The organism is uncultured Alsobacter sp. (assembly GCF_945952055.1).
Lineage (GTDB): Bacteria > Pseudomonadota > Alphaproteobacteria > Rhizobiales > Beijerinckiaceae > Alsobacter.
The window spans coordinates 1-53,432 of sequence record NZ_CAMFHB010000043.1; the positions used below are offsets into that span (position 1 = coordinate 1).

Consider the following 53,432-nt stretch of genomic DNA (forward strand, 5'->3'; position numbering starts at 1 on the left):
GAGTGTCAGGGATGTCCCCGAACAGCTGTCAGGTATGTCTCCGGGCTGTACACCGTGCCCGGGCAGGACCAGCGGAGAAATGGAGCGTGAGATCGAGGCGAGCAGGTGCTCCCCCTCACTGCGTGAAGAACAGCGCGCCCGCGATGGCCACCGACGCCAGCACGGCCGTGACGGCGCCGGAGACGCGGATCACGCCCATGCGCGCCAGCGCGATCGCGAAGACGATGATGACGGGCGTGGCGAACAGCAATCCGACCTGGGCGTCGCTCATGGGGCGGCCTCCTCGACAGTGGGGGACGGGGCGACCCTAGGCCGTCAGGCCCCCAGGACCTTTGCGCAGGGACAAAGAAGCGTGCGGTCCGCGGCCCCGTGCGGGCCAATCGCCTCGCTGTTTGCCCCTGCACAAAGAGCGCGTCGCGAACGCCCTTAAGGCTCATCCGTGCTGCGTGGCGTCGCCACGGCCACCCGGCCCGCCCCGGGTGCCCTTCCCCTGTTCGAAAAAGGCGCCACCCGATGGCTGAACGCCTCACGACATCGGCGGCCCGAAACGTCTTCTACGGCGGATCGGCCTTCTTCTTCGCGATCTTCGTCGGGCTCACCGCCCACAGCCACTACGCGATGGTGACCACCACGACGGACGTCGCCACGCTCACGCCCGCCGTCGCCCGCGGCAAGCACGTGTGGGAGAAGAACTCCTGCATCAACTGCCACACCATCCTGGGCGAAGGCGCCTACTTCGCGCCCGAACTCGGCAATGTCTGGGTGCGCTGGGGCGGCAAGGACGATCCCGCCGGGGCCCGCGACATGCTGAAGGCCTGGATGGCCTCGCAGCCCTCCGGCGTACCCGGCCGCCGCCAGATGCCGCAGTTCAACCTCACGGAGCAGGAGGTCAACGACCTCGCCGACTTCCTCGAGTGGACGAGCCGCATCAACACCCAGAACTGGCCGCCCAAGGTCTCGGGCTGATCCGCCCGTCCCCGCCCTTCTTCTCCTCCATCACGGGAAACCGCCATGCCCTCCGGTCCCCAATACCCGACCCCCAGGTACCAGACGCAAAGCATCGCGTTGCTGTACTTCTACGGTGCGCTGGGTCTCTTCGTCGCCCAGGTCACCTTCGGCCTCCTCGCCGGCCTCATCTACGTGATGCCGAACACGCTGTCGGTGCTGCTGCCCTTCAACATCGTGCGCATGATCCACACGAACGCGCTGATCGTGTGGCTGCTCATGGGCTTCATGGGCTGCACCTACTACCTCCTGCCCGAGGAAACCGAGAACGAGCTCTTCAGCCCGTTCATCGCCAAGCTGCAGTTCTGGCTGTTCCTCGGCGCCGCCGCCATCGCGGTCGTGGGATACCTGTTCCGCATCCACGAGGGCCGCGAGTTCCTCGAGCAGCCCTTCCCGATCAAGGTCGGCATCGTCGTCGTGGCACTGATGTTCCTGTTCAACGTCACCATGACGGTGCTCAGGGGCCGCAAGACGAGCGTCACCAACATCCTGCTCTTCGGGCTGTGGGGCGTGGCGGTGTTCTTCCTCTTCGCCTTCTACAACCCGCCGAACCTCGCCGTGGACAAGATGTACTGGTGGTACATCGTGCACCTGTGGGTCGAGGGCGTGTGGGAGCTGATCATGGCCTCCGTGCTGGCCTTCCTGATGATCAAGCTCAACGGCATCGACCGCGAGGTCGTCGAGAAGTGGCTCTACGTCATCATCGGCCTGGCGCTGTTCTCGGGCATCCTGGGCACCGGCCACCACTACTACTGGATCGGCGCGCCGGGCTACTGGCAGTGGATCGGCTCGCTGTTCTCGACGCTCGAGGTCGCGCCGTTCTTCACGATGATCCTCTTCACCGTGTCGATGACCCGCAAGGCCGGCCGCAACCACCCCAACCGCGCCGCGCTCCTGTGGTCGATCGGCTGCTCGGTGATGGCCTTCTTCGGCGCTGGCGTGTGGGGCTTCCTGCACACCCTGTCGCCGGTGAACTACTACACCCACGGCACGCAGCTCACCGCGGCCCACGGCCACCTCGCCTTCTTCGGCGCCTACGTGATGCTGAACCTGGCGATGATGGCCTACGCCTTCCCGGCCCTGCGCGGCATCGGCGTCTACAACCAGCGGCTCAGCATCGCCAGCTTCTGGCTGATGTGCGGCGGCATGGCGGTGATGACGCTCGCCCTCACCGGTGCCGGCGCGGTGCAGGTCTACCTGCAGCGGGTGCTGGGCCAGGGCTACATGGACGTCCAGGACGGGCTCGCCGTCTACTACTGGATCCGTCTGGGCTGCGGCGTCGCCGTCGTGGCGGCCGCGCTGATGTTCGCCTGGGCGGTGCTCGTCCCCGGCCGCAGCGCCCGCACGGCCCCGGAAGCCGCCCTGCAGCCGGCCGAGTGAGCCGGACTGCCCCGTGACGAGAGGGGGCGGCCGTCGCCGCCTGCCCCGTGACAAGAGGGGGGCGGCCGTCGCCGCCCCCGCCCCCGAACTCCCACCGAGGATCACGACGATGAACGTCGCCACCTTCCCCCGCGCCCGCACCGACATCCCGTTCTATGCCCCCGCCGGCAACGAGGTCGCCCTCTTCGAACTCGCCTGGTCGCGGCGCCTGCCGCTGCTGCTCAAGGGACCGACGGGCTGCGGCAAGACGCGCTTCGTCGCCCACATGGCGGCGGGCCTCGGCCTGCCGCTGCACACGGTCTCCTGCCACGACGACCTCACCGCCGCCGACCTCACGGGCCGCTACCTGCTCAAGGGCGGCGAGACGGTGTGGGCCGACGGGCCGCTGACCCGCGCCGTGCGCGAGGGCGGCATCTGCTACCTCGACGAGGTTGTGGAGGCCCGCAAGGACGTCGCCGTGGTCCTGCACCCGCTCACCGACGACCGGCGCATCCTGCCGCTGGAGCGCACGGGCGAGGAACTGGAAGCACCGGGCAGCTTCATGCTCGTGGTGTCGTACAACCCTGGCTACCAGAACCTGCTGAAGGCCCTGAAGCCCAGCACGCGCCAGCGCTTCGTCGCGATCTCTTTCGACTTCCTGCCGGCCGAACAGGAGCTTGCGGTCGTCTCCTCCGAAAGCGGTCTCGCCGAGGCGCGCGTGAAGCCGCTGATCGAACTCGCCGGACGGTTGCGTGCCCTGAAGGGCCACGACCTGGAGGAAGGCGTTTCGACGCGGCTCCTCGTCTATTGCGCGAGCCTGATCGCCTCCGGCCTGCCGGTGCGCGAGGCCGTGCTCTCGACCCTCATCGAGCCGCTCACCGACGAACCGGACGTCAAGGCCGCGCTCGTCGAGGTCGCCCGCGCCGTCGTCGGCTGAGAGCCTTGGCCCCTTGATCCAGATCGCGCCACCTCTCAGCCGTCATCCCCGGGCTTGGCCCGGGGACCCACGACTTTGCCGGGGCCGACCTCAAGTCGTGGGTGCCCGGGCCAAGCCCGGGCATCACGCGGAGAGATCGGGTCTGGTTCTCGGTACGATTCAAACGCCCTGAGGAGAGCGAGATGCTCGACTTCCTGGAACTCGAGGAGACCGTCGGCAAGGCCTGGCACAGGCTCGTCGGCGGAGCCGCGACCTACACACGCTACCCGGACCACGCGGTGGCGCTGGCCGATCTCGGCGGCTCGCTCGCCGTGCTCTTCCGGGGGCTCGGCGGAGAGGCGGGCGTCCAGCTCTCCACCGCCGTGGCCCGGCGCTCGCAGCACCGGCTCGGCTGGCTGCAGCGCGTCGGACTGGGCGAGGAGAAGATCGACCAGCCCGGGCGCGACAGCGCCACGCTGTTCCTGCCCGAGCGCATCGCGCTCTTCCCCGACGCGTCGCTCAACCGCGCCCTCTACCAGTGGCTCGCCGCGTGGTTCGCCGTCGTGCCGGTCACGGCGGTGGAGGATCGCGATCCGCTGCGCCGCGACGTCCTCCTGCTTCGCCGCGCGGCGGCGACGACCCGCGCGGTGCTGGAGACCTTTCCCGGCCTCGCGCAGGACTACCGGAGGCTGGGTGCCGCGGTCGCCCTCGCCCGCCCCGTCAGGTCGATGCCGAAGACCGAGCGCGAGGTGGAGGCCATCGTTCTCGCCCTGCTGATGGGTGCCAACACCCCGCCGTCGGGGCGGCTGTGGGACCTCGTCCAGTCGCAGGATGGGTTCGTTCTGCACGCCCCGGCCGGCTACCAGCCGTTCCTGCCCTGCCCGCTCTGGGGCGACGCCTGGCTGCGCGAGGCCTCCGCCCCGCGCAAGGAGGCCGACGAGACCGCGAGCGGCAAGGCGACGCTGCCCGTCGACCCGCGCCGCCGCTTCGCCGTGCGCGAACAGAACGCGCAGCCCCGCGACGAGCGCGATCCTCTCGCCCTCAACCGCTTCGAGAAGGTCCTGGCCATGGCCGAGATGGTCCAGGTCAACCGGCCCCAGGACGAGGACGAGGACGACCAGGCCGAGAAGGCCGCCGACGATTTCGAGGAACTCACGGTCGGCCAGCGCACCGGCAAGCCGGCGAGCCGGCTGCGCTTCGACCTCGACCTCCCGCCCGAGGCCGTGGAGGCGACGCCGCTCACAGCGGAGCTCACCTATCCGGAGTGGGACTACCGCAAGGCCGCGCTCGTTCCCGACCAGTGCAAGGTGCTGGCGGGGCCGGCGCCGAGCGAAGGCGAGGCCTGGGCGCCGGACGCCGAGGCGAAGGCGCGAATCCGGCTCGTGAAGCGCCGCTTCGAGACGCTGCGTCCACGCCAGGAGATCCTGCGCGCGCAGCCCGACGGTGCCGACCTCGACCTCGACGCCCTGGTGCGCGCCCGCTGCGACGTCGCGGCCGGCGGCCCCGGCACCGACCGCGTGCATCTCGCGGCCCGGCCGCTGGGGCGCGACCTCTCCGTCGCCCTGCTCGTCGACGTCTCGCTGTCGACCGATGCTTGGGTGGCGGGGCGCCGCGTGCTCGACGTGGAGAAGGAGGCCCTGCTCGTGCTGGCGCACGGCCTCGCGGCCTGCGGCGACAGCCATGCCATCATGACCTTCACGTCACGCCGCCGCTCCTGGGTGCGGGTCGACACCGTGAAGGACTTCGACGAGCCGCTGGGCACCACGGTCGAGAAGCGCATCGGCGCCCTGAAGCCCGGCTACTACACCCGCATGGGAGCCGCCATCCGCCACACGGCCTCCGTGCTGGCGGCGCGCCCGACGCGGCGAAAGCTCATGCTGGTGCTGACCGACGGCAAGCCCAACGACGTCGACCACTACGAAGGGCGCTTCGGCATCGAGGACACCCGCATGGCCGTGCGCGCTGCAAGGCGAAACGGCACCACGGTGTTCGGCGTAACCATCGACGCCAAGGCGCAGTCCTACTTCCCGACTCTCTTCGGCATCGGCGGCTACGCCATCGTCGACGACGTGGCGCGCCTGCCGGCGGCGCTCCCGCGGATCTACCGGGAGGTGGTGCGGTAGGCGGTGGAGCGAGCATCTGCAAACCCTCCGCCGTCCTGGCCGGGCCCGGCCCGGCCATCCACGACTTTGCCTGGGCCATCCTGAAGTCGTGGGTCCCCGGGCCAAGCCCGGGGATGACGTGCGGAGGAGCGGCGGCCTCGTCGATGATGCATTTCTGCGGTTTGACCCCACCTCAATTACTCCGTATACTGAGCAAATCAGAACACGCGGAGGGGCGCCATGCAGTTCCATCTCGACGGCTTCGTGCCCGGCGATCCCGACGTGCATGTGCCCTCCGACCGCTGCGGCATCGACCCGGCTCCGCGCCCCCTGCCCGACACATGCGACGTGCTGATCGTCGGCTGCGGCCCGGCGGGGCTCGCGCTCGCGGCGCAGCTCTCCCGTTTCCCCGGCATCGACGTCTGCATCGTCGAGCAGAAGTCCGGGCGCCTGCTGCGCGGCCAGGCGGACGGCATCGCCTGCCGGACCATGGAGATGTTCAACGCCTTCGGCTTCGTCGAGCGCGTGATGCGCGAGGCCTACTGGGTGAACGAGGCGGCCTTCTGGAAGCCCGACCCGGCCGATCCGTCGCGCATCGTGCGCAGCGGCCGCGTCCAGGACGTGGAAGACGGGCTGTCGGAATTCCCGCACGTCATCCTCAATCAGGCCCGCGTGCACGATTTCTTCCTGGACGTCATGCGCCGTTCGCCCTCGCGCCTGGAACCCCACTACGCGCGGCGGCTGGTCGAGGTCGCCGTCGACGCCGATCGCGCCGCAAGCCATCCGGTGACTGCGTCCTTCGAGGTGTCCGAAGGGGCCGATGCCGGCCGCGTCGAGACGATCCGCGCGCGCTACGCGGTGGGCTGCGATGGCGCCCGCAGCGCCGTGCGCCGGAGCATCGGGCGCGTCCTGCAGGGCGACAGCGCCAACCAGGCCTGGGGCGTCATGGACGTCCTGGTGGTCAGCGACTTCCCCGACATCCGGCTGAAGGCGCTCATCCAGTCCTCGGGCGGCGGCACCATCGTGCTGATCCCCCGCGAGGGCGGCTATCTCGTGCGCGTCTATGTCGAGCTCGACAAGCTCGACCCGAGCGAGCGCGTGGCGAACCGCAACATGACCGCCGACCACATCATCGCCGCCGCCCGCAGGATCCTGCACCCCTGGACCTTCGACGTGAAGGAGGTCGCGTGGTGGTCGATCTACGAGATCGGCCAGCGCGTCACCGACAAGTTCGACGACGTGCCGGAGGACGAGATCGCGACGCGGGATCCCCGCGTCTTCATCGCCGGCGATGCCTGCCACACCCACAGCCCCAAGGCCGGCCAGGGCATGAACGTGTCCATGCAGGACGCCTTCAACCTCGGCTGGAAGCTCGCCAGCGTGCTGGAGGGGCGCAGCGCGCCCTCGCTCCTGCACACCTACTCGGCCGAGCGCCAGGCGATCGCCAAGGAGCTGATCGACTTCGACCGCGAATGGGCCGCGCTGCTCAGCGCGGCGTCGAAGCCGGGCCCGGACGGCAGACGCGTCGAGGCGTCGGAGGTGCAGCGCTACTTCGTCCAGCACGGCCGCTACACCGCGGGCACCGCCACCCGCTACGCCCCCGCCCTGCTGACGGCGACCGACGAGCACCAGCATCTCGCCCGCGGCTTCGTCATCGGCACGCGCTTTCACTCGGCCCCGGCGATCTGCCTCGGCGACGCCAAGCCGATCCAACTCGGCCATTCGACCGGCGCCGACGGACGCTGGCGGCTCTTCGCCTTCTCCGACCGCACGGATCCCGCAGCGCCGTCGGGAGCGATCCGCGACCTGTGTCACTTCCTCGCCGACGCCGAGGCCTCGCCCGTTGGCCGCTTCACGCCGAAGGGCGCCGACATCGACGCCGTGTTCGACGTGCGCGCCGTCTTCCAGCAGGGCCACCGCGACCTCGCGCTCGAGCGCATGCCGGCCTTCCTGCTGCCCCGCAAGGGCCGCCACGGCCTGATCGACTACGAGAAGATGTTCTGCCCCGATCCCAAGGCCGGCCCGGACATCTTCGACGCCCGCGGCATCGACCGCGACCGCGGCTGCCTCGTCGTGGTCCGACCGGACCAGTACGTGGCCGACGTGATGCCGCTCGACGCCTTCGACCGGCTGGCGCGGTATTTCGACAGGATCATGCTGGAGCGCTGACCGCGTGCGGTTGCTCCGATGTCATCGGCGCGCCCACCTGTCAGCCGTCTTGCCTGGGCTCACCCCAGCCTCCCCCTCTCCGCGTCATGGCCGGGCTTGGCCCGGCCACCCACGACTTGAGCATGGCGCCGGCAAAGTCGTGGGTCCCCGGGCCAGGCCCGGGGATGACGGCTGAGAGATCGGTTTGAACTGGACTGCCCGTCCTCGGGCCAAAGCTCCACAAGCTCCGAGCAGCCCGCGAAGCAGGCTGCTCAGGATGATGGAGTTGGAAGCGAGGATGGCGACAGGGGCGCTCAGGGCGAGAGCGGCCTTTCCGCCCCCCTCACGCCGCCGGGCGGGCACGCTTCTCGGCTTCGATGCGCAGGATCCAGTCGGCGGCGTAGCGGGCGGCTTCGATGAGCATGGGCTTGGGCGTCTCGTGCCACTCGTCGGGGTGCAGCGCGCGGGTCTGGCGGATGTGGTCGATGGCGGCGTCGAGCGTGGGAAAGCGGTCGTGCATGTGCACGTGCATGAGCAGCGCGGCGACGATGACGGAGCGGCTGCGGCCGCCGCGGCAGTGCAGCAGCAGGTTGCCCGTGCGCCGGTGGGGATAGGTGAAGCGGTCGGGCAGCCTCTGGTGGAGCGCGCCGTCGAGCAGGAAGTAGGCGCCGATCAGCATCGTGTCCGGATTGCCGGCGTCGTCGATCAGCCCGAGCTTGTAGTTGCGGATGGGTCCCTTGCCGCCCTCCTCGATCGCGCCGGCGGCCTGCGTGTAGTCGATGTCGAGGTTCACCGCGCAATTCACGACGATGGCGATGTCGTTCTCGTCGAGGAGCTTGCGGTCCGCCGCCGCCTCGGCGTCGCCGATGAACAGCTTGCCCCCGGTGGGCGGCAGGCCCTCGACGATGAGGCTCATCGGCGGGCGGGGAAAATTGTACTTCGTGACCATCGGCGTCGATCCTGCGTGCAGTGGTGGTGGCCGGCGCCTCAGGCGGCGCTGGCCGGGGCGAGCGAAGCGGGGACGAGGCGCTGGCCCGTCCCGGTGTCGAAGAAGCGGACGTGTTCGGGCGGAAACGACAGCCAGAGCTTGCGTCCGGCGAGGTCGCGCTCGAAGCGTGGCACGAGCACGGTGAGCGGAACGCCGTTCACCGAGACCGACAGGATGGTCTGCGACCCCGTGGGCTGGACCACGTCGACCTCCGCCGCCACCGCGCCAGGAGACGGCTGGGGATGGACCACGATGTTCTCGGGCCGGATGGCCGCGATGGCGCCCGGCGCGTCCGGCGAGACGCCCGCGGGAAGCGGCAGGACGAGGCCAGTCTCGGCCACCTGCAGCACGCGCTGGCCGGCGAGCGACCCGACGGTGCCCTCGATCAGGTTGATGCGCGGGTCGCCGATGAACTCGGCCACGAAGAGGTTGGCAGGCTCGTGGTAGATCTCGTAGGGCGTGCCCTGCTGCTGGATCACGCCGTCCTTCATCACCACGATGACGTCCGACATCGTCAGCGCCTCGACCTGGTCGTGCGTGACGTAGACGGTCGTCGCCTGCAGCTCGCGGTGCAGGCGCTTGAGCTCGGTCCGCATCTCGGTGCGCAGCTTCGCGTCGAGGTTGGAGAGCGGCTCGTCCATGAGCAGGATCGCGTTGCGGGCCGCGATGAGGCGGGCCACCGCGACGCGCTGCTGCTGGCCGCCGGAGAGCTCGGAGGGATAGCGATCCTCCAGCCCGGTCAGCTGCACCTTGGCGAGGGCCTCGGCGAGCCGGGCCGACACCTCGGCCGCCGGCATCTTCCGCTCGCTCAGCGCCAGCGTGACGTTGCGGCCGACCTTCATGTTCGGCCAGAGCGCGTAGCTCTGGAAGATGAAGCCGAGGCCGCGGCGTTCCGGCGGCACGAAGACGCCGGCGCCGGGCGCGTCGACGGTCTGGCCGGCGACGATCACCTCGCCGCCGGAGGTCGTCTCGAGCCCCGCGATGACGCGCAAGGTCGTGGTCTTGCCGCAACCCGAAGGCCCGAGAAGGGTCACGAACTTGCCCTTCTCGATGTCCAGGTCGAGGGCCGGCAGCGCGACGTGCGCGCCATAGGCCTTGGTGATGCGGCGCAGGCTGATCTCGGCCATCGCGGGTGCTCCGTTCGGGCTGTCAGCGGCTCGATTCAGCGGTCCAGAAGTCGCTGATCTTGGCCACGTTGTCGCGGACGAACTCGGCCGAGGCGCCGAGCTTGGGGGCCTTGGGCCAGGCTTCGCTCAGCGGCGGCGCCGGCATGTCGGTGCGCGGCGAAAAGGTGCCGATCTGGTAGAACGAGGCCATGCCCTGCAGCAGTTCGAACGACTTGCCCTGGCGGAAGGGCTGCTCGAACTTGGTCGCCGGCGTGATGTCCTTGCTGCCCATCATGAAGGCGACGAACAGCTTGGCGGCGTTGGGGTGCGGCGCCCGCCCGCCGATGGCGATGAAGGTCGGGTAGGTGAACAGGCCCGCCGGCTTCAGGTCGTAGGCGATGGCGTTGGCGAGCTTGTCCGTCTCGTTGCGCGTCATGTAGTGCATGACCGAGAAGGAGATCGGGGGCTTGGCCTGTCCGCGCGTCCCGGACGCGTTGGCGAGCTTCGAGCTGTTGTCGTAGAACACGACATCGTTGGCCAGCAGCCGCTTGAGGAATTCGTAGCCGGCGTTCTCCACGCCCTTCGACAGCTGCAGCGGCTTGCCCGCGTATTCCTGGTAGGCCTTGGCCATGGCGTCGCTGTTCTCGACGATGGCAGCCAGCGACATCAGCGAGGAGAGCGAGCCGATCGGCGACTTCATGGCGAAGCGGCTCTTCCACTGCGGCTCGGTGAGCTCCCAGATGTTCTTGATCGGCGGGCTGGGATAGGTCTCCGCGTTGTACATCACGGTGTAGGCTTCGATGGCGTGCGTCAGCAGCGGCTCGCGGTAGGCAGCCGGGATCTTGTCGGCTAGGGAGGCCGGCACGTAGTTGACGATGCGGTTGTTGGGCAGCAGGTCGAAGACCATGGCCTCGGTACCGCCGGTGTAGACGACGTCGGCGGCGAAGACGCCGGCCTGGTGCTCGCGCACCACCTTCTCGATCGTCTTCTCGGAGCCGAGATCGTAGACCTTGATCTTGATCTCCGGATACATCTTGGCGAAATCCTCGCCGGCCTTCAGCGTCGTGCTCGACGACGAATAGACGGCGAGCTCGCCCTCCTTCTTGGCCTTGGCGACCACCTCGTCCCAGACCTCGTCCTTCTGGTAGGGGCCAAGCCGGCTCTCCTTCAGCCAGGCGTCGAACTTCGGGTCCGCCTTCTGTGCCGAGGCGGGCGCCGCGAACGCGAATGCGACGGCGGCGAGCGCCGCGGCGCCGGCCGTGAAGCGGATCAGGGTCCTTCTCATTGCTTCGTCCTCCCGTTTGCTTTGTTTGGTTCTAGACAGACGTCGCCCGGCTGGCCGGGACCAGGACACGCACCAGGACGCTGGCGCCCACGACGAGCACGACGAGCAGCGTCGTCGCCACGCCGACGAGCTGGGGCATGTCCTGGTTCTGGTAGTTGTAGATCACGCCCGCGAGCACGTTCGTGGAGGGCGTGACGAGCAGGATGATGAGCGACAGCTCGCGCATGATGCTGACGAAGGTGAGCAGCATGCCCGAGACGAGCCCGCCCGCCGCGATCGGCACGATGATCCGCAGCATCCGGCGAGCCCAGCCGATGCCCTGGACGCGGGCCGCCTCCTCCAGCGACCGATCGATCTGCAGCAGCGCCGCGATGCCGGTCCGCGAGGTGAAGGGCAGCGTCTTCACGGTGCAGATGAGGATCAGCAGCGCGAAGGTGCCGTAGAGCGCCGGCAGCGGACCGAACGGCCGCGAGAACATGCCGATGTAGATCGCGCCGAAGGCGAGCGCCGGGAAGATGTAGGGCAGGAAGGCCACGATCTCGAGCGTGCGCGAGACAAGGCTGCCGCGGGTGCGCACCACGACGTAGCCGATCAGGAAGCCGACGACGCCGGTGGCGAAGGCGGTGGCGGCGGCGAGCTTCAGGCTGTTCCAGGTGGCGTCGAGGATGTTGACGTTGTCGACGAGCGACTGCTGCAGCGGATCGACCCCCTGCCCGCCCCCGCCGATCCAGTAGTGCAGCGTGAGGTTGGACAGGCTGTAGTCGCCGGCGGTCTTCACGAGCGACTGCAGCAGAAGCAGCGCGAGCGGGAAGGCCACCGCGGCCAGCATGGCGAGGCAGACGAGCGCGAAGACCGGCCAGCGCCACGCGCCGAGCCGGATCTGGCGCTGGCGAAAGCCCTTGCCCGACACGGTGACGAAGCTCTTGCGCACGCCGATGAGCTTCTGGTTGATGAAGATGAACAGCCCCGCCATCACCACCAGCACGAGCGCCAGCAGGAAGCCGTCCCCGGCATTGCGCGTGCCCATGGCCGCGTAGATTTGCGTGGGAAGCACGTAGTAGCGCACCGGCAGGCCCAGCACCGCTGGAGTGCCGAACGAGCCGACCACCCGGATAAAGGTCATGACGACCGCCGAGCCGATGGCAGGCAGCAGGAGCGGCGCGGTGATGAGCAGGAGCTGCCGGAAGCGGCCGAGGCCGGCCATGGCGCCCGCCTCTTCCAGCTGGCTGTCGACGCTGGCGAGCGAGCTGGAGACCGACAGGTACGAGTAGACGTAGTAGTGCAGCGACAGGCAGACGACGATCGGCAAGGGCCCGTACGCCACCCAATCCGGCGGCTGGATGCCGGTGAGATAGGCGAACGCCCCGGCGGTGCCGCCGATGCGGTCGTTCTTGAACGCCGTGATCCAGGCCAGCGCCAGCACCCAGGACGGCAGCATGTAGGGGATCAGCACCACGGTGTGCAGCGTGTTGCCGAACGGAATGTCGGTGCGCACGATCAGCCAGGCCAGCGCCGAGCCGCAGAGCACGCAGATGAGCGTGGCCGAGAAGGCCGTGACCAGCGAGTTCAGGAACGGCTTGTAGAAGATCGCCCAGGACAGCCGGCCCGCGAACACCCGCTCGTAGTGGAACAGGGTGAAGTCGCCCGGCGTCGCCTTGGGCAGGTAGGCCCTGTCATAGGGCTGGACCGTCAGGGTCTCGCGCACGAGCTCGACCAGCGGCACCACCACGAGCGCGCCCAGGAGCAGTGTCAGCAGTGCCGCGAGCAGGATCTCGGGCCGGGTGAAAGCCAGCCTCAGCCGCCCGATGACCGTGCGGCCCGCGAGGGGCTCTCCCGAAGTCGTGACCTGCGACACGCGCGTCCTCCGAGCCTTGGCGCCGGTGTTTCGAGCAGAGTCGAGGCGCCTTGGGACGAAGCATTGCACACGTGTGCACAGGCCACAAGCGAGGGCTTGGCAGGCAGGCGCCATGTGCCCCTGGCACGTGTTTTCCGGCGCCACAACCAAGAGCTCTCAATCTGGGGCATGCGAGTCTATCCGTGCCCCCATCTCCCTCATCCTGAGCCGGCCGCGCAGCGGCCGAGTCGAAGGACGCAGAAGGGTGCAGCGGCGCCTAAGTGCGTCCTTCGACTCACGGCCCTTCGGGCCGTGGCTCAGGATGAGGAGCTTGAGGGGCGGTCTGAAGATCGACTCACGCGCTCTCGGGATCGTGGAACGATGGGCGCCGAGACCCGGATCCGCTGCGATCAAGCTCTCTCTGGCGCTGGTCCCTGCCGCGCGTCCTACGCGCCGCTGCGCACCGTGTCGCGTTCGACGAGTTCGACCGGCAGCAGGGACTGGGCGCGCGAGGGGCCGTCATCCGGGGAGCGTGCCAGGGCCGCGACGACGGCGCTCGCCAGGTCGACCGGGCTCTGGCGAATGGTGGTCAGCCGGTAGGCCAGCCAGGCCGACTGGGCGATGTCGTCGTAGCCCATCACGGAGACCTGCTCCGGCACCGCGAGGCCGCAGGCGCGGGCCCCGTCCAGGAAGCCGAGGGCGATGAGGTCGGTGGTGCAGAAGACGCCGTCGATGCCGCTGCCCGGCATGAGCGACCGCGCGGCCTCGAGGCCGGAGTCGTAGGTGCTGGTGCCCTGCGACCAGGTGACGACCTCGCGGCCAGCCTTGGCCATGGCGGAGGCGAAGAGCTGCCGGCGGCGGACCTGCGAGGGCGTCGGCACGCCGCTGCCCACCACCGCGAGCTTCCGGCAACCCGCGCGCAGCAGCCGGTCGGCGACGAGCCCCACCCCGTGGATGTCGTCGCTCACCACCGTGTCGCCCGCGGCCTCGTCGGGTTGGCGGTTCACCAGGATCACGCGCACGCCGTTCTTGAGGCACTCGTCGATGATCGCCGAAGGCGGAGCGCCGGACATGATGACGATGGCGGCGACGCGGAACTCCAGGATCGACTCGATCAGCGGCTCCACCCCGTCGCGCGCATCGGCCGCGTTGAACAGCAGGCACTGGCGGCCCGAGCGCTGCAGCGCGCGGCTCAGCTCGTCGAGCTGGCGGGACATGAAGGGCGAACTGAGATTGCTGCCGACCACGCCGACCAGCGTCGACTCGTCGCTGATCAGGTTGCTGGCGAGCCGGTTGACCCGGTAGCCCATCGCACGGGCCGCGTCCTGGACACGCTCCCGCACCTCCTGCGACACGCTGGCGCCGGGTGTGAAGGTCCGCGACACTGCCGAGCGTGACACGCCCGCTGCGCGCGCCACGTCCGCCGCCGTGATGAAGCCCCGCTGGGGCTTGGGAAGCCCCGTGCGATGCGGCTTGGTCATGCCCGTATCCGAACCAAGGGGCCCGAGGCCCGCCGCGTCCAGATGTACGGGAGCGCGCTCCAAAGTCCAAGCAGCCTGCCCTTGCGCCCGCCGTGAGGGGAACGCGCGTACAGGTCCCCCAGGCGCTACTTTTCTTCCATGAAGCGGCCTTCGGGATAAAAGGTGATCACCATCAACCCGCCCGGTATGGTCGGATTCTTGGCTAGCACGATCGTGAAATGGGAGCACAGCAGCGTACCCCGGTTTCGGCCGTACCGCACCTCCTGTTTCTCGCCGATGTCGATCGTGAAGGAGCGCTTTGCGGCATTGCTGCCCGACTGGGCATAGTAGACGGCCTCGAGTTGCTGTGGCGGGATGCGGTTGAGGACCTTCACGGCAATGCCGATAGCCTGCTTGAACGACACGAAGGCCGTCGCGAGCACGTCATTGTTGCGGTCGTAGAGGCCGCTGTTCGTGATGCCGGAGTGCCTCTCCCCCGTGTGCCCCGTGACGGTCCGCCGCCCGATCGCCAGCGCGGTCCCCTCCGAGCCCTCGAACATGCGCCGCACCAGCGCTTCGTCGAACTTGAAGTCCATGGGTTCACCCGCTCGACGGCACCCTCGACTATCCGCGATTGTCACCGACCTTGACCGACCCTGGCAAGCCTGAGATCTCGAGGATCAGCTTGCGGCGAACCGCGTCGGCGAAGTCGTTGAAATCCTTGGCCGGGATCATGAACGAGCCTGGCCCGCCGATGACCTCGTCGCGGTAGTGCTCGGCCAGGTCCCATTCGACCGCGAGGATCGGCAGGCCGTTGATGACGATGCCCTGCGCCACCGCGGCGTCGCGCGCCACCGTGGCCGGGCGGCCGCTGGCGTTGCGCCCGTCGCCGGACACATCGATCACCCGTCGCCCGCCCTGGAAGGGCGACTGCGGGAAGAGCGTCGCTGAGAAATCGATGGCCCCGCTCACCGACGTGCCGCCGCCGAAGAGCTGGCGCGGCGCCTTATCGATGGCGGCAGCGAGCGCGTCGGCCCCCGCGGGACCGTCGACCATCACCCAGGGCACCACGACGACGTGCAGCCGCGGACCGGTCCATTGCACCATGGTGACGGCGATGCGCCCCAGCGCGCCGCCGCGGATCGCCATCTGGACGTCCTTGTCACGGAAGGCGGCGGCGTAGCCGGCCCGCTGCAGTTCGAAGCGCGTCTGGTTGACGCTGCCCGAGGCATCGACCGCCAGCACGAGGTGAAGGTCCACCTCGCGCTGCCCATCGCTCTGGGCCGAGGCCTCGCTGCCCAGGGCGCAGGCGCCGGCTGCGCCCGCGAGCAGGTCCCGGCGTGTGATGCCTCGGTCGTTCATGCCACCTCCCCCGTGCCGCACCGGACCGCATCAGGCCACAAAGCAAGGATGCCGCCAATTCACGGAGACGCGGGTCTCGTCGCGAACGGCCCGTCGGCCCTAGCCGGCCTTGCGGCTCGCCACGCCCTGCAGTTCCTGGCGCAGCTCGGCCCGCTTCCCGTGGATGGAGGCCAGCACGTAGCCCATGGGAACGCCGATCCCCACGAGGGCGGTCTCGGAGAGCTGGAGGCTCGCCTCGACCGTTTCCGGCACGGCGTCGGTCACCCCGAGGCCGTAGAGATGGCGGGCGTGCGCGGAATCGCGGGCACGGGAGAAGATCGGGATGTCCGGGCGGATCGCCCGCACGGTCTCCACCACGGCCTCGACCGCCTCGGCGTTGCTGAGCGTAACGACGAGCGCGGTGGCCTCCCGCAGGCCGCAGGTCATCAGGAAGGCGCTGCTCGAGGCGTCGCCATAGTAGACGGCATGGCCCTTGCGCCGGTCGCGCCCGACACCGATGGCATCCACGTCGATGGCGAGATAGGGCCGGCGGTGCTCGTCGAGAAGCTGGCAGACGACCTTTCCGACGCGCCCGTAGCCGACGACGATCGTCATGCCGGCGGAGGGGGACGGCATGACCTCGAGTTCGGGGTCGGGAGCCGCCGGCGGGGTCAGGACCTGGCCGGCGCGCCGGCCGAGCGCCGAAAGCGCGGGCATCAGCACCATCGAGAGCGAGGCGATGGTGAGCGCCGTGCCGGCGGCACGCGCGTCGACCACGCCCGCGGCCAGCGCGGCGCCGATCCCGACGAAGGCGAATTCGCCCGCAGGCGCCAGGACCGCCGCCGTCTCGATGGCCGCGGCGGCCGGCAGCCGGAAGGCCCGGGCGAGGCCGAACAGGATCGCGGACTTCAGGATGACGAGCCCCGCGATGCCGGCGAGCACCAGCGCCGGCTCCCGCAGGATCTCCCGCGCGTCGATCGTCATCCCCACCGTGAAGAAGAAGATGCCGAGCAGGAGCGCCTTGAACGGCTCGACGATGGTTTCGATGACCTTGCGGTACTCGGTCTCGGCGAGCAGCAGCCCGGCGACGAAGGCCCCCAGCGCCATCGAGACACCGGCCAGGGCGGCGAGGACTCCGGTCCCCACGATCACGAACAGCGTCACGGCCAGCAGCAGCTCGGACGAGTTCACCGATGCAACGAGGCGAAAGAGCGGGCGCAGCAGCGTGCGGCCGAGAAGCAGGATGACGCCCAGCGCCAGCGCGGCCTGCCCCAGAGCGGAGACGAGGTTGGCGGTGAACGGCACGTCGCCCTTCACCGTGAGCACCGCCACGAGCAGCAGCAGCGGGACCACCGCGATGTCCTGCGCCAGGAGGATGGCGAAGGACGCGCGCCCGGCGCCGCTGTGCAGGCGCCCCTGCGTCGACAACAGCTCGATGCCGATGGCCGTCGAGGACAGCGCCAGGCAGGCCCCCAGGATCGTTGCGGCCGGAGCCTCCTGTCCCAGCCGCGACAGCACGAAGGCGAGCGCCACGGCCGTGACCCCGACCTGCAGGAAGCCGAGGCCGAAAACCATCCTGCGCATGGTCATCAGGCGCGAGAGCGAGAGCTCCAGGCCAATGAGAAACAGCAGAAAAACGATACCGAGCTGGGCAATGCCGGACACGTTCTTCGCATCGACGACGGTCAGCCAGTACAGGATGGGCAGCTTGTCGATGAAGCTGCCGAGCCCCAGCGGACCGAGGACCGCCCCGGCGCCGAGATAGGCCAGGATCGGATTCACGCCGAGCCGGCGCATCACCGGCACGACGACGCTCGCCGTGCCGAGCACGACCAGCGCGTCGCTGTAGACGGGAATGTTGATGCTGTCCGCCACCCGGTCTTGCCTCGCGTTGCCCGACCGGAGCTGATTCCGTGCCGCGGTCCATGGATACAGGAGTTGACGGCGGGCGTCCGGTGCAAGCTCCGGGCCGCGCGATGTGCGCCAGCGCACGCACGACGTTTAACCGAGCGGATACAAACGACACTGCGTCTCTCGGTTGAGGACGCAGCGTGTGGTATCCTCTTCCCGAGGAGGTTCCTCTCATGACCGTCAGAATCGAGCGCTTCCTGGCTGCCGTTCTCACGGCCGTCGTGCTCTTCCTCTTCACCGAGGCGCGCGCCCTCGCCGCGGCCGACAAGGTCGCGCTGGTCATCGGCAACAGCGCCTATGCCAACGTGGCGAGGCTCCAGAACCCGTCCAACGATGCCCAGGACGTGGCCGACGCGCTGCGCAACGTGGGCTTCACGGTGAAGGTGGCGACCAATCTCGACGAACGCGGCATGCGCGCCGCCCTGCGCGATTTCGAGCCTTTGGCCGCCAATTCGAGCGTGGCGATGGTCTACTATGCCGGCCACGGCATCGAGGTGAACGGGGTCAACTACCTGATCCCCATCGACGCGTCCCTGAAGCGCGACACCTACATCCAGGACGAGGCCGTGCCGCTGAGCCGGGTTCTCGAGACCATCGCGCAGGCCAAGACGCTGCGCATGGTCCTGCTCGACGCGTGCCGCGACAACCCCTTCCTGGCCCAGATGGAGCGGAGCAATTCCGGCCGGAGCATCAGCCGTGGCCTCGCCCGCGTGGAGCCGACGGCCGCCACCATCGTGTCCTTCGCGGCGGCCGAAGGCGCCACCGCCTCGGACGGCGACGGTCGCAACAGCCCCTTCGCCCGCGCCCTGCTCAACCACATCGCCACGCCGGGCCTCGAGGTGAAGCTCGTGCTGGGCCGCGCCAGCAACGAGGTTCGCCAGAAGTCCCAGGGCCGCCAGGTCCCCGCCGTCTACTGGACCCCCGGAGGCGAGGAGGTCTACCTCGTCAACGCGCCGGCGAGCCCCGCGCAGCAGCAGGCCACCGAGGATCCCGCCGCGGACTTCCTGCTGGCCCAGAAGCTGAACACGGTCACCGGCTGGGACGCGTTCCTGAAGCGCTACGGCCAGGGCTTCCACGCCGAACTCGCCCGGGCCGCCCGCGCCGAGCTGGAGACCAAGTCCGCCGCCAAGCCCGAGCAGGTCGCCGCCGCCGAGAGGACCGACACGCGCAGCCCCTCGGAGATCCCGCCGGAGGAAGCCTACTGGCGCACGATCCGCAACAGCGTCGTGGCGGAGGACTTCCGCGGCTACCTGCGCCGCTATCCGTCCGGCATGTTCGCCGACCTCGCCCGCACCCGCGTCGAGGCCCTCAAGCGCGCCGCCTCCGTGAACGCGGCGCTCGTCGGCGATGCCGCCAGCCCGGACCGCGCCATGCTGCGCAAGGCCGCGATGGCCAAGGTCGACGCGATGCCCAAGACGATGGTCCAGTACGGCCTCATCGCGCTGGGCTATCCGGTCAAGACGATCTCCGGCGTGCTCGACGCCGACACGCGCCGCGCCGTGCGCCAGTACCAGGCCTCGGTCGACGAGCCGCAGACGGGCACCCTCACCAGCCAGCAGACCATCGACCTGCTTTTGGCCGCCGCCGCGGCCGGCGACCCGCGCGCCCAGACCGCCGTCGGCTTCATGACGGCCTCGGGCGTCGGGCTGGAGCGGGACTACGGCATCGCCCGCCTGTGGTTCGGCAAGGCCGCCGACCAGAGCGAGCCCTTCGCCATGGCCAATCTCGGGGTCATGGTGCGCGACGGCCTGGGTGGCCCGCGCGACCCGCAACAGGGCGCCCAGTACATCGCCAAGGCCGAGTCGCGCGGCATCCGCCTCGACGACATCGCCAAGCAGGGGCTCGGCGTGAAATGAGGCAGGTGACCTGGTGGCAAGTGACCTGCTGGCAAGTGACGTGGAGACATGTGACCTGGATGCTGGCGGCCTTGGCCTGGCTGGCCCTCGCCCCCGCGGGACAGGCGCAGCAGCGCTTCGTCCTGCCGGAGGCGCAGAAGCTCACCTTCTCCGACTGCCAGGGGTGCCCGCCGATGGTGGTCCTGCCGAGCGGCCTGGCCATCAGCCAGACGCCCGTCACAAAGGCCCAGTTCGCCCTCTTCGTGCGCGAGACGAACTTCACCCAGCAGGACTGGGGCTGTGTCTGGGGCGAGCCCGAGTTTCCGCAGGCCCCCAACCATCCCGTCGTCTGCGTGAGCTGGAACGATGCGGCGGCTTTCGCGGCCTGGCTGGCGACGAAGTCCGGCAAGCCTTACCGGCTGCCGACGCTGGACGAGATGCGGTACGCGGCGGCCGGCGGTGAAAGCTCGCCCTACTGGTGGGGCCAGGACGTCGGCACCGGACGCGCCAACTGCCGGCAGTGCGGCAGCAAGTGGGACGGCAAGGGCACGGCCCCGGCCGCCACGTTCAAGCCGAACCGCTACGGCGTGAGCGACGCGGTCGGCAATGTCTGGGTCTGGACGACGACCTGCCATGGCAGCGCGTGCAATGAGCGGATGCTGTTCGGCGGCGCCTGGTCGAGCCCGCCGAGCGACCTGCGCGCCACCCGGTCGATCTGGAACGAGATCGGCCTGCGCTTCAACACCTACGGGTTCAGGGTCGTCATCGATGCAAGCTAGCCTGCGGCCGCTCCTTCTCGTCGCTGCCCTCGCCTGCGCCGGTCCGGCGTCCGCGCAACAGCAAGCGCCTGCCCCAGGGCCGGCCGCCCCTTCACCTGCCACGTCCCCCTCGCCTTCCCCTGCTCCCGCGACACCGGAGCCGTCCGGCCCGCCGAAGGTCGAGCAGGACTGCCCCACCTGCCCCAAGCTCGTCGTTCTGCCGAACGGGCTCGGCTTTGGCCAGTATCCCGTGACGAAGGGCGAATACGCCGCCTACGCCAAGGAGGCCAAGATCAAGACGCAGCCGGGCTGCTATCGCAATAAGGGCACGAGCTGGTTCAAGGACGAGAAGGCGAGCTGGCGCGACCCGGGCTTTCCGCAGACCGATGCCCACCCGGTCGTCTGCGTGAGCTGGGAAGACGCCACGGCGTATGCCGAATGGCTGTCCAGGAAGACCAAGAAGACCTACAGGCTCGCCACGAAGGAAGAGCATCTCGAAGCGGCCGCCCCCGCCGGCGAATTCTGGTGGGGCGCCTCGGCGGACGAGCTTTGTGCGAACGCCAATGTCGGCGACGCCGCCTACGTGAAGGCCACGAAGGACCCGCGCCCCGCGCCCGCCTGCAACGACGGGTTCGCCTACACCTCGCCGGTCGGCTCGTTCAGGCCCAACCGCAACGGCATCTACGACCTCAACGGCAATGTCTGGCAATGGACGAACAGTTGCATGAAGGGCGACTGCACCAACGCCGTTTTCCGGGGCGGCGGCTTCAACGACACCGACGTCTCGACCTTCAAGATCGAGTCGAGCTGGGGCGACCGCATCGTGGTCCGCAGTTTCGCGCTGGGCTTTCGGATCGTGCGCGAAACGGCGAATTGACAAGCAAGAACTGTACACCTCAAAGTTACATCATCATGGGAATGGAGCGCAGAGATGGGTGACGGTGTTTTCGATCTGAAGGCGCTGACCAAGGCACTGCTCGTGGGCTCGTCCCTGATGTCGATGACCGCGTTGTCGGCCTGCGTCACGCCGTCCGGCTACAACGTCTCGGCCATCGAACTGCAGCGCTTCAACGCCGCCGCCCGGTCCAACAGCCGGCAGTTGGTCGAGGCCTATCTGCGCGATTTCCCGACGAGCAGCCTCGTGCCCGCGCTGCTCGAACTGCAGCCCCCGTCCGTGCTCAACCAGCTGTCGCCGGCGGTGGTGCGCAGCCTGCCCGCGTCCTCGCTGCAGCAGTTGTCGCGCGGCGTGCGGGCGCAGCTCGGCTTGCCCGCCCCGTCGGTCACGCCGGTGACGCCCGCCGCCGCGCGGTCGTTCGGCACCGAGGGCGGCGGCAACCGTTACTGACACCCCTTCCCTTCCGCGTTCCGGACCGATGGCGGGTCGCCTCTCCCTCGTGGGACGCGTGGGCGCCCGCGAGACCCTCGTGCGCGCCGCGCTTTCGGCCGGCTGGACGCTCGAGGCCGGCCATCCCGGCGCGGTGGCGGGCGACGCCGCGATCCTGATCGATCCGACGGCGGCGGAGCTGTGCCAGACGCTCGCCGCGGCGGGCGACAAGCCCGTCCTGCTCCTGCGCGACAGCGCGATCCCCGACCGCGCCGATCTCGACTGGCTCACGCCCCCCGCGGGCGTCACGACGCGGCGCGTGCGGGCGGCGCCGATGGCGCGCGCCCTCGACGATGCGGAGATCCTGGCCGAGGCCGGCCCCTTGTCCTGGGCAACGGGCACCGGCCGCGCGGAGCCCGGCGAGATCTGCGTGGCGTGCGAGGCGATCGCCGCCGGCGGCGAACGCCAGGCCCTCGCCGAGGCGCTCGGACCGGAGATGCTGGCGGCGGCCGAGACCGCGGCCGCGTCGAGGGGCTGGTCGCTGCGGGCCGTGCCCCTCGCCGACCTGCCCGGGCAGGCCCACGGCGCCGCCGTGGTGCTGCCCGGACATTCGACAGCGCTGTGGCGCGTGCTCGCGAGCGGCGCCGAGGTGATCCTCGCCGGCCGCCTCGCCGATCCGCCCGACACCTGTCACGCGGCGACCGACGCCGCCGGCCTCGCCCGGGCGATCCTCGACATCGCGGACGGCGTGCAGCGCAACGACCGGGACGGGGTGATGACGGCGCTCGCCGCGGAGAGCCTTTTCCTGGCGCTGCCCGTGTCGGGCCCGGCGCTGGAGGAGGCCCTGCGCGAGGAGCTCGCGCACCTCGCCCGCCAGCGCCCCCGCGTGACGATCGTCGTCAACTGCTACAACTACCGCGAATATGTCCGTGATGCGGTGCTGAGCGCCTGCGACCAGACCGATCCGGCCGACCAGATCCTGGTGGTCGACGACGGCTCGACGGACGGCTCGATGGAGACGCTGGCCGATGTCGGCGGCATCACCATCCTGCGCAAGGAGAATGGCGGGCAGGCCTCGGCCTTCAACCATGCCGTCGCCCGCGTCGAGGGCGACCTCGTGCTGTTCCTGGATGCCGACGACAGGCTTCTGCCCCACGCCCTCGAACGGCTGCGCCAGACCTGGCGACCCGGCCTCAGCCGCATGCAGTTCGCGCTGGAGACCGTCGATGCCCAGGGCCTCGCGACGGGCCTCTATCCCGACGCGGCCGGCATGCTGTCCGGCGACGTCACCGGCAGGATCGCGGGCTGGGGCAACTACCCCTTCATGCCGACCTCCGGAAACATCTTCGCGCTGCCGGCGCTGCGGGCCGTCATGCCCATCCCGGAGGAGCCCTGGCGCCTGTGCGCCGATCACTATCTCAACGTGCTGACGGCCTACGAAGGCGAAATCGCCTCGATCCCCGAGGTGCTGGGACAGTATCGGGTGCATGGCCGCAACGGCCATTTCCATCCTTTCGGCAACCTCGCCTTCCGCGAGCTGCACCACCTCAAGTACCGGGTTCGCGTCTGGCGCGATCTCCTGGCGCATCTCGCCCGCCGCGACCGTCCGGGCGACGGCTTGCGCCGGCTGCAGGTGCACCGGCGGCTGCTCGCCGCCGCGGCGGACGCGCGCACCGCCGGTTTCGTGCCGTGGCCGCGCGAGAGCCTGGCCGCGCTGCGCCTCGCCACGGCGTCGGCCACCGGCGTGGCAGGCGGGGCCACGTGGCGCCGCGCCGCGGAGCATCTCGGCTACGCCGTCCTCGCCGGGCTGCGCCGCCTGTGGCCGTCGCGCGACGATGGTCCGGCGACCGCCGCCAGCACTTGGCCATGGCCGCGCGACGACCGGGCCGAAGCCCGGCTGGCCAGCGCCTCGACATGGCCCGTCCTGGACCACGGCGCCCTCGTCGATGCCACGAGCGTGGCCGGCGCCCGGTCGTGGCCGGGCTGGGGCTGGCGCGTCGGGGCCCGCGGCGAACCGCTGGAAGGCGGCCGCGTGGCGCAGCTCGCTTTCCGGCTGCCATGGCACCCCGCTCACTGGCTTGTGCGGTTGGAACTGGCCCGCCCCCTTCCCGGCCGCCTGATCGTGGACCTGAACGGCCGCAGGCTGATCGACCGCGGCGCCCCGGGTGCCTCCTGCGACATCTTCATTCCCGCGGAGATGCTGGCCCCCGCCGGCCCGCATCGTCTCTGCGACCTGCGCCTGCGCACGCCCGGCAAGATCCCCTTGCGGGTCGCCAGCCTGAAGGTGCTGGCCGTGCCGCGCGGGCCGGACGCGGCCCCGCTCGCCGCTCGGGACCGCTGGCTCGACGTGACGTCGCCCGCCCACGGGGCCTTCGCGCTCGGCCGGGGCTGGACCTGGCCCGCCGCCGGCGAGGTCCGGGCCGAAGGGCTGCAGGCCCGCCTCCATCTGGCGCTGCCGCCCGACCTCGCCCGCTGCATGCTGCGGCTGCGCCTCACGCAGCCGAGCGCGTGCATCCCGGTCGTGTTCGTCGACGGCACGCGCTGCCCGGTCTTCGTCAGCGAGGACGGCGCCACCCTCACCGCCGTCTGGCAGCGCCGCCGGGTCGTCAGGGACCGGGCCATCGTCGATCTCGTGGCCCCGCGCGGCGAGCGACTGGACCTGCGCCTGCGCGCCGTGCGCGTCGATCCGCTCGCGCCCGGACAGGCCGCCTTCGACGAACCGCGCGAGGGCGATCCGGGCAGGTCCGGCGAAGACCATCCCGGCCCCTCCGTCCCCCTTCCGCTTCCGGGCCGGCTCGTCCTGCAGCCGCCGGCAGCGGACACCGAGCGCCGGGCGGTGCTGCTCCTGGTGCGCGACGGCGACGCGACGTCGGTCCAATCCCTGCCGATGGCCGGCGACGGCCTGCGGGCCTGCGTCATGGCCGGCCTCTCGGCCGCAGTTCGCGTGCCCCTGGTGCCCGGCCGGACCGTCGCGCAGGTCGTGGCCTTCGGCGCGGGACGCGAGGCCGTCAGGCTCAAGTCCGTGACCTTCACCGAGGCCATCGCCCGCCAGACCGTCCCGCGGCTGTCCCCCGGCGACGGCATGGCGGGCGACACTCTCGCGGCGGCGACGCTGCACCCCATCGACTGGATGGACCCGGTGGAAGGCGCGCTCTGGCTGCGGGGGCTCGCCGGCAGCCTCGCCTTCGACATGCCCCGCGACGCGACGCTGCGCCTCGAGATCGACGTCCTGGCCCTGCCGGGCGAGGGCCTGGAGATCGCCTGCGAGGCTGTTTCGGCCAGCGTGGACGAGCCTGGCCCGCGGACGATCTCGCTCCTTCTCCCGCCACGCGGTCCCGGCCGAACGGTGATCGCGCTGAGGAGCCGAACGCTGGTGCCCCTGCCCTCGCCGGTGCCGACCCCGGCGATGATCGGCGGCGCGGTGATGCGTGTGGCGGTGCGTGCGGAGGGCTGAAGCCTCTCTCAGCAGAGCCCGGCGATCAGGTCCAGGTGGCGCGCCACGCAGTGCTGCAGTTCGGCCCGCTCGATGACCGTCGCGCGGGCGCGTTCGCGCAGGCGGGACAGGGTCGCCGCCTTATCCAGCGTCCGGATCACGGTCCCGGCCACCGCCTGCGGATCCAGCATCGGAACCAGGATCCCGTTCACGCCGTCCTCGATGAACTCGGTCACGGGGGCCGTGTCGGACGCCACGATCAAAGCGCCGCAGGCCATGGCCTCCAGCAGCGACCAGGACAGCACGAAGGGGTAGGTCAGGTAGAGGTGCACCCGCGAGATCTGCAGGACACCCAGGAAGGCGTCGTAGGGGATACGCCCGAGCATGTGCAGGCGCGCCGGGTCTATGCGGTCGCCGACCTCGCGCATCAGCACGCCGTACCACGTGCCGCCCCCCGGCGGCGGCGCCCCGTAGGAGACGTCGTCCGCCCCCACCACCACCACCTGGGCCTGCGGCCGCGCGGCCATGATGGCCGGCAGGGCGCGCATGAACACGTGGAAGCCGCGGTAGGGCTCCAGGCTGCGCGCGACGAAGGTCAACACCTCGTCGCCGCTGGTCAGCGACCGCCCGTCCGGCAGGTCGACGCGCACGTCCCCGTGGGGGGCGGCGCGCTGCGTGTCGATGCCGTCATGGACCACGTGGACGCGGTCGCGGATGGCGGCCGGGAAGCGTCCCGCCTGCCAGCGCGTCGGGCTCACCAGGACGTCGCTCTCGGCCGCGGCGAACAGGGTCGGCGCGTTGCGCAGGCGCAGCCGCGCCTCGGCTTCGGCTCCCGCGACGGCGAATTCGGGGTCGAAATTCACGTCGCCGCCGGCGAACGAAAACCAGAACTCGAGGTAGGACAGCATGCGGGCCCGCGGAAACACGTCGTGCAGGAACAGCATGTCTCCCCAGCCAGGATGGCCGACGATGACGCCGGGGTCGGCGCCGGCCGACTGCAGGCGGCGCGCCGCGGCCGCCGCCGCCTCGCCGCGCCCGGCATCGAGCGCGAAGCGGCCGACGAGGGGATCGGCATGGGCGGATGACGGTCTCGGCGAACCCCAGCGCTCCAGCTCGACACCTGGCACGGACTTGGCCGTGTCGCCGCCCAGCGCCCACACCCGCCATCCGCCCCTGCGCAGCATCTCGCGCAGGACATGCACGAACTGTCCTGGAAAATTGGGATGAACGAAGAGGATCTCGCGCATGCGGCGGGGTCGGTCCGTGATCGTGAGGCCGAAGCGCACGGAAGGCGGTCGGCTGTTTGCGCCTTATGCACCGCATTTCGTGAAGTTTTCGGTGATGCGTTGACTCAATCCTGAGACGCGGCGTTGTTTGCTGGCATCCCCTGTCGACGAGGTCTCATCCGCCATGAAGGAACGTTTCGTGACCGTGTCGCTCAGCGTGAAGCCGGGTCTGCACGTGCTGCGCTACGTGTCCGCCGCGGACATGAAGCACCCGCCGCGCGTCCTGGTACAGCGCAAGCCGGGGGCTGGCGAAGGGCTCGAGCTCCTGTTCTCACCGGGCGTCGTGGACGGAGCCTTGACCGGCTTCGAGGACATGGCCGTCATCTCCGCGTCCCGAGAAGGCGAATTGCTGGTGACCACGCTGTCGGGCCCGCTGTCCATCTCAACCGACGTCGAGCTGAAGCTGGACCCCATCGGAAAGCTCACGGGCGTGCAGCCCGCGTCCCAGGATTCGGACGCCACACAGGCCATGCCGGGATTCCCCGGCTCCCGGTACCTGCAGCTCGCCGGGCACGTCCAGCGCCTGGGCGACACGCTGCAGCACGAGACCGGATGGCTCGGGGCAGCCTCCGGCCGCGCCAGGCTGGAAGCCTTCGCGGCATCCTGGATCGACTCCATCAAGGGCGTCCGCCTCCACTATGGCTGCGAGATCGAGGGGCGTGGCCGCCAGACGGCCCGCGTGCCCGGCGACCTCGTGGGGACGCGGGGGCAGTCGGCGGCCATCACGGGCGTCTTCTTCGAGCTCAAGGGCTCGCAGGCCGGTGCCTGGGAGTTCGTGGCCACGGCCGCCTTCGCGGGCTGCCTGCCGCGCACGGCCACCGGCAGCCGCATCGAACTCTCCGGCCCCACCGGAGGCGAGCCCCTCGTCGGCCTCAAAATCGACGTCCGCCCCGCGACCGCACAGGCCCAGCCCTCGGCGGCGCCTTCCGAAACGATCCCACCCCTGCCGGAGCGCGGCCGCGTGCGGATCTTCCGGGCCACCGACCGCGTGAAGAGGTGAAATGCACCACCCCGCCCGCGTTGCGCCCGTGACGGACCTGCCGTCGACGCCCGCCGTCGATCCACCCGCCGACACGACCCGGACCGTCCTCCACATCGGCTGCGGCAGACCCGATCCCCGCAAGCTGCACCCGGCCTTCCGGGCGGCCGGGTGGCACGAGCTGCGCGTCGACATCGATCCGCGGGTAAGGCCGCACATCGTCGCCTCCAGCGTCGACCTCGGCTTCCTGCGCGACGGCTCGTGCGACGCCGTCTGGTCGTCGCACAATCTCGAACACCTCTTCGAGCATGAGGTGAGGACGGCCCTGGCCGAGATGGTCCGGGTGCTGAAGCCGGACGGCTTCGCCCTGATCACGGTGCCGGACATCGTCAGCGCCGCGCGCGCCATCGTCGCCGGCCGATTCGAGGAGCCGCTCTACGTGTCCCCGGCCGGCCCGGTGACGCCGGTCGACATGCTGTTCGGGTTCCGCAAGGCAATCGAGGGCGGCAACGCCTTCATGGCCCACCGCACCGGCTTCACCACGGAAAGACTGGGGCGCGTACTCGTCGAGGCGGGCTTTTCGGAGGCCCGCGTCTGGGACGGCGGCGGACACGACCTGTGGGCCGTCGGATTGATGCCGGATGCCGACGCCGGCATCGTCGGCAGGCTCGGCAGGCTCGGCGGCCTGCCCTGATATCACGCCATCCCGTGCCGATGACGTGATCCGTCGATCGGTGCCCGGACACGGCAGCGAGGCTGACCTTCGCTCAAGGTCCCGCTAAGGTGGTGCCGGCAGGACCTTGCATCGGGCCTGCACGGTTCATGGGCACGATGGCGGAAACGCTCGACACCTCCCCTGCTGGGCATGCACCCAAGACCGGCGCCGCGGGGTTGCCGGCACTGCTCGGCCGCGTCCTGCGCGCCGCCTTTCCGGGAGGCCTGTCGCGCCGGCTGACCGTGACGATGGTTCTCCTCGTCACCGTCGCGCTGCTGTTCAACGGCGCCGTCAACATGGCGCTGTCCTACCGGGAGGCCCTCGCCTCGGCCTCCGAGGTCCAGCGGGAGAAGGCCCAGGCGGCGTCAGAGCGGGTCATCCAGTTCTTCGACGGCATCGAGACGCAGATGGGCTGGACCACGCGGGCCGAATGGGCCCGGGCCACCCTCGAGCAGCGACGCTACGACTTCATCCGCCTGCTCCGGCAGTCGCCCCCCATCACCGACGTGATCCAGATCGACGGCACCGGCAAGGAGCGCCTGCGCTATTCGAGGCTGGAGCCGGATGCCGTCGACAGCGGCCAGGACTTCTCCACCGACCCGCGCTTCGCCGAGGCGGTGGCCAAGAAGATCTGGTACGGCCCCGTGACGTTCCGGCGCGGCTCCGAGCCCTACATGACGCTCTCCATGGCCCATGCCGGGCGCAATCCGGGCGTCACCTCCGCCTCGGTGAACCTCAAGCTCATCTGGGACGTGGTGAGCTCCATCCGCGTCGGCGACACCGGCTATGCCTTCGTGACCGACGAGACGGGCAAGCTCGTCTCCCATCCCGACATGAGCCTCGTCCTGCGCGGCTCGGACGTCTCGGCCCGCCCGCAGGTGGCGGCGGCGCTCGCCGGGCGCGACGACGGCGTCGGTATCCAGGTCGCCGGCCTCGAGGGTGGCCAAGGCCTCGCTTCACAGGTCCTTTCGACCCATGTGCGCGTGCCGAGGCTCGGCTGGATCGTGTTCGTCGAGATGCCGCTGCGCGAGGTGCTCAACCCGGTGCTGGTGTCGCTGTCCCAGACCGCGCTGCTGCTGGCGCTGGGCGTGCTGATGGCGATCGTCTTCGGATCGCTGCTGGCCGGCAGGCTGGTCGTCCCGATCAAGCAGTTGCAGGCCGGCGCGCTGCGGCTGGGTGAAGGCGACCTCACCCAGCGCATCCCGGTCACCTCGAAGGACGAGATCGGAACCCTGGCCGTCCGCTTCAACGACATGGCGGGGCGCATCCAGGAGGCGCAGGAGACGCTCGAAGGCAAGGTGGAGGCGCGCACACAGGCGCTCAAGCAATCGCTCGAGGATCTCAGCGCGGCCCAGGATCGGCTCGTGCAGACGGAGAAGCTCGCGTCGCTCGGCCAGCTCACGGCCGGCATCGCCCACGAGATCAAGAACCCGCTGAACTTCGTGAACAACTTCGCCGAGCTCTCGACCGAGCTGGTGCAGGAGCTGCGTGAACGCGTCGACGAGGCGGGGACCAGCCTGCCGGCCGAGAAGAGGGCGGAGCTCGACGAGGTGGCCGACCTGATCAGCGGCAACCTGCAACGCATCGTGCAGCATGGAAAGCGCGCCGACTCGATCGTGCGCAACATGCTGCTGCACTCGCGGGGCGGCGGCGGCGAGGCCCGGTCCGTCGAGATCAACGGCCTCGTCGAGGAGGCCCTGAACCTCGCCTTCCACGGCGCACGGGCGGAGCACCCCTCCTTCAACGTGGCGCTCGAGCGCCGCTACGATCCCCAGGCCGGCATGGCGACGGTGTTGCCGCAGGACCTGACGCGCGTCCTGCTGAACCTCATCGGCAACGCCTTCCAGGCCACCGAGAAGCGCGCCGCCGAGATGCCGGGACACGTCCCGCAGGTCACGGTGAGCACCAGGGCGCGCGACAAGCGCGTCCGCATCAAGGTCCGCGACAACGGCGGCGGCATCCCCCAAGACATTCGCGGCCGGATCTTCGAGCCGTTCTTCACCACCAAGCCAGCCGGACAGGGCACGGGGCTCGGGCTGTCGATTTCCCACGACATCGTCGTGAAGCAGCACGGCGGGAAGATCGAGGTCTTCTCGGAGCCCGGCCAGTTCACCGAATTCGTCGTCACCATCCCGCGAGAAGCACCACACAAAGGGCCCCCCGCATGAGCGCGCTGATCCTCGTCGTCGACGACGAGGCCGACATCGAGCCTCTGTTCAAGCAGCAGTTCCGGCGCGACCTGAAGGCGGGCCGGTTCCAGATGGCGTTCGCCGCCTCCGGCCCCGACGCACTCTCCTTCATCGAGGGCGCGCAGGACGTGCGCATCATCCTGCTGCTGTCGGACATCAACATGCCGGGGATGAGCGGCCTCGACCTTCTCGCCACGGTGAAGTCGGCGAGGCCGGACCTTCCGGTGCTCATGATCAGTGCCTATTCGGACATGGACACGCGCTCCCGCGCCGCGGCGGCCGGCGCCGTCGGGCTCGTGTCGAAGCCCATCGACTTCGAGCATCTGCGCCGGGAGGTCGATGCCCTGCTGCCGCACAGCGGTGACGCGTGACGACGACGGCCCGCATCCTCGTCGTCGACGACGAGCCGGACGTCGAGGAGCTCGTGCGGCAGCGCTTCCGGCGCGCCATCCGCGAGGGCCTTATGTCCTTCGTCTTCGCCGGTGACGGCGTCAGCGCCCTCGACACCCTCGAGCGCGACGGTGCGGTCGACCTCGTCGTCACCGACATCAACATGCCGCGGATGGACGGCCTGACGCTGCTGGGCCGCCTCCAGGACCGCGACGACAAGCCGTGCACCGTGATCGTCTCGGCCTACGGCGACATGGGCAACATCCGCTCGGCGATGAACCGCGGCGCCTTCGACTTCCTGGTCAAGCCGATCGACTTCACCGATTTCGAGACCACCATCACGCGCACGCTCAACCACGTGCAGGAGATGCGCCGGGCGCGCGAGCGCCTGCTGTCCGCCGAGCGTGCCCAGGCCGCGCTGTCGCGCTACTTCTCTCCCAACGTGGCGGCCGAACTCGCCGCCAGCGGCGAGGCGGCGCTGGCGGGCGCACGGCGCGACCTCACCGTGATGTTCACCGACATCGCCGGCTTCACCCGCCTCGTCGAGGACCTGGATCCCGACGTGCTCGCCCGCCTGCTGAACGACTACTTCGGCGGGGTGACCTCCATCGTGTTCGACCACGGCGGCACCGTCGCCAAGGTGATGGGCGATGCCCTCTATGTCCTGTTCGGCGCACCCCAGCACCAGGACGACCACGCGGTGCGGGCGATCGCATGCGCGCTGGCGATGGACGCGTTCAGCGAGGAGGTGCGGCAGCGCTGGGCAGCCGAGGGCCTGTCGCTGGGCCACACCCGCATCGGCCTCAACTCCGGCACCGCGCTGGTGGGCAACTTCGGCCATACCCGGTTCTTCGACTACACGGCCTATGGCGACACCATCAACATCGCGGCCCGGCTGGAGGCCGCCAACAAGAGCCTGGGCACCCGGATCTGCGCGAGCGAGACCGTGCTGGCCCGCGCCCCCGGGGTGAACGCCCGTCCGATCGGCGAGCTCACCCTGCGCGGCCGGAGCACCCCCCTGCTCTGCCACGAACCGCTGCGCGCCGAGGCCGACGTGGCGGCCTACCGCGCCGCCTACGGCAAGCTGGCCGAACGCGACCCCGCTGCCCTGGCCGCGTTCGCGGCGGTGGTCGCGGCCTCTCCTGACGACAAGCTGGCGAGCTTCCACCTGCGACGCCTGCTCGGCGGGGAGACGGGAACCACGCTGGCCATGGCCTGAACCCCGGGGACGTTCCCTTTGAAACCCAGCCGCAATCACTCGATAGTGTTGACGGCTTCGGCTCCGGCCACGCTAGCATTCCACTCAAGGTTGCGTTTCCCATTCAACAAATTTGACGGGGGTTGCATGGACCGCAGGCATTTCCTGGGGGCGATGGCCGCCATGGCGACGCCTTCCATCGCGAAGGCCCAGACGGCATCGTCCGGCCGCATGCGCAAGATCGGCTGGATCACGGGTCAGCGCCGGGCGAGCCTCGAGCCCTACCTCGCCGAAGTGCGGTCGGGCCTCGCCGACCTCGGCTTCGTCGAGGGCAAGACCATCGCCATCGAATATCGCTTCGGCGACGACGACCTGTCCAAGGTCCCGGCGCTGGCCGCCGATCTCGTGGCCCAGGACGTCGAGCTGATCGTCGCCCAGGGCGCTGCCGTCGCCATTCTGGCGACCGCGCAACTGCCGGTCCCGCTGGTCTACGTCACGAGCGGCGACCCGGTGGTGTCCGGCCTGGCTGAGAGCCTGTCGAAGCCCAAGGGCGCGATGACGGGCATCACCTTCATGGCGGCCGAGATGAACGGCAAGCGGCTGGAGATCCTGCGCGACATCAAGCCCGCCATGAAGCGGCTCGCGGTGATCGGCAATCCGGAGCATCCGGGCGCGGAAATCGAGTTCAGTTATGCTCGGGACAAGGCGTCCAGCCTCGGCCTCGAGATGGCCTACTACACCACGCGATCGCTTCCCGAACTCCAGGCGGCCTTCAAGACGATCGCCGACCGTCCCGTGGACGCGATGTCGGTGTTCGCCGACGGGTTCGCCGTGCAGTACCGCGAGCAGATCATCGCGTTCGGCATGGCGCAAAAGGTCCCGGTCGTCTCCGGCTGGGCCGTGTTCGCCCAGAGCGGAGCGCTTTGCACCTATGGTCCGAAGCTGTCGTCGTCCTACCGGCGCCTGAGCGCCTTCGTGGCCAAGATCCTCGCCGGAGCGAAACCGGCCGACATCCCCGTCGAGCGGCCCACCACCTTCGAGCTCGTCCTGAACCTGCGCTCGGCCAAGCAGCTCGGCCTCGCCATGCCCACCGAAGTGGTCGCGCGGGCCGACGACGTGATCGATTGACGGGAGCGGCGCGCCCGCCGCTCAGTTGGTGAGGTGGGCCGACGCCGTCGCCTTCTTGAAGAGGGCGACCATGGCTTCCTCGATGCCCTGCGAGGGCGAAACCTCGAAGAAGAGCCCGGGCGACGCGCACTCCTGCATCTTGGTCGAGATCTGCGTCTGCCAGGGAGAGATCCAGGTCTTGTACCAGCCGTTGGTCGGCAACGGCAGGTACGTCGTGTAGAGCACCGCGACCTTGATGCCGCGGCTCTTCATCTCGCTGCACTTCGCCGGATCCAGCGGCATCTGGCAGCGGCTGCCGGTCAGCGGCTTGCTGCATCCCACCGGAAGCTTCGCGTCGGTCACGCCGTCCGAGACGTAGAACAGGATCTTCTGCGCCTTGGCCTGGGTCGAGCCGTCACCCGGATTGGGGATCTCGTCGGCCATCTGGCTCAGCATCGCGGCATGCGGCGAGTACATGTAGTCGATGTTGCTGGTGTTCACCGCCATCAGCTTGATGTCGGCAGCCTGCGTCTTGGCGTTCGGCAGGTTGCTCTGCAGCGGCGCGTTCTTGGTGAGCTTCAGGGCCTGGGCGCTGGCGCCGTAGGTGTAGATCGCGATGCGGTAGTTGCTGTTGGCGCCCTGCTGCTCGAGCGCGCTGTCGATCAGCTTCTGGGTCGCGCTGCGCACGACGTCGACGCGCAGCGTCACGCCGTTCTTCTGGGCGATGGAATAGTAGTCGTTCTTGTTGTTCGTGTCGTGGCAGGCGAAGGCGCACTGGTCGGGCGTGTTGGCCATCATCTTGTTGATGTCGGCCGTGGTCGCGCCCAGGCCCATCGACGGCGAATTGTCGAGCAGGACGTAGAAGTCCATGAAGGGCGCCTTGCCGACCGAGGCGACGGAACTGCCCGAGAAGGGAATGCCGGTGATGCCGAGCACGCCGATGAAGCTCGTCTTGACCGTACCCGAATAGGTCAGCGTGGCCTTGCGGGAGAGACCCTCGTCGACAACGTCCAGGGTTGCTGCCTCGACGTTGATCTTTCCGCTGGAGCTCAACTGCGCGTTGAAGACGGACAGACCCGTCGCCTTCGCGGAGGACGCGTCAGTGTTATAGCCGGAGAAGCTCACGGCCGCGAGCGTGGCCGAGTCGGCCGCGGCGGCGGCGACAGCCCGGGCCTTGTAGAGCGCGCCATAGTCGATGGCTCCGCCCAGGGCCCCGATCAGGGGCACCACCGACAGCGCGAAGATCGTCGAGACGTTGCCGCGCCGCGACCTCCGGAAACCGGTGGCCAGCTGGCGGGAAGCATCGGCAAGGCGCGCGCGTGTGGTGGCCATGATGGTCGCTACTCAGGACTGGATACCTCCAACCTGGCATGAACTCCCTTTAGATCTCCTAAAGCTAGGCCATGGACCACTTCGGCACCGGTCAAGCTGTCCTTAATGCATTTGCTTTACTCTGGCCTCAGTCATCCGTTCACGAGACGGCACAAATGCCATTCCGCATCCTTTCCTATCTGCGTCATTCTCTTGACTTCTGCCGCCTCCCGATGCTGGCCTTCGCCATGCTCTTCGCGGCGCTCGTGCTCCCGTCCATGGTGGCTCGGGCCGAGGCCCAGGAGCGAGCCTGGAAGGTCACGAAGTGGTCCGGCGCGGTGACCTGGACCACGGCCGCGGGGCAGACCTCGACCTCGCTCGACGGCGCCGTCATCTCACCCGGCGACCGGCTCGCCACCGGCGCCAACGGACGCGTCATGATGGCGCGGGGTTCCGACACGCTCGTGATGTCGGAAAACTCCACGTTGCAGGTTCCCTCCTCCGAGGTCGCCGGCACGACGCCGACCATCATCCAGAGCCGCGGGCGCGTCAGCTACGACGTCGAACCCCGGCCCGTTCAGCACTTCATCGTCGAGACGCCCCACCTGGCCGCCGTTGTGAAGGGCACCCAGTTCATCGTGTCGGCCGACGCCACCGCGAGCTCGGTCCGCGTGTCGCGCGGTCTCGTCGAAGTGGCCGACTTCCGGTCCGGCGGCATCGTGCCCATCGGCGCGAACCAGGAAGCCACCGCGAGCGCCTCCGGACGTCCCGGGCTGTCGGTTGCCGGCGAAGGCGCGCTGCCGCTCGTCCGCCAGGGCCCCGTGCGGTCCGGCGGTGCCGAGAGGCAGGCCACGGCCGCGGGCAACGCCAACCAGTCCTCGTCCGAGCCGACGTCCAGGAGCATCACCCCGGGCGGCACCGCCCCGGAGCAGGCCGCGATCGGCGGCGTGGGCGGTCCTGCCGCCACGCCTGCGCCCACGCCCGAGAAGGAGATGAGCCTGGTCCGGCGCATCGGCGACAAGTTCGGCATCTACCCAGCCGCCTGGCAGAACGATCGCAATGACGAGCTCTTCTATGGGCTGCTGTTCGCCGGCTTCTCCGGCTTCACGGTGATGGTGTTCGTGATGATCCGCGAGCGGCGCCGCCTGGAGGTCGTCAAGCGCGAGCGCGACCACAACCGCTGACGGCCAGCGGGACCGCCGCGCCGTGAGAGACGCGCCCCCGTCATCGCCGGACAACGGAGCGCCGTCACGGGCTCATGCCCGCCCGACGGCGCGGTCCATCGTCCGCGCCGTCGCGCTCTGGTCGCTGACCGCCCTCATCGTGGCCAGCACCGTGAACGGCGCGGTGGCGTGGCTGGGCGGCTGGAACGCCTTCAACTACGCCCTCTACGACGCCCGCTTCGACCTCTCGACGCGCGCCGCGACCGGCGAAATCATCATGGTCGACATCGACGAGCGCAGCATCGGGGCCGTCGGTGTCTGGCCGTGGCCGCGCACGATCCACGCCACGATCGTCGACCGGCTCACCGAAGCCGGCGCCGCCGCCATCGCGTTCGACATCGACTTCAGCTCGGCCTCCGTCGAGGCGAACGACGCCGCCCTGGAGGACGCCCTGGCGCGGGCCGGCGGCGGCGTGATCCTCGCCGCCGAGCGCCAGCGGCTTTCGGCCGCCAGCCCCGAAATCAGCTTCATCGCGCCCCTGCCGCGCTTCGACCGCCACTCATGGGCGGCGCTGGTGGACGTGACGCTCGAGAATGGCGTCGTGCGATGGGTCCCCTATGCCGGCGCATTCGGGCGGGAGATGATCCCCTCGCTGACGGCCGTGCTGGCCGGACGGGCCTCGCCCCCCGACGGGCGGGTCGCGATCGACTACACCATCGATCCCTCCACGATCGACCGCATCTCCGCCATCGACCTCATCGAGGGCCGCGTCCCGAAGCGCCGGATCGAGGGCCGCAAGATCATCGTGGGCGCGAGCGCCGTGTCGCTCAAGGACTACTTCGTCGTGCCGCGCTACGGCTCCATCCCGGGCGCGCTCGTGCAGGCGCTGGCGGTGGACACGCTGCTCCAGGGCCGCGCGATCCAGCACGTCGATCCCCGCTGGATCATCGCGGGCGTGATGGCGATCACGCTGCTCGGCGTCCTCCTGGTGCCGCGGGTCCATCTCGCCCTGTTCCTCCTGTTCCTGGTCGCCACGTCCGCCGGCACGGAACTCGCGGCGGCGCTCATCCATGACCGCAAGTCGATCGCCTTCGACACGGGCGGCTGGCACCTGGCGCTCATGACGCTGGCGCTGCTGGCCGTGGCCCGCGAGATCACGCGCCGGCGGGTCCTGTGGCGGCACGCCCGGTCGGAGCGGCGCAGGGCGCAGGCGATCCTCGACCGCGTGTTCCGGGACAGCGCCGGCGGCATCGTCGTGGCCGACGCGGCCGGCCGCATCCGCGCCGTGAACCCGGCCGCCCTGGCCTTGTCCGACCGCGATCCGACCGCCACCGCCATCGGCGCGCACGTGTCCGACGTCCTGCCGGCGGCACTGGCCACGCTCCTCCTGCCGTCCCTCGACGAAACCGCGACCGCGGCCCGGGAACGGACGGGGACGGCGGTCGCCATGGGCCGCGCGGCGGCCGAGAGGGTCTTCGACTACGCCTTGTCGACCTTCGAGGTGCCCGGCAGCACCGACGAGGAGCCTGGCTGGTCGGCGACCTGCCTGACGTTCAACGACGTCACCGAGCGTGTCCGCTCGCAGCAGCGCGTCGAGCACCTGGCGCGCTACGACCAGCTGACGGGCCTGCCCAACCGCAACCAGTTCATCGAGGCCCTGGCGCGCCCCGGCGCCCTGCTGGGCGCCACGCTGGCGCTCGTCGACGTCGACAATTTCAAGGTCGTCAACGACACGATGGGCCACGCGGCCGGCGACATCGTGCTGTGGGCCCTCGCCGACCGCCTGACCCGAACGGCCGGGAAGGACTGCCTCGTCGCGCGGCTCGACGGCGACGAATTCGCCGTGCTGGGCCGGGTCGACGAGAAGGACCTCGCGCGCCGCCTGCTCGAGGCCTTCGAGCACCCGATCGACGCCAGCGGCCGGCGTTTCGCGCTCACGGCCAGCATCGGCACCGCCAGCTTCGTCGACACCGTGAGCGCCGACGAGGCGACCCGCCAGGCCACCCTCGCCCTCACCGAGGCGAAGGCCTCGGGCGCCGAGCGCGCCAGGCATTACGATGCGGAGCTCGACGCGCGCGAACGCGAGCGAGCCACGCTCGAGAAGGAGCTCGCCGAGGCACTGCGGCAGGGCCAGTTCATGCTGCACTACCAGCCGCAGGTCGCCAGCGACGGCCGCGCGCTGATGGGCGCCGAGGCCCTCCTGCGCTGGCATCACCCCGAGCGCGGACTGGTCTCGCCTGCCCTGTTCGTGCCGGTGCTGGAGAGCACGGGCCTGATCGTCGACGTGGGCGCCTGGGTACTGCGGCAGGCCTGCCGCGACGCGACGTCCTGGCCGGAGCACCTGCGCGTCGCCGTCAACGTCAGCGTGCCGCAGATCGCCGGCGGCGACCTCGCGCAGCTGGTGGCGGCCGTCCTGGCGGAGACGGGCCTGGCGCCCTCGCGCCTCGACCTGGAGCTCACCGAGTCCCTCTTCGCCCACGACATCGGCAGCCTGCGCGACGAACTCTCGGCCATCCGGGCGCTCGGCGTCGGCCTGGCGCTCGACGATTTCGGCACGGGCTACTCCTCGCTCGGCTACCTGCGACGCTTCCCCTTCACGAAGGTGAAGCTCGACAGGACCTTCGTGACGGAGCTGCCGCACGACCGGCAGTCGGTCGCCATCGTCCAGGCCGTGGTGGCCATGTCCGCCTCGCTCGACCTCAGCGTGGTGGCCGAGGGCGTCGAGACGGCGGAGCAGTTCGACGCGGTGCGGCTGCTGGGCTGCAACCAGGTGCAGGGCTACCTCACCGGCCGGCCCGACACTGCGACGGCGCTGGTGCGGCGCGGGACCGCCCCGCCCGCCGCCCAGGCGGTCGCCTGACGGCCAGGCCGCCGGCCGTCAGTTGTCGCGGAAGGCGTGGCGGAACGGCCACGTGATCGGCTCCACGAACGAGGCGAGCGCGGACCGGTTCCGCGTTCCGACGTGGACCTCGACAGGCATCCCCGGCAAGAGCGCGATGGGCCGGGCGAGCTTGTCCAGGGCGCTGCGATCGACCTGGACCTTGATGTCGTAGTAGCGCTGCCCCGTCTGCCGGTCCGCCGTGCTGTCGGCGCCCACATGGATGACCGTGCCGTCCAGCATCGGCGTGTCGCCGGCCTTCGAGGGCATGACGTGCACGAGCGCCGGCAGGCCCGGCTTCACCGTGTCGATCTCGGCCGCCGGAAGCCTCGCGTCCATGACCAGCGGGTCCTCGCGCGGCACGAGGTCGGCGACCGGCTCGCCCGGCTGGACGACGGCCCCCACCACCTTGGGGCGCTGGTTCACGATGGTCCCGGCCGCCGGCGCCACGATGGTCGTCGGCGCCAGCACCTCCCGGCTCGCCACCATCGCCTCGACCGCCTGGGCGATGTCCTTGTTGATCCCGGCGAGCTGGTCGGCACTGTCGGTGCGCACCTGCATCCGCGTGGCGCCGAGCTGCTGCCTGATTTCGCCCGAGCGCTCTTCCAGGGCGGCGATCTCGGCGATGTTGGCGCCGATCCGGGCCCGCACGTCGGCGATGCCGCGCTGGATCGCGAGCGTCTCGGGCTTCTTCGCCGACCTCTGGCCCGCGAGCGTCTGCTTGTCCTTCAGGTCCTCCTGCAGCAGGGCGAGCTGCTCGCCGAGGCCCTCCGCCTCCAGGCGCCTGCCTCGGACCTGCTCGTCGAGATGGCGCAATTGCTGGCGCAGCCCCTCCTCGCGCTCGTCGAGACCGCGGCGACGCAGGTCGAGCAGATCGGCCTGCGCCTTGATGAACGAGACGAGGTCGGGAGCGAGGTCCGTGCCCGTGGCCTGGGTGAGTTCCGCCGGCAGGGACATCCGGTCGGCATCGGTCGCCAGCGCCTCGAGCCTGGCCCGGGTCGCCAGCAGCCGCAGCCACTGCTCCCGCCTGGCCGCATAGGTCGACTGCGACGGGGCCACATCGATCCTGTAGAGGGCCTGGCCGGCCGCGACCCGGTCGCCATCGTGCACGAGGACCTCGCGGACGATGCCGCCCTGCGCAGGCTGGATCGTCCGGCGACCGGCCTCGGGGCCGATCACCCCCGCCGCGACGGCCGCCGCCGGGGGCGGTGCCAGGGCAGCCCAGGTCACGGCGCAGAGGCCCGCGACCAGGATGGCCATGCCGGCGATCGGCACGGGTCGCACGAGGGACAACGGCCGTCGTTGCGGTGCGGGCGCCACGGGCGGGCGGGCATCGGGCAACAGGCGATCGAGGAAGCGGTCGAAGCGCTCGCCCCCTCGCGCCATGGTCTTCTCGAACCGCTCCAGCAGCGGTGCCGTGTCCCGCGCCGGGTCGGCAGGAGCGGACGCGCCGGCGGCCCGCCCCGGGAAAGGGCTGACCGACGCCGCCTCTGCGCGCATGTCGGGCTTCGGCTCGCCGGCCGGCTCGACCATCCGCGGTCGCGGCGGGACCTGCGCGTCACGCAGGCGGTCGAGGAGATGCATGGCACGCATCCGGTCGGCGATCGCCGGATCGGTCTGCAGGTTCTCTTTCTGCATCGCGCTCATACGCGCACCGGCCGGGCCGGCTGGGCACCGCTCCCGGCGGGGACGACACGGGGACCGAGGACGACGCCAGAGCCGCTCAGGGCCGGACCGGCGACCCGCGGGAAGCGTGCGGGGGCGGCACGCTGTCGGGTCGGGTCGCGTGCAGTCTTGCCGTCGGTCATCGAGTCTCGCCCCACACGGCCCGCCGTGGCGGAGCCTACGCCGTCGTCAAAAGTCGACCCGCCGTTTTCATTCGGCCGGGGTGCGTTTTTGCAACTTGAGATTGGGACCAAGATTGACCCAGCCAGCGCCCGCCAGCAAGCGAGGCAAATGTCCCCAAATGGCACACCACCAGGAGGAGACGATCGCCGACCGGCCTGGCACCTGCGCAAGCCGGTCGGCAGCGCCCGTCAGCGCACGGCGAAGCAGTAGAAGAGGCCGGCGCCGCCCGTGCTCTTCAGCGCGTCCGGGCTGCACCCGCCCCGCGACGCGTGGGACGTGTTCCAGGACTTCGCGGCGGCGCTCTCGTCGAGACCCGTGCGGTCCGAGTGCCCGAGCATCGCGGATCCCTCGGTGCTGCTCGTCCAGTTCTTGCACGTCATGTCGTCGGCCCCGGCATAGGCCTTCCCGTCCACCGTGGAGCCGGTCAGGACGTCGTGGGTGTTCGGGTTGTCGCCGCGCCCGTTGACCACGGCGCCCTTCTCCGTGAGGGCGGTCTGCTTGGTCAGGTTGACGGCGTCGCTGTGAAGGTCGTCCACGCTCTTGGCGACGACGACACCCTTGGCGTTCTGCCAGGGGCCGGTCCCGATGCGGTCGCGGGCGTTCACCGCGCCAGCGCCCTGGGTGCTCAGATAGGCCCGCCACGTCTTGCCGCCCGCACCGACCGACGCGGCGAGGGTCTGGCAGATCTGGTCGGCACCGGTCAGGCCGCCGAGATCGGCGCCCTTGCCCGATCCTGTGCTGGTCACGAAGAAGGTCATGTCGGCGGCCTGGGCGAAGACCGTCGAGGGAGCCAGGATGGCGATGGGCGCGACGAATACTGCGGCGACGAGGCCGCTGCGAACCTTCATGGGCGTATCCTCCAACGATGTCACGGGTCGGGGAGCGGTTCGTCGACCGGATTGTCCCGACGGCGCGATGCTAGCCCGTCTCGGGGCGACGGTGGTTCACGAGCGTGGGAGCGCGGTCCTGCGACTTAAGCGAAGTTTCACACCTGGAGGTTACGTTTACTTCGTTGATTAAGCGGAGTTCATAAAAAACCGTGCCCGACGATTTGTTGCACGCAGATTCCTTTCACCTGATCGTGAAGCTCAAGCCGGGCATGCTGCCGGGCTGGGAGGGAGGCGGCTGGGTCGGCCTCGAAAGTTTTGCCGAGGAACACCTGGCCCGCGACCGTTTCCACGCTCTTCGCCCCGTGCTCGAAGCCCTCCAGGCCAGCGCGGCCATGATCCGGGGACTGGCCCAATCGGCCACCCAGACCATTTCCCACGACAAGACCGTGATCTCGCGCGATGCCGAGTTCTGGACGCTGGGCAGCGTCGAGATCCGGGTAGCCGGGCCGGAACTCCTCGGCCTGTGGCGCCGGGAGGCCGACCGCCTCACGGCGGAGTTCGCCGCCCGGGAGGCCGCGCGTCAGGCCGCTCGCCCCGTCGTGCTGCCCCCGCCGCCCCCGCCGACGGGCCTGTCGAAACGCTCGGCCGCCTTGCTCTTCGGCGGGAGCTTCGTGGCGGTGCTGGTCGCCAGCAAGCTCCTGATGACGCCGCCCCCCGACCCGGCCGTGTCCATCACCACGGTGAAGCGCGACGGCACCACCATCATGCTGCCGGATCCCAAGGACCCGAACTTCACCATCGAATACGAGCTGAGGCCGGACGGCACGCGCGTCGTGACCGCGCGTTACCCGAATGGGCAGCGGCCCGAGCCCCAGGACCCGAACGACCCGAAGCGCCAGCGGTCCCTGGCCGACGGCGTCAACAACGTCCTCCGCGCGCGCCCATAGCGCGCGTCGGTGGCACGCACCGTCCGGCGCGGCTTGCACGCGCTCGAAACCGCGGGCACCCTGCACCGGACGCGAGAATTGCGGGGGCGGGCGATGATCTGCATGCGGTTGCGAGCGGCCTCGGCCGGCCTTGCCCTCGCGCTGGGCGCCCTGGCCGTGGCCCCGGTCGCGCCGGCGCGGGCCGAAGAACCGCGTTCCATCGGTCTCGTCGACAAGGTCCAGGGCGCGGCTGACGCGGTCTCGGCGGGACGGATGCGCGACCTCGCCGGCCAGGATCCCATCTGGTTCGGGGACCGCTTGCGGACCGGCGAGGACTCCCGGCTCGCCGTCCAGCTCGACGACGAGACCAGGCTCACGCTGGGCGAGAAGGCGACGCTCACCGTCGACCGCTTCGTCTACAACCCCGAGCGCGGGGCCGGAACGCTGGCCCTGAAGGTCGCCCGCGGCGCCTTCCTGTTCGTCGGCGGCAAGGTGGAGGCGGCCCAGGGCGCCCGCGTCAGCATCACGACGGCGTCGGCCACGCTGGGGGTGCGGGGAACGACCGTCTGGGGCGGCCCGCTCGACGGCGGCTTCGGCGTCTTCGTGGCCGAGGGCCGCGTCACGGTCCGCGCACGGCGCGGCACCGTCACCCTCACGCGCGGCCAGGGCACGCTGATCGACGGCAACGGCCGCCCGGACGGCGTCACGACATGGGGCCAGCCCCGCATCCAGCGAGCGCTCGCGACGGTCGCGATCCCCTGAGCGCGCGCCGGCTCGACGACCGCGTCAGTCGGTCGGAGCCGCTCCCAGCGGATAGGTCGCCACCCTCTCCCAGGGCCCGCCCTTGTAGCGCCAGATCCGGATCGCCTCGACCGTGAACGAGAACGGTTCGAAAAGGGGCTCGAGGGCCTGCAGCGTCAGGCGCGCCTTCGACGGCGGAACCTTGTTCTGGATGGTGACGTGCGGGGCGAGCCGCCGCCGGTCCTGCGGCGTGAGCCACCCCGACCACAGTCGCGCGAACTCGGCGCGCAGGCGAACCAGGGCCGGCGAGTCGATCTCGATCGCAACGCCGCGGCCGGTGCCGACCAGGCCCGTCGCCCTGGCGTGGAGCGGGTCGAGGTCCCAGCAGCGTTCGGCCAGGGCATCCTCGATGGTCGCGAGGTCGGCGGCGGGCAGGCTGTGGAACAGGGTGATGTGCGCCGGAACCCGATTGAGATGAGCGGGATAGTGCGCGCGCCGCCAGGCGTCGAATCGCGCCGCCGTTTCGGCGTCCGGCTGGGCCGTCACGATGAGGGGTTCGGGACCCCGATCGCGCCCCTCGGGAGTGAAGAATGTTTTCTGACCCACAGGACACACGTCGGACCGGACACGCCATCCGTCAAGGGTCGGGGGCGCTGAACCATTGATAAATCACGTTCTTTCCGTGTTGATGGAAAGAATTGCGGCTGACCTGCAACACCCCGGGCGAAAACCGACCCTGCAGCGGCACCAACGCCCCGGAAGCGTCCCGAGGTGGGACGTTCATGGTTGACGCAGCCGAGCGAATGTTGATGCAGTGCAGACCGCTGATAGTCGATGATCGAGGTGGGAATGGTCAAGGTCGTGTTAACGGCAGTCGTGGCGGTCTTCGTCGCAGGAGCGGCCCAGGCGGCCGACTTCGCTTCCGAGCGCGCGGCATGCCTTCTGCTCGTCCGCTCGCCGCTTCTGTCGCTCCCCGTCGGCGACATGCAGCAGCAGGTGAGCCTGCGTCTCGACCGCTCGGTCGAGGTGGCGCGGGCCAGCCAGTCGGTTTACAGCACGTCTCCCCGATTCCTCTGGGCGTCCGAGACCAAGGTCGCCTGCGGCATGGCCGTGGGCTTCTTCGGCGGCGGAGAGGTCAACGAGGAGATGGTGAGCAAGTGCGATTGCTTCTACGGCCGCATGCTGGCCTACACGAACGCACTGCGCTGAGAGCGCCAGGCGGGCGGTGGCCGTTCGGGCCACTGCTGCGAGCGCCGGCGCGCGACACGATGCGATGAAGCAGATGATGGTTAGGGCGAATACGATGTCGAAGGGATTGAAGACGCGTCGGACAGGGCTTGTGGCCGCGTTGCGATGCGCTTTGCTCACCACGGTCGCGTTCGCGTCCGCCGGTGGCGTCGCCCAGGCGATGAGCCTGCGCGAAGCCGTGTCCATTGCGCTCGATTCCAATCCGCAGATCGGCCAGGCGATCATGAATCGCGAGGCGATCGAGTTCGAGCTGCGCCAGGCGCGCGGTCTCTACCTGCCGCGGCTGGACCTCGAGAGCTCGGCCGGCGCACGCCGCTACGGCAGCCCGGACCGCCGGCGCCTGGGCACCGACGACAAGGCGCTCAAGCCCGTCGAGGCCGAACTCGTGGCCACCCAGCGCCTGTTCGACGGCTTCGGCCGAGAGGCCGAGGTCGAGCGCCAAGCCTCCCGCGTCGACGGCGCGTCGTTCCGCGTCATCGAGCGCGCCGAGTTCATCGCGCTGTCGATCGCGCGTGAATACATCGAGGTGCTGCTGCAGCAGCGCATCCTCTCGGTGGTGAACGAGAACGCCGCCTTCCACCGGCGCATCCTGGGCGACATCGACGCGGGCGTCCGGTCCGGCACGCTGACCGATGCCGACAAATACCAGGCCTCCGAGCGCCTGACGGCCGCCATCGCCAAGCAGAAGCAGGCCGAGGAAGACCTTGCCACCGCCAAGATCCGTTTCTACACCCTCGTCGGCCAGCCGATCGGGGTCGCGGGCGCCCTGCCCGTCCTCGGTGGCACGCTGCCGAAGTCGCTGGCCGACGCCATCGGACGGGCCAGGACCAACAATCCGCAGATCGCGGGCGCGGGTGCCGACGTCGATGCCGGTGAAGCCCTCGTGAAGGCCGCCCGGTCGAAGTACTATCCCGAGCTGTTCCTCGAGGGCCGGGCCCGGACGGGCAACGACGTGGACGGCAATCGCGGCCACACCAACGACATGACCGGCCGCGCCGTGCTGCGCTGGAACCTGTATGACGGCGGCATCAAGAACGCCAACGAGCAGGAGCAGATCCGGCGGGCCAGCGAGCTGCGCCTGAGGCTGCACCAGACCCTGCGCGAGGTCGAGGAAGTGGTCCGCACCTCCTGGGAGCGCAAGTCGCGCCAGGCCGAGCTGTCGGGCCTGCTGAGCCGCCAGTCCGGCGAGGCCGAACGCGTCGTCTCCGCCTACCAGGATCAGTTCAAGGTGGGCCGCCGCTCGCTCCTCGACGTGCTCGACGCCCAGAACACCCGCGTCAACGCCGCTCTCCTGACCGAGACCGCGCGCTATGCGGTGGTGCTGGCCGAGTACCGCCTGGCGGCCTCCACCGGGGCACTGGTCAAGACGCTGGGCCTGAAGGCCCCGCAGCAGGGCGATGCCTATGCGCGGGCCAAGGCCGGCGTGCCGCCGACCCCGGACGCCGAGACCTACTCGCGCTACTCGCCCACGCGCTGACGAGCCGCCGGTGAACGCCGTTCCGCAGACCCCTGCAGCGGCTCCGAGCGGCCCCGGAGCGGGGCATACGGGCGGCGATCCCGGTATCGACCCGCTGCTGGGCTGCCTGCAGTTCGTGGCCCGGCACTACGAGCGCCCGGCCTCCGAGACCATGCTCACCGCGGGGCTTCCGCTCGACGAAGGCCGCCTGACGCCCGACCTCTTCCGGCGCGCCGCGGCCCGGATCGGCCTGTCGACGGCGGTGACCACCCGGCCGCTCTCCGCCTATGGAACGGTCGACCTGCCGGCCATCATCGCCACGCGCGGCGGCGGCTATTTCGTGCTGCTCGCCCACCGTCCGGACGGTTCGACGCGGATCTTCGTGCCGGAGACGGGCGGCATCGCCACGGTCGACTTCAAGGACGTCCAGACGGTCTATGGCGGGTCGGGCTTCACCATCCTGCCGCACTACGAGGCCGTGGACCACGATGGCAATGCCGGCGACGGCATCCAGCGCGGCCACTGGTTCTGGGGCCCGGTTAAGTCCCACCGCGGCAGTTTCGCGGTCGTGGCCCTGGCGGCCCTGCTGATCAACCTGATCGGCCTGGCCGCGCCGCTCTACACGATGAACATCTACGACCGCGTCCTCCCCAACAAGGCGGTGACGACGCTGTGGGTGCTCGCCGTCGGCTTCGGCGTGGTCCTGGTCTTCGACTACGTCCTGAAACTCGCCCGCGCCTCGCTCCTCGACACCATCGGCAAGAAGCTCGACATCCAGCTCTCCGAGTCGATCTTCGAGAAGATCCTCAACACGCCGCTGATGCACCGGCCCGTCTCGACCGGCGAGTTCGTCAATCGCGTGACGCAGTACGAATACATCCGCGAGTTCTTCACCTCCAACACGCTGTCCGTCTTCATCGACTGCAGCTTCCTGTTCATCTTCCTGATCGTGATCCACCAGCTGTCGGGCTGGATTGTGCTCATCCCGATCACGGCGATGGTGCTGGTGGTGGGCGCCGGGCTGGTGGGCCAGCGCCTGATCGGCAAGAAGATGGCCGCGGCCCAGGCGGAGAGCTCGCTGCGCCACGCCATGCTGGTCGAGGCCGTCGGCGCGCTGGAGACGATCAAGGGCATCCGCGCCGAGGGCGCCCTGCTGCGCCGCTGGGACAACGTGATCCGCACCGGCTCGGTGACGCAGGAGAAGATCAAGACGATCAGCTCCGCCACACTGTACTTCTCCATCCTCGTCCAGCAGATGGTCACCGTGTGGATCGTGGTGGCGGGGGCCTACCGCTTCGCCGCGGGCGAGATGACCACCGGCGCCATCATCGCCTCCGTCATGCTCGCCTCGCGGGCCGTGTCGCCTCTCACCTCGGTGGCCACGACGCTCACGCGGGCCCGCCACGCCTTCTCGGCGATGAACACGCTGAATGGCCTGATGGCCATGCCGGACGAGCGCGTCTCGCAGCGCAGCTTCGTCAACCGCCCGGTCGACGACGGCGCCGTGCAGATCCGCAACGGCGTCTTCTACTATCCCCGCGTCGAGCGCCGGATCCTCGACGGCATCAACCTCGCCATCCGGCCGGGCGAGAAGATCGGCATCATCGGCCGCGTCGGGTCGGGCAAGACCACGCTGGGCCGCATCATTGCCGGCCTCTACACGCTGACGGACGGCGAGCTCCTGATCGACGGCGTCGACGTGCGCCAGTACCACCCCCACGAGGTGCGCAAGGCCGTCACCATCGTCTCGCAGGACACCGACCTGTTCCTGGGCACGATCAAGGAGAACATCCTGATCGCCAGGCCCAGTGCCTCCGACGCCGACGTGGTGCGGGCCTGCCGGCTGGCGGGCGTCGACGACTTCGTGGCGCAGCACCCGATGGGCTACGAGATGCCGGTCGGCGAGCGCGGCCGCAACCTGTCCACGGGCCAGCGGCAGGCGGTCGCCATCGCGCGCGCCTTCCTCATCGCGCCGAAGATCCTGTTCCTCGACGAGCCCTCCAGCGCCATGGACCTGGCCACCGAGCGCATGTTCCTGGCGCGGCTGCAGGAGAGCATGCCAAAGGAACAGACCCTGCTGATCGCCACGCATCGTTTCAGCATGCTGGCGCTGGTCGACCGCCTGATTGTCGTCGACAACGGCCGGATCGCCGCCGACGGACCCAAAGACGACGTGCTCGCTGCGCTTCGTCAAACGGCGGGCTGACCCTCTTTTGCTGCCGTGTCGCCACATTCGCCACGCATTAAGCAGGCGTGTGCTATGGTTGTGCCGTCATTAACCTCGCATCCACGGGCCGCAATCCTTCGCCATGCTGCCGATCATGCGTCTGACGTTCCTCGCTGCGGCCGCCGCCCTCTGGGCGAGCGCCGGCGCGTGGGCACAGTCCGGCCCGATGATTCTGCCCCAGCCGGGCGGTGCCGCGCCCGAGGCCGAGGCCGCCCCGGCACGGCCCGCCCCCCGTGCCACGCCACGGAGCAAGCCGAAGCCGAAGCCCGCCGAGGCCGCCACCGAAGCCGCCGCGCCGCAGGACAGTGCGCCCGGCAACGAGGCGGCCGAGCCCGCGCAGGCTGCCCCCAAGCCGGCGCCGAAGCCCGTCCGCGCCAAGACTGCCAAGCCCGCGCCGGCCGCGCCCGCGGCCGGCACGGCGGAGGCGCCCTCCGCCGAGGAGCCTGGCGCTGCCCCGACCGAAGACGCTGCGAAGCCCCCCGCACCGGTGAAGCCGGCCAAGCCGCCCCGGGCCAAGGCGGCCAAGCCCGCTCCGGCCGCCGCGCCCGTCGCCAAGACGGACGATCCCGCCGGCACGCCGGACCCGGCCGCCGCTGCGGCTGACGATGCGGCGAAAGCCGCGGAAGCGCCGAAGCCCGTGGCCAAGCCGCCCCGCGCCAAGGTCGCGAAGCCCGTGCCCGCCGCGCCGCCTGCGGCCGAGACGCAGGACGCATCGCCCGACAACGGCGCCCAGCCCGGCAACGCCGCCCAGGCGACGGACCCCGCCGCGCCGCCGCCCCCCGCCAAGCCCCCGACCAAGCGCGCCAAGGCGCCGGCCAAGCCGGCTCAGCCGACGGCCGAGGCGAGCCCCGACGGCCAGACTGCGGTCGCTCCGCCCGGTCCCGACGGCGAGCCCGCGCCGGCGAAGGCTCCGGCCCGTGGCAAGGCGCAAAAGGGAAAGGCCGTGGCCGGCAAGCCGGTCGCCCCGCCGGAACCGCCGCGCGACCTGCCGCCGCAGCTGCGGGCCGCCGATCTGCGCGACCCCGACCTGCTGACCGACACAAGGCTCTTGGGGCGTCGCCCGACCATGACGATGCCCCCGGAGACGGGCGATGACGCCGTGCGGGTGGTGACGCGCTCGATGGGGCGTTCGCCCCGATCGCTCTATCTCGCGGAGGCCTGGTCGCCGCCGGGGATCGCGGTCTACGACGCCCTGCTGCAGTCGCCCGACAGCAGCGAGGCGGCTCCCGTGGCGCTGAACTCCTTCGAGGCGATCCAGGCGGGCGCCGCGGCAGGCCCCTTCCGCGCCGGGCTGGTGGAGGAGAACGAGGCCGAGCCGGGGCGGCCCCGGATCGACGCGGGCACGGTCACCTGGCGGTTCCTGCAGCCGGACGGCGGCACCGGTGCCCCGACCGCCCTGTCGGCGGAGGTCGTGATCGACCGGCCGCGGCTCAAGGTGGTCGTCACCTTCCGCCCGGACCGCACGCCGAACGCGCCCTCGCCGCTGGCGATCGACATCGCCTTCGTGAACTCCCAGAGCCCGGTGACGCAGATCGGGATCCCGGAGCTTCGCAACCCGGGTATCGAGAGGGGCATTCCGCTCTACGCGACGCTGGCCGGCGCGGCGACCCCCGGCGAGCCCTATGCGGTGATCCTGTCGGCCAACGACACCGACGGCGACCAGAACATCAAGCTGCTCACCGGACGTCCCTGGATCGACATCCCCATGCGGACGCAGAACGGGAAGCGCTTGACCCTGGCGTTCGAAAAGGGCACCGCCGTGCGCGAGATGATGCGCAGTGCCTTTCGCGCCTGGCGGCTTCCCTGGCTGCCATGATCCTGCCTGACGCCATCCTGCCCGACGTGACGCCGACGTCCACGCGCCCCACCATCCCCTCTTCGACAGTCCGGACCATCGCCCCGTGAGCATTGCCGACCGCTTGACCGGCCCCAAGTCCAAGAAGCCGGCCGCCCTCGACGACGGCAGCACGACGGCGGCCTCCGTCATCATCCTGTCGGCGGCGCTGTTCTTCATGTTCCTCCTCGGCTGGGCCTCCTTCGCCGAGGTCGACGAGGTGACGCGCGGCGAGGGCAAGGTGATCCCCTCCAAGAAGACCCAGACGATCCAGAGTTCCGAGCCCGGCGTCGTGCAGGAAATCATGGTCCGCCTGGGCCAGCAGGTGCACCAGGGCGACATCCTGGTTCGCCTCGACAGCACGCTGAACACGTCCAACCTCGGCGAGGTCGAGGCGAAGTCGCGCACCCTGCAGGCCCAGATCGCCCGGCTCCAGATCGAGAGCGAGGGTCGCGCCGCGGCGGGCTACGTCTGTCCGGAAACGCTCCGGTCGCTGGCCCCGGAGGTCTGCGTCAACGAGGCCAACCTGCTGGCCACGCGCTACGACGCGCTGCGCAAGAAGCTGTCGACCATGGCCGAGCGCGTGGAGCAGCGGCAGCGCGAGCTGAACGAAGCCAACCAAAACGCCTCCCGCATCGGCGAGAGCCTCGAGCTCGCCGAGAAGGAGCTCGAGATCATCACCCCGCTCGCCAACCGCAACATCGCGCCCAAGACGGAGCTGCTGCGGGCCCAGCGCGCCGCGGTCGAGCTGCGCGGCCAGCAGGCCGCCAACAAGGAGACGATCGCCAAGGTGGAGGCCGCCCTGCGCGAAGCCCGCAACGGCACGCAGGAGGTCGACCTGCAGTTCCGCCAGGACGCGCTCGCCGAACTCACGAAGGCCTCGGCCGAGCTCTCCGTGATCAACCAGACGGCGAAGGGTGCGCAGGAGCGGCTGCGGCGCACGGACATCCGCTCGCCCGTCGACGGCATCGTCAACACGCTCACGGTGAACACCGTCGGCGGTTTCGTGAATGCCGGCGGCCACGTGATGGACATCGTGCCTCTGGAGGACGCCCTCGTCGTGGAGACGAAGGTGAAGCCCGCCGACATCGCCTTCCTGCGGCAGGGCCAGCCCGCGCTCGTGAAGATCACGGCCTACGACTTCAGCATCTATGGCGGGCTCGAGGCGGTGGTCGAGCACGTGTCGGCGGACAGCGTGTATGACGAGCAGGCGCGCGAGACCTTCTACATCGTGCAGGTGAAGACCGATCGCTCGTCGCTGCACTACCGCGGCAAGGACTTTCCGATCATGCCGGGCATGGTCGCGCAGGTGGACATCCTGACCGGCAAGAAGACCGTGCTCGACTACCTGCTGAAGCCGATCATGAAGGCGCGCCAGGAGTCGCTGCGTGAGCGCTGACGGCAGCACGGCGGATCGCTCCGCCCTGCCGGCGGGCGACGGCGGCCCGGCCATGCGCTTCAGGATCTTCAAGCGCGGACCGTGGCGCCGGGCGTTCCGGCTGGAGGACGCCTACTGGGAAGTCCTCGAGCAGGCCGCCCAGGAGACGGGCGTGAAGATCGCGGACTACGTCAAGGCTCTCGTCGAACCGCTCGACGGATCCGACGCCAACCTCTCGTCCCTGCTGCGCGTGCATGCCCTGCAATGGATCGGCGCGCGGGCCGAGAAGCTCGCCCAGGGCCAGGACGCGCGCGAGATCCTCCATGCCGCCCTGGCGGCGCCCCTGCCCTGCTTCGTGATCAGCGCGAGCCGCGCGCTGGTGAACTTCAACGGCGAGTTCAGCGCCTACGTCGTCGGGCGGGCCCAGGCCGCGAGCGAGGACGACGTGTCGAAGGCGCGCCTCTCGCTGGACGTTCCGGTGGACAAGCTGATCGAGCTGCTCGCCGCGCAGCCGGGCCGGGCGGTGCTCTGCGGCTTCACCATCCGGACCTCGATGGCCATCGCCACCGGCCGGGCGAAGGTCACCTTGGCGCAGCCGTCCCGCCGGGACCTTGTGGTCGGCTACATCCTGCCGGGCTGAGACGTCGCGCGCCGGACTTCAGAGCTCGTGACTCTTTCTCTCAACCGCCCCCCAAGCCCCTCATCCTGAGCCACGGCCGCAGGGCCGTGAGTCGAAGGACGCACAAAAGTGCCGCTGAAGGCAATCTGCGTCCTTCGACTCGGCCGCTTCGCGGCCGGCTCAGGATGAGGGAGATGGGGGCGGGGACAGAGTCACACGCTCTCAGTTCAGGCTGGGCCGCAGCGCGACCGGGCGGGTCTCGGCGCCGGCGGACACGGAGGCGGGGCGCCGCACGCCGTGCACCCAGGCGCCCTGGGTGCCGACGGTGTAGAGCGGCATGTAGCCGGTCACCGCCGTGTCCGGCCGGACGTCGAGTGCCTGGTTGTCGAGCACCCAGGACACGCCGCCGACGCGGACGACGAGAATGGCGTGGCCGATTCCCTTGCGAAGGTCCTTCACCACGGCGATGCGCATCAGGTCGCCTGAAACGCCCATGGCGCGCAGCATGCCGAACTTGGCGATGGCGAAGTCCTCGCAATCGCCGGCTCCCTTCGACGCGGCTTCGCCGGGCGACGCCCAGTAGTCGCTCACGCCCCAGACCTCCTCGTCGGACCGGAACGCCAGGGAGCGGTTCACGGCGGCGTTGACGTCGCGCAGGAGTTCCAGCGAGAGGCCGGCGGCATGCGCGCCCTTCACCGCCTCGTACGCCTTGTGCAGGGGCGCGCCGCAGGCCTGGCCGGACGTGCAGGCCTGGAAATAGCGGGCGGGGTCGTCGGCGAGGATGGCGTTCCACCGTGCCGAGGCGACCGTGGTGCGGACGGGCAGTTCCACGGAGCCGAAGAGCCCCTCCCCGGTCAGGCCGGGCGCCCGCTCGAGACCGGGGGACGGCAACGCTCCCGTGATGTCGTCGCCGGGCAGGCTGCCGCGCAACTCCGGCGGCGCCGCCGCCTTGCGGACGGACGGGTTCGCGGGGACCTGCAGCGGCCGGCGCGCCTTGGTCGGCGCGGCGCCGGGAACGATGGAAGGGCGCAGGAGAGTATCGGCCCGCGTGTGCTCGACATCCCCGAGCGACACGACGCAAGCGACCGCAACGACGAGGCAGGCACCGAGACGTCTTGCTGATCCTTGTCTCGAAACCACTGCTGCCGATCCGCACTGCTGACGGCGGCAAGATTTGCCTACATCCCCTTGTGACCGCGTGAAGGAAGGCAGTGACTCCGCGGTTGTTGGATTGCCGAAAATTTAAGGCAAACATCCACTCAACCCTGAGTGCGCCGTTGACGGGCGATTCAGCCGCTGGCGCGATCCGGAGACCCAAAGAGATATATCCGGATATAGCTCACCATTAACCCTGAAGGGAGAATGGGAGGTAGAGGCATATCCCAGTATAAATTGCACGTTACGCAACCATTGCGAGCACACGTGGAAAGGGTAGTTATCATTTGAAGCAAATTGAGCTCGCCTTTTCGCCTACGCCCGCCTGATCGAGGAGTATCCCATGCGCATCGAGGCCCCCGGCGCCGCTGGTCTTGGTCCTGTCGCCCCCGCGGAAGACGCACGGCCGCTGATGGTCCGCGTCGCCCAAGCCGCGACGCCGGGCACCACGACGCCCGGCACCGCCACGGATGCGTTCCCCCTCCCCGCTCCCGACAAGATCGTGAAGTTGCAGCCGAGCCCGCTGGGTGGCGGCATCGAGGCGACCGCCTACCGCCTGCCGGAGGGTGCCACCTTCGACACGGTGAAGCTGGTCACCATCGACGGCAAGCAGGTGCTGGCCCTCGTCCAGGCGGACGGTTCGATCATCGTCCTGGAAGGCGTCGGCCCCGCATCGGGCTCCGCCGTGCCGGGAGCGGCCGAAGAGGTCGCCCTTCCCAACCTCCTGATCGGCAACGTCGAAGTGCCGCGCGAAGCCCTCGCGGCCGCATTCCAGGCCAACGGCATCCAGCCGGCCGCCGGCGGCGACCAGATCGTCAGCTCGGGCAACAACTTCAACGATCCGGTGCCGGACATCGGCCCCGGCGGCGCCTTCGGGCCCCTTCTGCCGCCGACCGAGCTGGCCCAGGAGCGCCTGGAACCGGTCGACTTCGGTGGCGATCTCGGCAACCGCAACGGCGCCAACCTGTTCTCGATCGCCGGGTCCGGCTCGCTGACGGGCACGAGCGCTCTGGCGCCCAGCTTCATCTCGGGCACCTTCACGGGCTTCCCGGGCGGCGGCGGCGCGGGAGGCGGCGTAGGCGGCGGTGGCAGCACCGAGCCGGGCGGCGGCGGGACCGGCGGCGGCGGGACCGGCGGTGGCGGCACGGG

42 protein-coding genes are annotated in these 53,432 nt (G+C 70.1%); 27 read left to right on the forward strand and 15 right to left on the reverse strand.

What is annotated here, in order from left to right; all coding sequences use genetic code 11:
* Positions 1-115 precede the first annotated feature (115 nt).
* A complete protein-coding gene (locus Q0Q47_RS24200) occupies positions 116-271 on the reverse strand; it encodes a hypothetical protein (RefSeq protein ID WP_293866081.1) in 156 nt (51 codons plus the stop codon).
* A 242-nt stretch (positions 272-513) separates the two neighbouring features.
* On the opposite strand from Q0Q47_RS24200, the gene Q0Q47_RS24205 reads away from it, so the two are divergent.
* From Q0Q47_RS24205 to Q0Q47_RS24225, 5 genes are all read left to right on the forward strand, one after another.
* Complete coding sequence (locus tag Q0Q47_RS24205) at positions 514-966, forward strand: cytochrome c (protein WP_293866084.1); 453 nt, start codon at positions 514-516, stop codon at positions 964-966.
* Positions 967-1,011: 45 nt separating this feature from the next.
* Positions 1,012-2,385: a cbb3-type cytochrome c oxidase subunit I gene (locus Q0Q47_RS24210; protein ID WP_293866087.1), complete on the forward strand. Its 1,374-nt coding sequence runs from the start codon at positions 1,012-1,014 to the stop codon at positions 2,383-2,385.
* A gap of 109 nt (positions 2,386-2,494) precedes the next feature.
* Positions 2,495-3,301, forward strand: coding sequence for a CbbQ/NirQ/NorQ/GpvN family protein (locus tag Q0Q47_RS24215; protein ID WP_293866090.1), 807 nt, complete (start codon positions 2,495-2,497; stop codon positions 3,299-3,301).
* Between the two features lie 182 nt (positions 3,302-3,483).
* Complete coding sequence (locus tag Q0Q47_RS24220; protein WP_293866093.1) at positions 3,484-5,403, forward strand: nitric oxide reductase activation protein NorD; 1,920 nt, start codon at positions 3,484-3,486, stop codon at positions 5,401-5,403.
* Between the two features lie 219 nt (positions 5,404-5,622).
* Positions 5,623-7,551, forward strand: a complete 1,929-nt coding sequence (locus Q0Q47_RS24225; protein WP_293866096.1) for an FAD-binding monooxygenase — start codon at positions 5,623-5,625, stop codon at positions 7,549-7,551.
* 322 nt (positions 7,552-7,873) lie between these two features.
* On the opposite strand, the gene Q0Q47_RS24230 is transcribed toward Q0Q47_RS24225, so the two are convergent.
* The 8 genes from Q0Q47_RS24230 to Q0Q47_RS24265 all read right to left on the reverse strand — a co-directional run bounded on the left by Q0Q47_RS24230 (position 7,874) and on the right by Q0Q47_RS24265 (position 17,419).
* Positions 7,874-8,479 carry a dual specificity protein phosphatase gene (locus tag Q0Q47_RS24230; RefSeq protein ID WP_293866098.1) on the reverse strand — a complete coding sequence of 202 codons (606 nt, stop codon included), beginning with the start codon at positions 8,477-8,479 and terminating at the stop codon, positions 7,874-7,876.
* 38 nt (positions 8,480-8,517) lie between these two features.
* Entirely contained in the window at positions 8,518-9,645 is a 1,128-nt protein-coding gene (locus tag Q0Q47_RS24235; RefSeq protein WP_293866100.1) for an ABC transporter ATP-binding protein, read from the reverse strand.
* Between the two features lie 22 nt (positions 9,646-9,667).
* Positions 9,668-10,909 (reverse strand): ABC transporter substrate-binding protein, encoded by a 1,242-nt coding sequence (locus Q0Q47_RS24240; protein WP_293866102.1) that lies wholly within the window; start codon positions 10,907-10,909, stop codon positions 9,668-9,670.
* A gap of 31 nt (positions 10,910-10,940) precedes the next feature.
* Positions 10,941-12,764 carry an iron ABC transporter permease gene (locus Q0Q47_RS24245; protein ID WP_293866105.1) on the reverse strand — a complete coding sequence of 608 codons (1,824 nt, stop codon included), beginning with the start codon at positions 12,762-12,764 and terminating at the stop codon, positions 10,941-10,943.
* A gap of 425 nt (positions 12,765-13,189) precedes the next feature.
* Positions 13,190-14,224 carry a substrate-binding domain-containing protein gene (locus Q0Q47_RS24250; RefSeq protein WP_293866108.1) on the reverse strand — a complete coding sequence of 345 codons (1,035 nt, stop codon included), beginning with the start codon at positions 14,222-14,224 and terminating at the stop codon, positions 13,190-13,192.
* 125 nt (positions 14,225-14,349) lie between these two features.
* Complete coding sequence (locus Q0Q47_RS24255; RefSeq protein WP_293866111.1) at positions 14,350-14,799, reverse strand: hypothetical protein; 450 nt, start codon at positions 14,797-14,799, stop codon at positions 14,350-14,352.
* A 28-nt stretch (positions 14,800-14,827) separates the two neighbouring features.
* The gene (locus tag Q0Q47_RS24260; protein WP_293866115.1) at positions 14,828-15,565 is read right to left on the reverse strand and encodes a DUF1194 domain-containing protein; all 738 of its coding nucleotides are present in this window, start codon (positions 15,563-15,565) and stop codon (positions 14,828-14,830) included.
* 99 nt (positions 15,566-15,664) lie between these two features.
* Complete coding sequence (locus Q0Q47_RS24265) at positions 15,665-17,419, reverse strand: cation:proton antiporter (RefSeq protein WP_293866118.1); 1,755 nt, start codon at positions 17,417-17,419, stop codon at positions 15,665-15,667.
* A gap of 209 nt (positions 17,420-17,628) precedes the next feature.
* Between Q0Q47_RS24265 and Q0Q47_RS24270 the strand changes: the two genes are divergently transcribed.
* The 5 genes from Q0Q47_RS24270 to Q0Q47_RS24290 are packed head-to-tail and all read left to right on the forward strand — an operon-like array spanning position 17,629 to position 24,826.
* Positions 17,629-19,311 carry a caspase family protein gene (locus tag Q0Q47_RS24270; protein WP_293866121.1) on the forward strand — a complete coding sequence of 561 codons (1,683 nt, stop codon included), beginning with the start codon at positions 17,629-17,631 and terminating at the stop codon, positions 19,309-19,311.
* 59 nt (positions 19,312-19,370) lie between these two features.
* Positions 19,371-20,069 carry an SUMF1/EgtB/PvdO family nonheme iron enzyme gene (locus Q0Q47_RS24275; protein WP_293866124.1) on the forward strand — a complete coding sequence of 233 codons (699 nt, stop codon included), beginning with the start codon at positions 19,371-19,373 and terminating at the stop codon, positions 20,067-20,069.
* The gene (locus Q0Q47_RS24280; protein ID WP_367278305.1) at positions 20,059-20,925 is read left to right on the forward strand and encodes a formylglycine-generating enzyme family protein; all 867 of its coding nucleotides are present in this window, start codon (positions 20,059-20,061) and stop codon (positions 20,923-20,925) included. The genes Q0Q47_RS24275 and Q0Q47_RS24280 overlap by 11 nt, the downstream gene beginning before the upstream one ends.
* A gap of 54 nt (positions 20,926-20,979) precedes the next feature.
* Positions 20,980-21,393 (forward strand): hypothetical protein, encoded by a 414-nt coding sequence (locus Q0Q47_RS24285; RefSeq protein ID WP_293866130.1) that lies wholly within the window; start codon positions 20,980-20,982, stop codon positions 21,391-21,393.
* A gap of 28 nt (positions 21,394-21,421) precedes the next feature.
* On the forward strand, positions 21,422-24,826 hold the full coding sequence (locus tag Q0Q47_RS24290) for a glycosyltransferase family 2 protein (protein ID WP_293866133.1): 3,405 nt from the start codon (positions 21,422-21,424) through the stop codon (positions 24,824-24,826).
* 8 nt (positions 24,827-24,834) lie between these two features.
* On the opposite strand, the gene Q0Q47_RS24295 is transcribed toward Q0Q47_RS24290, so the two are convergent.
* Entirely contained in the window at positions 24,835-26,052 is a 1,218-nt protein-coding gene (locus Q0Q47_RS24295) for a glycosyltransferase (RefSeq protein ID WP_293866136.1), read from the reverse strand.
* A gap of 163 nt (positions 26,053-26,215) precedes the next feature.
* Between Q0Q47_RS24295 and Q0Q47_RS24300 the strand changes: the two genes are divergently transcribed.
* The 6 genes from Q0Q47_RS24300 (at position 26,216) to Q0Q47_RS24325 (ending at position 32,690) form a co-directional block, all read left to right on the forward strand.
* Entirely contained in the window at positions 26,216-27,091 is an 876-nt protein-coding gene (locus Q0Q47_RS24300; RefSeq protein ID WP_293866139.1) for a hypothetical protein, read from the forward strand.
* A gap of 1 nt (position 27,092) precedes the next feature.
* Positions 27,093-27,764 carry a class I SAM-dependent methyltransferase gene (locus Q0Q47_RS24305; protein ID WP_293866142.1) on the forward strand — a complete coding sequence of 224 codons (672 nt, stop codon included), beginning with the start codon at positions 27,093-27,095 and terminating at the stop codon, positions 27,762-27,764.
* Between the two features lie 269 nt (positions 27,765-28,033).
* Positions 28,034-29,953 (forward strand): ATP-binding protein, encoded by a 1,920-nt coding sequence (locus Q0Q47_RS24310; RefSeq protein ID WP_293866201.1) that lies wholly within the window; start codon positions 28,034-28,036, stop codon positions 29,951-29,953.
* On the forward strand, positions 29,950-30,345 hold the full coding sequence (locus Q0Q47_RS24315) for a response regulator (RefSeq protein ID WP_293866145.1): 396 nt from the start codon (positions 29,950-29,952) through the stop codon (positions 30,343-30,345). Before Q0Q47_RS24310 ends, Q0Q47_RS24315 begins: the two co-directional genes overlap by 4 nt.
* Positions 30,342-31,583, forward strand: a complete 1,242-nt coding sequence (locus Q0Q47_RS24320) for an adenylate/guanylate cyclase domain-containing protein (protein WP_293866148.1) — start codon at positions 30,342-30,344, stop codon at positions 31,581-31,583. Before Q0Q47_RS24315 ends, Q0Q47_RS24320 begins: the two co-directional genes overlap by 4 nt.
* 126 nt (positions 31,584-31,709) lie before the next feature.
* Complete coding sequence (locus tag Q0Q47_RS24325; RefSeq protein WP_293866151.1) at positions 31,710-32,690, forward strand: ABC transporter substrate-binding protein; 981 nt, start codon at positions 31,710-31,712, stop codon at positions 32,688-32,690.
* Positions 32,691-32,711: 21 nt separating this feature from the next.
* Here the strand turns inward: Q0Q47_RS24325 and Q0Q47_RS24330 are convergent, their stop codons facing one another.
* Positions 32,712-34,001 (reverse strand): TadE/TadG family type IV pilus assembly protein, encoded by a 1,290-nt coding sequence (locus tag Q0Q47_RS24330; RefSeq protein ID WP_293866154.1) that lies wholly within the window; start codon positions 33,999-34,001, stop codon positions 32,712-32,714.
* A 155-nt stretch (positions 34,002-34,156) separates the two neighbouring features.
* Here Q0Q47_RS24330 and Q0Q47_RS24335 point away from each other — a divergent pair, with 155 nt between their 5' ends.
* Both Q0Q47_RS24335 and Q0Q47_RS24340 read left to right on the forward strand, forming a co-directional pair.
* Positions 34,157-35,164 (forward strand): FecR family protein, encoded by a 1,008-nt coding sequence (locus tag Q0Q47_RS24335; protein ID WP_293866157.1) that lies wholly within the window; start codon positions 34,157-34,159, stop codon positions 35,162-35,164.
* A gap of 22 nt (positions 35,165-35,186) precedes the next feature.
* A complete protein-coding gene (locus tag Q0Q47_RS24340; protein ID WP_293866160.1) occupies positions 35,187-38,003 on the forward strand; it encodes an EAL domain-containing protein in 2,817 nt (938 codons plus the stop codon).
* Between the two features lie 18 nt (positions 38,004-38,021).
* Here Q0Q47_RS24340 and Q0Q47_RS24345 read toward each other — a convergent pair whose 3' ends face one another.
* The gene (locus Q0Q47_RS24345) at positions 38,022-39,668 is read right to left on the reverse strand and encodes an HlyD family type I secretion periplasmic adaptor subunit (RefSeq protein ID WP_293866163.1); all 1,647 of its coding nucleotides are present in this window, start codon (positions 39,666-39,668) and stop codon (positions 38,022-38,024) included.
* Positions 39,669-40,057: 389 nt separating this feature from the next.
* Positions 40,058-40,717 (reverse strand): hypothetical protein, encoded by a 660-nt coding sequence (locus tag Q0Q47_RS24350; protein ID WP_293866166.1) that lies wholly within the window; start codon positions 40,715-40,717, stop codon positions 40,058-40,060.
* Between the two features lie 206 nt (positions 40,718-40,923).
* On the opposite strand from Q0Q47_RS24350, the gene Q0Q47_RS24355 reads away from it, so the two are divergent.
* Both Q0Q47_RS24355 and Q0Q47_RS24360 read left to right on the forward strand, forming a co-directional pair.
* Complete coding sequence (locus Q0Q47_RS24355; protein ID WP_293866168.1) at positions 40,924-41,646, forward strand: hypothetical protein; 723 nt, start codon at positions 40,924-40,926, stop codon at positions 41,644-41,646.
* Between the two features lie 102 nt (positions 41,647-41,748).
* Positions 41,749-42,387 carry a FecR family protein gene (locus tag Q0Q47_RS24360; protein WP_293866171.1) on the forward strand — a complete coding sequence of 213 codons (639 nt, stop codon included), beginning with the start codon at positions 41,749-41,751 and terminating at the stop codon, positions 42,385-42,387.
* Between the two features lie 24 nt (positions 42,388-42,411).
* Here the strand turns inward: Q0Q47_RS24360 and Q0Q47_RS24365 are convergent, their stop codons facing one another.
* Positions 42,412-42,912 carry a 2'-5' RNA ligase family protein gene (locus tag Q0Q47_RS24365; protein ID WP_293866174.1) on the reverse strand — a complete coding sequence of 167 codons (501 nt, stop codon included), beginning with the start codon at positions 42,910-42,912 and terminating at the stop codon, positions 42,412-42,414.
* A 303-nt stretch (positions 42,913-43,215) separates the two neighbouring features.
* Between Q0Q47_RS24365 and Q0Q47_RS24370 the strand changes: the two genes are divergently transcribed.
* From Q0Q47_RS24370 to Q0Q47_RS24395, 6 genes are all read left to right on the forward strand, one after another.
* A complete protein-coding gene (locus Q0Q47_RS24370) occupies positions 43,216-43,575 on the forward strand; it encodes a hypothetical protein (RefSeq protein WP_293866177.1) in 360 nt (119 codons plus the stop codon).
* Between the two features lie 151 nt (positions 43,576-43,726).
* The gene (locus tag Q0Q47_RS24375) at positions 43,727-45,091 is read left to right on the forward strand and encodes a TolC family protein (RefSeq protein WP_293866180.1); all 1,365 of its coding nucleotides are present in this window, start codon (positions 43,727-43,729) and stop codon (positions 45,089-45,091) included.
* A gap of 10 nt (positions 45,092-45,101) precedes the next feature.
* Complete coding sequence (locus tag Q0Q47_RS24380) at positions 45,102-47,276, forward strand: type I secretion system permease/ATPase (RefSeq protein ID WP_293866183.1); 2,175 nt, start codon at positions 45,102-45,104, stop codon at positions 47,274-47,276.
* A gap of 115 nt (positions 47,277-47,391) precedes the next feature.
* Positions 47,392-49,113, forward strand: coding sequence for a hypothetical protein (locus Q0Q47_RS24385; protein WP_293866186.1), 1,722 nt, complete (start codon positions 47,392-47,394; stop codon positions 49,111-49,113).
* An 85-nt stretch (positions 49,114-49,198) separates the two neighbouring features.
* A complete protein-coding gene (locus Q0Q47_RS24390; RefSeq protein ID WP_293866189.1) occupies positions 49,199-50,530 on the forward strand; it encodes an HlyD family type I secretion periplasmic adaptor subunit in 1,332 nt (443 codons plus the stop codon).
* A complete protein-coding gene (locus Q0Q47_RS24395) occupies positions 50,520-51,149 on the forward strand; it encodes a ribbon-helix-helix domain-containing protein (RefSeq protein ID WP_293866192.1) in 630 nt (209 codons plus the stop codon). Before Q0Q47_RS24390 ends, Q0Q47_RS24395 begins: the two co-directional genes overlap by 11 nt.
* A 201-nt stretch (positions 51,150-51,350) precedes the next feature.
* Here the strand turns inward: Q0Q47_RS24395 and Q0Q47_RS24400 are convergent, their stop codons facing one another.
* Complete coding sequence (locus tag Q0Q47_RS24400) at positions 51,351-52,202, reverse strand: transglutaminase-like cysteine peptidase (protein ID WP_293866195.1); 852 nt, start codon at positions 52,200-52,202, stop codon at positions 51,351-51,353.
* Positions 52,203-52,626: 424 nt separating this feature from the next.
* Here Q0Q47_RS24400 and Q0Q47_RS24405 point away from each other — a divergent pair.
* Positions 52,627-53,432 (forward strand): hypothetical protein (locus Q0Q47_RS24405; RefSeq protein ID WP_293866198.1); only part of this gene is annotated, 806 nt, incomplete at its 3' end.

Coding starts and splice junctions, on each gene's coding strand:
- Q0Q47_RS24310 (WP_293866201.1), top strand. CDS start 28,034: ATGGTTCTCCTCGTCACCGTCGCGCTGCTGTTCAACGGCGCCGTCAAC.
- Q0Q47_RS24250 (WP_293866108.1), bottom strand. CDS start 14,224: ATGACCAAGCCGCATCGCACGGGGCTTCCCAAGCCCCAGCGGGGCTTC.
- Q0Q47_RS24225 (WP_293866096.1), top strand. CDS start 5,623: ATGCAGTTCCATCTCGACGGCTTCGTGCCCGGCGATCCCGACGTGCAT.
- Q0Q47_RS24370 (WP_293866177.1), top strand. CDS start 43,216: ATGGTCAAGGTCGTGTTAACGGCAGTCGTGGCGGTCTTCGTCGCAGGA.
- Q0Q47_RS24280 (WP_367278305.1), top strand. CDS start 20,059: ATGCAAGCTAGCCTGCGGCCGCTCCTTCTCGTCGCTGCCCTCGCCTGC.
- Q0Q47_RS24330 (WP_293866154.1), bottom strand. CDS start 34,001: ATGGCCACCACACGCGCGCGCCTTGCCGATGCTTCCCGCCAGCTGGCC.
- Q0Q47_RS24205 (WP_293866084.1), top strand. CDS start 514: ATGGCTGAACGCCTCACGACATCGGCGGCCCGAAACGTCTTCTACGGC.
- Q0Q47_RS24285 (WP_293866130.1), top strand. CDS start 20,980: ATGGGTGACGGTGTTTTCGATCTGAAGGCGCTGACCAAGGCACTGCTC.
- Q0Q47_RS24220 (WP_293866093.1), top strand. CDS start 3,484: ATGCTCGACTTCCTGGAACTCGAGGAGACCGTCGGCAAGGCCTGGCAC.
- Q0Q47_RS24345 (WP_293866163.1), bottom strand. CDS start 39,668: ATGAGCGCGATGCAGAAAGAGAACCTGCAGACCGATCCGGCGATCGCC.
- Q0Q47_RS24270 (WP_293866121.1), top strand. CDS start 17,629: ATGACCGTCAGAATCGAGCGCTTCCTGGCTGCCGTTCTCACGGCCGTC.
- Q0Q47_RS24235 (WP_293866100.1), bottom strand. CDS start 9,645: ATGGCCGAGATCAGCCTGCGCCGCATCACCAAGGCCTATGGCGCGCAC.
- Q0Q47_RS24300 (WP_293866139.1), top strand. CDS start 26,216: ATGAAGGAACGTTTCGTGACCGTGTCGCTCAGCGTGAAGCCGGGTCTG.
- Q0Q47_RS24260 (WP_293866115.1), bottom strand. CDS start 15,565: ATGAACGACCGAGGCATCACACGCCGGGACCTGCTCGCGGGCGCAGCC.
- Q0Q47_RS24305 (WP_293866142.1), top strand. CDS start 27,093: ATGCACCACCCCGCCCGCGTTGCGCCCGTGACGGACCTGCCGTCGACG.
- Q0Q47_RS24325 (WP_293866151.1), top strand. CDS start 31,710: ATGGACCGCAGGCATTTCCTGGGGGCGATGGCCGCCATGGCGACGCCT.
- Q0Q47_RS24215 (WP_293866090.1), top strand. CDS start 2,495: ATGAACGTCGCCACCTTCCCCCGCGCCCGCACCGACATCCCGTTCTAT.
- Q0Q47_RS24240 (WP_293866102.1), bottom strand. CDS start 10,909: ATGAGAAGGACCCTGATCCGCTTCACGGCCGGCGCCGCGGCGCTCGCC.
- Q0Q47_RS24360 (WP_293866171.1), top strand. CDS start 41,749: ATGCGGTTGCGAGCGGCCTCGGCCGGCCTTGCCCTCGCGCTGGGCGCC.
- Q0Q47_RS24335 (WP_293866157.1), top strand. CDS start 34,157: ATGCCATTCCGCATCCTTTCCTATCTGCGTCATTCTCTTGACTTCTGC.
- Q0Q47_RS24230 (WP_293866098.1), bottom strand. CDS start 8,479: ATGGTCACGAAGTACAATTTTCCCCGCCCGCCGATGAGCCTCATCGTC.
- Q0Q47_RS24255 (WP_293866111.1), bottom strand. CDS start 14,799: ATGGACTTCAAGTTCGACGAAGCGCTGGTGCGGCGCATGTTCGAGGGC.
- Q0Q47_RS24385 (WP_293866186.1), top strand. CDS start 47,392: ATGCGTCTGACGTTCCTCGCTGCGGCCGCCGCCCTCTGGGCGAGCGCC.
- Q0Q47_RS24275 (WP_293866124.1), top strand. CDS start 19,371: ATGCTGGCGGCCTTGGCCTGGCTGGCCCTCGCCCCCGCGGGACAGGCG.
- Q0Q47_RS24200 (WP_293866081.1), bottom strand. CDS start 271: ATGAGCGACGCCCAGGTCGGATTGCTGTTCGCCACGCCCGTCATCATC.
- Q0Q47_RS24210 (WP_293866087.1), top strand. CDS start 1,012: ATGCCCTCCGGTCCCCAATACCCGACCCCCAGGTACCAGACGCAAAGC.
- Q0Q47_RS24290 (WP_293866133.1), top strand. CDS start 21,422: ATGGCGGGTCGCCTCTCCCTCGTGGGACGCGTGGGCGCCCGCGAGACC.
- Q0Q47_RS24315 (WP_293866145.1), top strand. CDS start 29,950: ATGAGCGCGCTGATCCTCGTCGTCGACGACGAGGCCGACATCGAGCCT.
- Q0Q47_RS24295 (WP_293866136.1), bottom strand. CDS start 26,052: ATGCGCGAGATCCTCTTCGTTCATCCCAATTTTCCAGGACAGTTCGTG.
- Q0Q47_RS24350 (WP_293866166.1), bottom strand. CDS start 40,717: ATGAAGGTTCGCAGCGGCCTCGTCGCCGCAGTATTCGTCGCGCCCATC.